General features: G+C 61.9%; 42 protein-coding genes. 27 read left to right on the top strand and 15 right to left on the bottom strand.

Annotation, left to right across the window (positions count from 1 at the left end; all coding sequences use genetic code 11):
- Positions 1-237 precede the first annotated feature (237 nt).
- The 3 genes from WG899_RS19375 to WG899_RS19365 all read right to left on the bottom strand — a co-directional run bounded on the left by WG899_RS19375 (position 238) and on the right by WG899_RS19365 (position 3486).
- Positions 238-1323: an agmatine deiminase family protein gene (locus WG899_RS19375; RefSeq protein ID WP_444718877.1), complete on the bottom strand. Its 1086-nt coding sequence runs from the start codon at positions 1321-1323 to the stop codon at positions 238-240.
- 27 nt (positions 1324-1350) lie between these two features.
- Positions 1351-2493, bottom strand: coding sequence for an agmatine deiminase family protein (locus tag WG899_RS19370; protein ID WP_339597303.1), 1143 nt, complete (start codon positions 2491-2493; stop codon positions 1351-1353).
- Positions 2494-2595: 102 nt separating this feature from the next.
- Positions 2596-3486, bottom strand: a complete 891-nt coding sequence (locus tag WG899_RS19365; RefSeq protein WP_339597302.1) for a LysR family transcriptional regulator — start codon at positions 3484-3486, stop codon at positions 2596-2598.
- Positions 3487-3579: 93 nt separating this feature from the next.
- Between WG899_RS19365 and WG899_RS19360 the strand changes: the two genes are divergently transcribed.
- The 12 genes from WG899_RS19360 (at position 3580) to WG899_RS19305 (ending at position 17101) form a co-directional block, all read left to right on the top strand.
- Complete coding sequence (locus WG899_RS19360; RefSeq protein ID WP_339597301.1) at positions 3580-4665, top strand: agmatine deiminase family protein; 1086 nt, start codon at positions 3580-3582, stop codon at positions 4663-4665.
- A gap of 17 nt (positions 4666-4682) precedes the next feature.
- The gene (gene aguB / locus WG899_RS19355; RefSeq protein WP_339597300.1) at positions 4683-5612 is read left to right on the top strand and encodes an N-carbamoylputrescine amidase; all 930 of its coding nucleotides are present in this window, start codon (positions 4683-4685) and stop codon (positions 5610-5612) included.
- A 72-nt stretch (positions 5613-5684) separates the two neighbouring features.
- Positions 5685-6800 carry a polyamine ABC transporter substrate-binding protein gene (locus tag WG899_RS19350; protein WP_339597299.1) on the top strand — a complete coding sequence of 372 codons (1116 nt, stop codon included), beginning with the start codon at positions 5685-5687 and terminating at the stop codon, positions 6798-6800.
- Between the two features lie 102 nt (positions 6801-6902).
- The gene (locus WG899_RS19345; protein ID WP_339597298.1) at positions 6903-8288 is read left to right on the top strand and encodes a DUF3138 family protein; all 1386 of its coding nucleotides are present in this window, start codon (positions 6903-6905) and stop codon (positions 8286-8288) included.
- A 7-nt stretch (positions 8289-8295) separates the two neighbouring features.
- Positions 8296-9075 carry a gamma-glutamyl-gamma-aminobutyrate hydrolase family protein gene (locus tag WG899_RS19340; RefSeq protein WP_339597297.1) on the top strand — a complete coding sequence of 260 codons (780 nt, stop codon included), beginning with the start codon at positions 8296-8298 and terminating at the stop codon, positions 9073-9075.
- A 59-nt stretch (positions 9076-9134) separates the two neighbouring features.
- The gene (locus WG899_RS19335) at positions 9135-10502 is read left to right on the top strand and encodes a glutamine synthetase family protein (RefSeq protein ID WP_339597296.1); all 1368 of its coding nucleotides are present in this window, start codon (positions 9135-9137) and stop codon (positions 10500-10502) included.
- 16 nt (positions 10503-10518) lie between these two features.
- On the top strand, positions 10519-11649 hold the full coding sequence (locus tag WG899_RS19330) for an ABC transporter ATP-binding protein (protein WP_444718876.1): 1131 nt from the start codon (positions 10519-10521) through the stop codon (positions 11647-11649).
- Entirely contained in the window at positions 11646-12584 is a 939-nt protein-coding gene (locus tag WG899_RS19325; protein ID WP_339597295.1) for an ABC transporter permease, read from the top strand. Before WG899_RS19330 ends, WG899_RS19325 begins: the two co-directional genes overlap by 4 nt.
- On the top strand, positions 12581-13450 hold the full coding sequence (locus WG899_RS19320) for an ABC transporter permease subunit (RefSeq protein ID WP_444718875.1): 870 nt from the start codon (positions 12581-12583) through the stop codon (positions 13448-13450). Before WG899_RS19325 ends, WG899_RS19320 begins: the two co-directional genes overlap by 4 nt.
- 21 nt (positions 13451-13471) lie before the next feature.
- Positions 13472-14968, top strand: coding sequence for an aldehyde dehydrogenase (locus tag WG899_RS19315; RefSeq protein WP_339597294.1), 1497 nt, complete (start codon positions 13472-13474; stop codon positions 14966-14968).
- Between the two features lies 1 nt (position 14969).
- Positions 14970-16286 (top strand): NAD(P)/FAD-dependent oxidoreductase, encoded by a 1317-nt coding sequence (locus tag WG899_RS19310; protein ID WP_339597293.1) that lies wholly within the window; start codon positions 14970-14972, stop codon positions 16284-16286.
- Positions 16287-16342: 56 nt separating this feature from the next.
- Positions 16343-17101, top strand: coding sequence for a substrate-binding periplasmic protein (locus WG899_RS19305; RefSeq protein ID WP_339597292.1), 759 nt, complete (start codon positions 16343-16345; stop codon positions 17099-17101).
- A gap of 13 nt (positions 17102-17114) precedes the next feature.
- On the opposite strand, the gene WG899_RS19300 is transcribed toward WG899_RS19305, so the two are convergent.
- The 4 genes from WG899_RS19300 to gabT all read right to left on the bottom strand — a co-directional run bounded on the left by WG899_RS19300 (position 17115) and on the right by gabT (position 22489).
- Positions 17115-18254, bottom strand: coding sequence for an agmatine deiminase family protein (locus tag WG899_RS19300; protein ID WP_339597291.1), 1140 nt, complete (start codon positions 18252-18254; stop codon positions 17115-17117).
- A gap of 136 nt (positions 18255-18390) precedes the next feature.
- Entirely contained in the window at positions 18391-19707 is a 1317-nt protein-coding gene (locus WG899_RS19295; RefSeq protein ID WP_339597290.1) for an NAD(P)/FAD-dependent oxidoreductase, read from the bottom strand.
- Positions 19708-19731: 24 nt separating this feature from the next.
- The gene (locus WG899_RS19290) at positions 19732-21180 is read right to left on the bottom strand and encodes an NAD-dependent succinate-semialdehyde dehydrogenase (protein WP_339597289.1); all 1449 of its coding nucleotides are present in this window, start codon (positions 21178-21180) and stop codon (positions 19732-19734) included.
- A 4-nt stretch (positions 21181-21184) separates the two neighbouring features.
- Complete coding sequence (gene gabT / locus WG899_RS19285; protein ID WP_339597288.1) at positions 21185-22489, bottom strand: 4-aminobutyrate--2-oxoglutarate transaminase; 1305 nt, start codon at positions 22487-22489, stop codon at positions 21185-21187.
- Between the two features lie 122 nt (positions 22490-22611).
- On the opposite strand from gabT, the gene pdxR reads away from it, so the two are divergent.
- The gene (pdxR, locus tag WG899_RS19280) at positions 22612-24081 is read left to right on the top strand and encodes a MocR-like pyridoxine biosynthesis transcription factor PdxR (protein ID WP_339597287.1); all 1470 of its coding nucleotides are present in this window, start codon (positions 22612-22614) and stop codon (positions 24079-24081) included.
- A 46-nt stretch (positions 24082-24127) separates the two neighbouring features.
- Here pdxR and WG899_RS19275 read toward each other — a convergent pair whose 3' ends face one another.
- Both WG899_RS19275 and WG899_RS19270 read right to left on the bottom strand, forming a co-directional pair.
- Positions 24128-24484: an SMP-30/gluconolactonase/LRE family protein gene (locus tag WG899_RS19275; RefSeq protein WP_339597286.1), complete on the bottom strand. Its 357-nt coding sequence runs from the start codon at positions 24482-24484 to the stop codon at positions 24128-24130.
- On the bottom strand, positions 24481-25302 hold the full coding sequence (locus WG899_RS19270; protein WP_339597285.1) for an NAD-dependent epimerase/dehydratase family protein: 822 nt from the start codon (positions 25300-25302) through the stop codon (positions 24481-24483). The genes WG899_RS19275 and WG899_RS19270 overlap by 4 nt, the downstream gene beginning before the upstream one ends.
- Before the next feature lie 105 nt (positions 25303-25407).
- Between WG899_RS19270 and WG899_RS19265 the strand changes: the two genes are divergently transcribed.
- Both WG899_RS19265 and pelA read left to right on the top strand, forming a co-directional pair.
- A complete protein-coding gene (locus tag WG899_RS19265; RefSeq protein ID WP_339597284.1) occupies positions 25408-26361 on the top strand; it encodes a sugar kinase in 954 nt (317 codons plus the stop codon).
- The gene (pelA, locus tag WG899_RS19260; protein WP_339597283.1) at positions 26358-27695 is read left to right on the top strand and encodes a pectate lyase; all 1338 of its coding nucleotides are present in this window, start codon (positions 26358-26360) and stop codon (positions 27693-27695) included. Before WG899_RS19265 ends, pelA begins: the two co-directional genes overlap by 4 nt.
- Here the strand turns inward: pelA and WG899_RS19255 are convergent.
- From WG899_RS19255 to WG899_RS19240, 4 genes are all read right to left on the bottom strand, one after another.
- Positions 27667-28209, bottom strand: coding sequence for a YgjV family protein (locus WG899_RS19255; RefSeq protein WP_339597282.1), 543 nt, complete (start codon positions 28207-28209; stop codon positions 27667-27669). The genes pelA and WG899_RS19255 overlap by 29 nt on opposite strands.
- On the bottom strand, positions 28206-28868 hold the full coding sequence (locus WG899_RS19250) for a rhamnogalacturonan acetylesterase (RefSeq protein ID WP_339597281.1): 663 nt from the start codon (positions 28866-28868) through the stop codon (positions 28206-28208). The genes WG899_RS19255 and WG899_RS19250 overlap by 4 nt, the downstream gene beginning before the upstream one ends.
- A gap of 47 nt (positions 28869-28915) precedes the next feature.
- The gene (locus WG899_RS19245; protein ID WP_339597280.1) at positions 28916-31873 is read right to left on the bottom strand and encodes a TonB-dependent receptor; all 2958 of its coding nucleotides are present in this window, start codon (positions 31871-31873) and stop codon (positions 28916-28918) included.
- Between the two features lie 153 nt (positions 31874-32026).
- Positions 32027-32359 carry a cupin domain-containing protein gene (locus tag WG899_RS19240; RefSeq protein ID WP_339597279.1) on the bottom strand — a complete coding sequence of 111 codons (333 nt, stop codon included), beginning with the start codon at positions 32357-32359 and terminating at the stop codon, positions 32027-32029.
- Between the two features lie 186 nt (positions 32360-32545).
- Here WG899_RS19240 and kduI point away from each other — a divergent pair, with 186 nt between their 5' ends.
- From kduI to WG899_RS19185, 11 genes are all read left to right on the top strand, one after another.
- Positions 32546-33382, top strand: coding sequence for a 5-dehydro-4-deoxy-D-glucuronate isomerase (kduI, locus tag WG899_RS19235; protein ID WP_339597278.1), 837 nt, complete (start codon positions 32546-32548; stop codon positions 33380-33382).
- Positions 33383-33395: 13 nt separating this feature from the next.
- Positions 33396-34157 carry a 2-dehydro-3-deoxy-D-gluconate 5-dehydrogenase KduD gene (gene kduD / locus WG899_RS19230; protein WP_339597277.1) on the top strand — a complete coding sequence of 254 codons (762 nt, stop codon included), beginning with the start codon at positions 33396-33398 and terminating at the stop codon, positions 34155-34157.
- Positions 34158-34230: 73 nt separating this feature from the next.
- Positions 34231-35115: a carbohydrate ABC transporter permease gene (locus tag WG899_RS19225; RefSeq protein WP_339597276.1), complete on the top strand. Its 885-nt coding sequence runs from the start codon at positions 34231-34233 to the stop codon at positions 35113-35115.
- The gene (locus WG899_RS19220; RefSeq protein ID WP_339597275.1) at positions 35112-35978 is read left to right on the top strand and encodes a carbohydrate ABC transporter permease; all 867 of its coding nucleotides are present in this window, start codon (positions 35112-35114) and stop codon (positions 35976-35978) included. The genes WG899_RS19225 and WG899_RS19220 overlap by 4 nt, the downstream gene beginning before the upstream one ends.
- A 4-nt stretch (positions 35979-35982) precedes the next feature.
- Positions 35983-37104 carry an ABC transporter ATP-binding protein gene (locus WG899_RS19215; RefSeq protein WP_339597274.1) on the top strand — a complete coding sequence of 374 codons (1122 nt, stop codon included), beginning with the start codon at positions 35983-35985 and terminating at the stop codon, positions 37102-37104.
- The gene (locus WG899_RS19210) at positions 37101-38387 is read left to right on the top strand and encodes an ABC transporter substrate-binding protein (RefSeq protein ID WP_339597273.1); all 1287 of its coding nucleotides are present in this window, start codon (positions 37101-37103) and stop codon (positions 38385-38387) included. Before WG899_RS19215 ends, WG899_RS19210 begins: the two co-directional genes overlap by 4 nt.
- An 8-nt stretch (positions 38388-38395) precedes the next feature.
- On the top strand, positions 38396-39547 hold the full coding sequence (locus WG899_RS19205; protein WP_339597272.1) for an oligogalacturonate lyase family protein: 1152 nt from the start codon (positions 38396-38398) through the stop codon (positions 39545-39547).
- A gap of 20 nt (positions 39548-39567) precedes the next feature.
- Complete coding sequence (locus tag WG899_RS19200; protein ID WP_339597271.1) at positions 39568-40662, top strand: pectinesterase family protein; 1095 nt, start codon at positions 39568-39570, stop codon at positions 40660-40662.
- A 76-nt stretch (positions 40663-40738) separates the two neighbouring features.
- The gene (gene kdgR / locus WG899_RS19195; protein ID WP_339597270.1) at positions 40739-41566 is read left to right on the top strand and encodes a DNA-binding transcriptional regulator KdgR; all 828 of its coding nucleotides are present in this window, start codon (positions 40739-40741) and stop codon (positions 41564-41566) included.
- A 336-nt stretch (positions 41567-41902) separates the two neighbouring features.
- Positions 41903-43462 (top strand): methyl-accepting chemotaxis protein, encoded by a 1560-nt coding sequence (locus WG899_RS19190; RefSeq protein WP_339597269.1) that lies wholly within the window; start codon positions 41903-41905, stop codon positions 43460-43462.
- Between the two features lie 207 nt (positions 43463-43669).
- Entirely contained in the window at positions 43670-46351 is a 2682-nt protein-coding gene (locus WG899_RS19185; protein WP_339597268.1) for a sensor histidine kinase, read from the top strand.
- Between the two features lie 448 nt (positions 46352-46799).
- Here WG899_RS19185 and WG899_RS19180 read toward each other — a convergent pair whose 3' ends face one another.
- Together WG899_RS19180 and WG899_RS19175 are read right to left on the bottom strand one after the other, a co-directional pair.
- Positions 46800-48653 carry an EAL domain-containing protein gene (locus tag WG899_RS19180; protein ID WP_339597267.1) on the bottom strand — a complete coding sequence of 618 codons (1854 nt, stop codon included), beginning with the start codon at positions 48651-48653 and terminating at the stop codon, positions 46800-46802.
- Between the two features lie 486 nt (positions 48654-49139).
- On the bottom strand, positions 49140-50060 hold the full coding sequence (locus WG899_RS19175) for a LysR family transcriptional regulator (RefSeq protein WP_339597266.1): 921 nt from the start codon (positions 50058-50060) through the stop codon (positions 49140-49142).
- A gap of 123 nt (positions 50061-50183) precedes the next feature.
- Between WG899_RS19175 and WG899_RS19170 the strand changes: the two genes are divergently transcribed.
- Entirely contained in the window at positions 50184-51182 is a 999-nt protein-coding gene (locus WG899_RS19170; protein ID WP_339597265.1) for an MBL fold metallo-hydrolase, read from the top strand.
- The last annotated feature ends 10 nt before the right edge of the window (positions 51183-51192 follow it).

Genomic DNA, 51192 nt, shown 5'->3' with positions numbered 1-51192 from the left:
CTTAAACGGCGAACGGCTATTTCGTGGCCTCGCCGGAAGGTCGCCTCTTGGCAGGTGGATAGATGCCAGCCAAGGTCGGCATCTGGTCGTAACTTCTCAGTCATCCTGTCAACGAGTTACGAGAGGTAGTAAAAGGCAATTCAGGTGGGGATTGCCGGATCGCTAAGGCGTCACTCCTTGCTTGCTGAAGAGCGCACGAGTGCTTCAAGCTGGGCCTTGGTTCCGCTTGGCCGAAATTCAGCTTGGCTGCTGTTGTGTGGTGCAGTGAATGCCGCCACCGCCAGCCGCGATCGCATCGATATTCAGTTGAACCACCTGCCGGCCAGGAAACTGCTCGCGCAGTACAGCCTTGCAGTTGGCATCGGCCTTCGAGTCGCCAAATTGCGGCGCAATCACCGCGCCATTGCAGACGTAGAAGTTGATGTAACCTGCTGCGAACTCCGGCGACTCGAGTTCCGGGCGCACGTGTGCTGGACCATTGAGTACGACCACGCGCAAACGACGACCACGCGCGTCGCTGGCTTGGCGCAAGATTTCCAGGTGTCTCCGAGTGACTGCATAGTCGTAGGACTTCGGATCGTCGTCGAAGCCGGCCACGACCACCCCCGGTGTGGTGAAACGAGCGTAGAAGTCGGTGTGGCCGTCGGTGATGTCTTTGCCAGCGATGCCGGGCAGCCAGATGATCTTCTGCAAGCCCAGCAAGCGTTTGAGTTCGGCCTCGCAAACGACCTTGCTCAGGCCTGGGTTGCGGTTGGCGTTGAGCACGCAGCTTTCGGTGATGATGGCGGTGCCTTGGCCGTCGACTTCGATGCCGCCGCCCTCCAAGACCAAATTGGTTTCGAGTCTTGCGACGCGCGCTTGTTCACAGACGAATTCCGCCACTAGGGCATCGCGGCCATGTTCTTGTTTGCCGCCCCAGCCGTTGAAATTGAAGTCCACGCCTGCCCGCCCGCCGGTCTTGTTCTTCACGAACACAGGACCCGCATCGCGCATCCACAAATCATCCACCTCCTGCACGTGGAGCTTGACCTTGCTTCCGCAAAGGCGGGCAGCGATGTCATGGTCCTCTTCTCTCACCAGCATATGGACAGGCTCGAAGGACGCGATGGTGCGAGCAATGTTGGCGAGGTTCTCTCGAACCGGGCGTAGCAAGCGTCGACCCCAAACGTCTTCGCTGGGGCCAAAGGACATCCAGGTGGCGGCATGCTGCTCACTTTCATCGGGCATGTGCCACTCTTCACGAGCCCAAGCGGGACGCAAGGTAGTCAAGGGAACAATGCTCAAGGCCTGCAAGAGACGTCGGCGCGCGATCAAGCGGTTCATGGAGTGACTCCTGGTAGCAAGCTCAGTTTAGGCCGGCTCTTGCTGAGTCGTGCAGTGAATACCGCCGCCGCCAGCGGCGATGGCGTCGATGTCAATTGCCACGATCTGATGTTGAGGCAAATAGGCCGCCAAGGCCATGCGTGCGGTGCGGTCTGACACGGCGTCTCCAAACTCGGGCATGAACAGCGCCTTTTCTGTGAGCAAGAAGTTCACATATCCGGCCGCGAAGTCCCGGCCAGCGTAAGTGGGGCGCACTTGCTTGGGCGATTCGAGAGGCACAACTTGCAGCGCACGTCCTTTCGCATCGGTTGCGTTTCGCAGTAGTTCTAAGTGCCGGCGTGTGACCGGGTAGTCGAACGATGAGCTGTCGTTTTCGAGGGCGGCGATCACCACGCCTGGCTTCAGGAAACGAGCGTAGAAGTCGGTGTGGCCATCGGTGATGTCTTTGCCGGCAATGCCAGGCAGCCAGATGATTTTCTCTAAACCGAGCAGACGCTTGAGTTCGATCTCGGCCTGTGCCTTGCTGACGCCGGGGTTGCGATTGACATTGAGCACGCAACTTTCGGTAATGATGGCCGTGCCTTGACCATCTACCTCGATGCCTCCGCCCTCCAGAACCAGAGTGCTGCTAAGCAGCGGCACGCCAGCTAAGTTCGCCATTCGGGCTGCCACAGTGGCATCGCGCGCATGGCTTTGCTTGCCCCCCCAGCCATTGAAATTGAAGTTCACAGCGGCTCGTTCGCCGCGGCTGTTCTTCACAAAGACACAGCCGGTGTCTCGTATCCACAAGTCATCGATTTCGTGCTCGATCAGCTGCACGGCGGGGCCACAAAGAGCCCGAGCCGTCGTCATGTCTTGGGCGCTGACAAGCATCTTCACGGGTTCAAAAGCACTGATGGCATTGGCGATGCGTGCCAGGGCTTGCTGAACCGGCTTGCTCAGCTTTGCACCCCAGACGGATTCGCGGGCTGCGAAGGCCATCCAAATGGCGCGATGAGCCTCGCCCTCATCGGGCATGCGCCACACCGCCGGTGAGGACTCGGGCGCTGGTGCGGGAGTAAGAGTCGGGGGTGGGCTGTCGGAGTCGTTGTGGCCGCCACCGCATGCACTCAAAAAATTGCTCATCAGCCCCAGGCTACTCAGGCCCAGCAGGGCGCGTCTTGTGTTCATGAAATTCAGGGTTACTACCAGGATGTCGCATTCTTACGTCTGGAACCCATTTGCATAACTGATGTTTATTGCTTGTATTGATCGAATTGACTCATAACTCATTCAGCCCGCTTGGGAAAAACGGAGCAAGCTGTCGTACACGCCGCGAACCAAAGGGTGCCGCGCCTCGCCCTCAGTGCGTGAAATCCAAACCGTTCGCAAGGGCAGGCTGGGGTAGATGTCCAAGCGTTGCAGGCGGCCACTGCGTAGGCCGTCATCAGCAAGCAGACTGGAAACCAGGGCCAGGCCGCGTCCGCGCAAAGCCGCGTCAAGCACCAGGCGTGCATCGTCGTAGATGGCGACTCGGCGCAAGGCGTTGAAATGTTCGCGAATGTGGGGCCCGATGCGTTCGCTGGTGAGGTCGCCTTCAAGGCAGAGCAAGCCTGCGATCTGGGGGTGCTGTTCAGCTGGCGCTGCTGCGAAACGGCGTGCCAAGTCAGGGGTGCAAACAGGCACGAGATCGTCGCTGAGCAGGGGCACCTCGAACACACCTTGCTGCTTCAGCGGCTCATGGGTGATGGCGATGTCCACGTCCATTTCATCGATGTAGCGGGCAGTTTCATCGATAGAAATGATGGGGCACAGCAGTGGATGTTCTTTCTGCAACTGCTCTACACGAGGCTGCAGCCAGCCCTGCGCAATCGGTGCTGGACAGACCAGGGTGACCAGGTTTTCGTCCAAGTAGGTCTCGATGCGAGCGAGGCCACCGCGCAATTGCTCCAAGGATTTGCTGACGCTGTCCAGCAACAAACGTCCCGCGACGGTCAGCTCGACCCCGCGGCCTTTGCGCCGGAACAGCGGCTGCCCGACCTGGTCCTCCAACTGGGAAATCTGATGGCTGATGGCCGATTGCGATACGCACAACTCATCGGCGGCGCGCGAGTAATTGCCGAGTCGGGCGGCTGCTTCAAACCCGAGCAAGAACTTGAAAGAGGGGAGTCTGGCGTTTGACATATGAGTCCAATTGATCAATCAACGGAATAAATGTCGCTTTTCCATTCAAGGAATTCAAATCACAGTAACCCTCATTCCAAAACGCCAACTTTCATGAGGCACAACTTGAAATCGACTGACTTTGATTGCCGCCGCGCCGGGCTCCGCATGCCTGCGGAGTGGGAACCCATGGCGGCCACCTGGCTGGGCTGGCCGGTGCTAAGCAACCGCGAAGAACTGTGGGGCGAGCACTATGACGCTGTCTGCCGTGCTTTTGCTCTGCTGGCGCGCACCATTGCCGGCTACCAGCGTTGCATCGTGGCGGCTCACGCCCCGTTGGCAGCTAAGGCGCGGGAGATGTGCGGCCCGCAAGTCACCGTGGTGCCCATGGCGGTGGAAGACAACTGGTTGCGTGACTGCGGACCCATCTTCCTGGTGGACGAAAACCAAGTGACGCAGCAAGCGGTGGGCTTCCGGTTCAATGCCTGGGGCGAGAAGTACAGCCCCTACGAGGGTTGTCAGCGCTCCGCCGGCGACATCTCCGCCCTGGCGCAAGTGCCCTTGGTGCAGTCGGACATGGTGCTGGAAGGCGGTTCCTTTTACGTGGATGGCCAGGGCACCTTGCTCACCACCGAAAGCTGCCTTTTGCATCCCAATCGCAACCCCGCCATGACGCGGGCAGATATCGAAGTCGAGCTGCGCCGCATGTTGGGCGTAGAGAAGATCATCTGGCTGCCAGGCAACCCGGCCGAGGTCGAAACCGATGGGCATGTGGACGGTATCGCTTCCTTTATCGCTCCAGCAAAGATCTTGTTCAATGCAGCGGACCCCGATCAGGGGGATTACTACCGAGCTATGCAAGAGAACCGTCGCGCTCTGGAACTCGCCACTGATGCGCGTGGGCGGCGCTTCGAGATCCTTGACCTGCCGGTCCCGCGCGGCGCCCACACCTATGGCAGCGCCCGCTTCTGCGACATCTATTCCAACTATGTGCTGGTGAATGGGGCGGTGATCTCGACGGCCTTCAACGTGCCGCAGGATGAGCTGGCGCGTCAGGTGTTCGCTCGCGCCTTCCCGGACCGTCGCGTGGAATTGCTGCCCATTGCTGCGATCTCTCTGGGTGGCGGCGCCACCCACTGCTCGACACAACAACAGCCCATGTTGGGCAATCGCCTGGCGGTTTGCCGCTTCCCAGGCTGAACCCAAGGAGACCCTCGATGAGTTCAAGAAAGATTACGGTTGCTGCCGTCCAGATGGCCTCAGGCGACTGGGACTTCCAGCGCAATATGGAGCGCGCTGAACGCTTGATTCGACAAGCCGCCACGCAAGGGGCCAATCTGGTGCTGTGCCCAGAATTGTTCATGATGCCCTATTTCTGTCTGGACCAGAATTGGCGCCACTTGGACCTGGCGGAGCCTTTTGAGGGCAATGCCCGCATCGCACATTTCGCCAAGCTCGCGGGTGAGTTGGGGATCGTCCTTCCGATCGGCTTTTTCGAGCGCGCCGGCAATGCTGCCTACAACTCGATCGCCGTGGCTGATGCAGACGGCAGCGTGCTGGGCGTCTACCGCAAGACCCATATCCCCGACGGGCCGGGTTACACCGAGAAGTTCTATTTCACACCGGGCGACACCGGCTTCAAGGTCTGGGACACCCGTTTCGGTCGCATCGGTATCGCCATCTGCTGGGACCAGTGGTACCCCGAGACCGCACGCAGCATGGCTTTGATGGGGGCCGAATTGCTGTGCTTTCCGACCATCATTGGCTCTGAACCCCACAGCGCTGAAATGGACACAGCCGGCCATTGGCAGCGCACCATGCAAGGCCATGCAGCTGCAAACATGGTGCCAGTGGTAGCCGCCAATCGCATTGGCAGCGAGACCGGCCTGGGCAACGGCAATGATCAGCAGCAGGGCCTGACCGGCACCTTCTACGGCAGCAGCTTCATTGCCGACCACACCGGCGCCAAACTGGTCGAGGCCAACCGGACGGACGAAACCATTCTGATGCAGAGCTTCGATCTGGAGTTGATCCGCCAGGACCGACAGAGCTTCGGCTTCTTCCGCGATCGCCGACCCGACATGTACAAGACCTTGCTCAGCAGCGACGGCCAACACATCCGTCCCGACCTGCGCCCGACACGCTGATTCTCATCACAGCGTCGAGGGTTCCAGTTCGACGCCAAATCCATGTCAATAAAAATCACGATAGGAGACAACATGAAACGAACCATTCCCAGCATGCTGCGGCGCGCGGCTCTGTTGAGCTTGAGTCTGGCGGCTTTATCGCTCGGTGCTCAGGCCCAAGAAAAGGTACTCAACTTCTACAACTGGTCGTCCTATATCGCCGACGACACCATCGCCAACTTTGAGAAGGAAACCGGCATCAAGGTGCGCTATGACACCTTCGACAGCAGCGAGATCTTGCACACCAAACTGGTGGCCGGACGCACCGGGTATGACATCGTCATGTCCTCCACCGGCTGGGCCAAGATGCAGGCGGACGGTGGCTTGCTGCAGCCGCTGGACAAGGGCTTGCTACCCAATCTGAAGAATCTGGACCCGACGCTGCAGGCCCAGGTGGCCAAGTTGGACCCGGGCAACCAGTACATGGTCACCTGGCTCTGGGGCTACACCACGGTGGGCTACAACGTGGACAAGGTCAAGGCAGCGTTGAAGGATCTGCCGATGCCCGAGAACAGCTGGGACCTGCTGTTCAAGCCTGAGTATGTGTCGCGATTGAAGAGTTGCGGCGTGTCCTATCTAGACTCGGCCTCTGAGGTGCTGCCGGCGGTGTTCCACTACCTAGGCAAGCCGCTCAACACCACGCGGCCGGGTGACTATGCGGCGGCCACCGAGTTGCTGCATGCAGTGCGCCCGCACATCACTTTGTTCAGCTCATCGGGCTATCTGAATGACCTGGTCTCGGGTTCGGTCTGCGTGGCCATGGGATGGTCGGGCGATCTGAACGGCGCTCGTCAACGGGCCATCGATTCCAAGAGTGGCCAGCGCATTGAAGCCCCCCTGCCGAAGTCGGGTGGCATCTTGTTCTTCGACACCATGGTGATTCCGGCGGACGCGCCGCACGCTGCCAATGCGCACAAATTCATCAATTACATCCTGCGCCCCGAAGTGCATGCGTCCTTGAGCAACAAGCTCTTCTACGCAAACCCGAATCGCGAGTCGCGCAAGTTCGTGAGGCCAGAGATTGCCAACAACCCCTCGGTGTTCCCGAGTGACGCCGAAATTGCACGCATGGGGGTGCAGGGCGGGGTCAACAACGAACTGCGCCGGATGATGTCGCGCGCCTACACCAGCTTCAAGTCGGGCCTCTAAGCCCTCCACGCTCCATTGCTGCTTTCCCGCCCGTCAGGCCTAACGCCAGACGGGTTGGGCGAAGCCTTGCCCAAAGCAAACCATCGAAGAGGCATTGCCATGATGAACATGAAGAATTTCGCGCTGACCCCGGTGTTGGCGTTGATGCTTACGGCCAACTCGGCCCAGGCCCAAAGCGCGGCCGAATTGGCCGCTAAGTTGAAAGCCATGCAAGAGGCCATGACGGCCATGCAAGCTCAATTGCAGGAGTTGCAATCCAAGTCCACAGAAACAAGTGGCATGACACCCGATCAAGCGCGTCAGCTCAATCGCACCACGGTGCGTAGCGAAGCCTTGGAGGAAGCTCAGGAAACCATGGGCTACAAGGGCCTGAAGATCAGCGGCCTGATTGACCCCAGCTACATCTACAGCCAGGGGCAGAACCGCAGCGGCTTTCAGTTCTTGAATTCATCTCAGAACGGTGAGTTCGCCTACGACAACGGCGCCTTCGGCATGGCCATGCTGGACTTCCAAAAGGAGTTCGAAGGCGGCAGCAAGATGCGCCTGACGCTGGCGCCCAACCGCGGCGGCGGCGGTGTGGCGATCGACGGTCAGTCCATCGTTCATGAGGCCAGCTTCTCGGTGCCCTTGACCGACTTGCAAACTCGGCTGATCGGCGGGCAAGTGCCCGACTGGTCGGGGCACGAAATCATGCAGTCCAACCAGAACCGTTTCGTCACCCACAACCTGCTGTTCGACTTCACGCTGCCCGCTGTTTACACCGGGGCGGGCCTCGAGTTGCAGCGCAGCCCCTGGCTGGTGAAGGCCATGTTGGCCAACGTGAACAGCTCACGCAAGAACAACGGCCAGAAGACGCCAGCCTTGGTCTACCGCGTGGACTTCTATGACTACAAGCGTGAGTTCAACGGCTGGGGCTTTGCCGGCATGCATGGCAAGCTGGCCAACTGGCGCGCCACGGATCCGGCCGGCAACCCGGTGACGGGCCAGCCTTACGCAAGTGAAGACACCATGGTGCACACCTTTGAGGTGGACGGTTTCTTCAGCCGAGGTGACTGGACGCTTTCGGGCCAAGCCAGCATTGGTATGCAACGCAAGGCGGCCATCAGCGCAGACACCGTGAGCGGTGAGTTGCGGGACAGCCAGTGGTGGGGCTTGTCCGGCATGGCGGCCTACAAGCTGTCGCAACGTCTGGAACTGATGGCGCGCCTTGATTACTTGAACAACCGCAAGAACGGCGGCGGCACCTTGGGCTATAGCTTTGCTGACGCTCGCAATGGCCTGGGGCCCGATCCCTTGGGTGACGCCGCGCGAGGCGCCATTCGCAGTGCCTTGTCCTTGGGCGCTCGCTATCAGCTGAATGCGTTCACACAACTGAAGCTGGAATATCGCCTGGACCATGCTGACCTCCCGGTCTTCCTGCACCAAGGCAGCCAACAGTTCAAGCGCCAAAACCAGTTGCTGGGTGGCTCGGTGGTGATGAGCTTCTGAGTGTCGTATGGATCTGCAAATACGTGAGCGGGGCCGCCCCCTGGTCCTGCTGCCCAGCTGCAGTCGTGAGTTGGGCGCGCACCACTATCAAGTGGTTCGCGAGCCTTATCTCGAGGCACTGCGCCATGCCGGCTGCACGCCCTTGATCGTGCCGGCCGGCAGTGCGAAAGAGTGGCTGGCCTTGTTGGACATCGCCGCAGGCGTGCTGCTGACGGGCTCACCCTCAAATGTGCATCCGGATCATTTTGGTCAACGGGTGAGAGACAGCAGCCTGCCGCTGGATGCGCGGCGCGATGCGGCCACATTGCCCTTGATTCCGACCATATTGGCGCGCGGCATTCCTTTGCTGGCCATCTGTCGCGGATTGCAAGAGGTCAATGTGGCCCTGGGCGGCAGCCTGCATCAGGCGGTGCATGAGCAAGACGGTTTGGGCGATCACCGCGGTTCGGATGCGGAGGGAGCAGCGGCCATGTTTGCTCCCGCTCATCCGGTGAGCTTGGTCAAGGGTGGTCTTCTGCACGCCTTGCTTGGAAGAGAGGACCTGCGGGTCAACTCGGTTCACGGCCAAGGGGTCAAGACCTTGGCGCCGGGCTTACGCGCAGAGGCCCTGGCACCGGATGGTTTGATCGAGGCCTTCCGCAAGCCCGATGCGCCTGGCTTCAATTTGTGCGTGCAGTGGCACCCTGAATGGCAGGCCGACCGGGTGCCCGCCTCTCGGGCGGTGTTCAAGGCTTTCGCTCACGCCTGCGAGGAATACCAGAGCCAAGCGCAAGAAGCTTGGTGCTGACATTGCGGCCCCGAGCCTCGGGGCGAGAAAAGAACTTTCGACGAGACAACAGGTGACTTATGGTGGAAAAAGATAACCAGAGCTTTAGCGAGCTCGAGCAGTGGTTCAAGGACAAGCGCGTCACCGAGGTGGAGTGTCTGGTGCCGGATCTGACCGGTGTGGCTCGCGGCAAGATACTGCCACGCGAGAAATTCACCGAAGACCGAGGCATGCGGCTGCCCGAAGTGGTGGTGGCCATGGGAGTCACCGGGGAGTGTCCAGAACACGGGCCGTATCACGATGTGATCAGCCCGACCGATCACGATATGCATCTGCGCCCCGACCCCAGCACAGCGCGCATCGTGCCTTGGGCCACGGACCCCACCGCGCAAATCATTCACGACTGCTTTGACCGAGATGGCCGCTTGGTGCCGTTCGCGCCGCGCTCGGTGCTGCGTCGAGTGTGTGAACTCTATGAGGCTGAAGGGTGGGACCCGGTGGTGGCACCCGAGTTGGAGTTCTATCTGGTGGCTCGCAACACCGACCCGGACATCCCGCTCAAGCCGCCCGTGGGTCGCAGTGGTCGCACTGAGACCTCCAGGCAGGCCTACTCCATTGACGCCGTCAACGAGTTTGACCCGCTGTTCGAGGATGTGTACGCCTACTGCGAGCAGATGGAACTCAACGTCGACACCTTGATCCATGAGATCGGGGCGGGCCAGATGGAAATCAATTTCTTCCATGCCCACCCGCTGGGTTTGGCTGACGAAGTCTTTCTGTTCAAGCGCACGGTGCGCGAGGCTGCGCTGCGCCACGATATGTATGCCACCTTCATGGCCAAGCCCATCGCTGGCGAGCCTGGCAGCGCCATGCATGTGCATCAAAGCGTGATCAACAAGAAGACGGGGCGCAACCTCTTCAGCAATCCCGATGGAAGCCCGAGTCAAGAGTTCTTCTGGTACATCGGCGGCCTGCAGAAGTACATCCCGTCGGCCATGGCCTTGTTCGCGCCTTATGTGAACAGCTACCGTCGTTTGGTACGTTCGACCGCCGCGCCCATCAACATCCAGTGGGGCACGGACAACCGCACCGTGGGTATCCGTTCACCAGTGGCTTCACCGGCCGCGCGCCGAGTTGAAAACCGCGTCATCGGCGCCGATGCCAATCCGTATGTTGCCCTCGCGGCAACCTTGGCCTGTGGCTACCTTGGCATCAAGAACCGCATTGAGCCCAGCCGAGAGTGCACCGGCGACGCCTACCTCGGCGACTACCAACTGCCCCGTAGTTTGGGCGAAGCACTCGACCTGCTGCGCGAAGACAAGGACTTGGCCGAGGTTCTGGGCAAGGACTTTGTGACGGTCTATACCGAAGTCAAAGAGGTCGAGGTCGAAGAGTTCATGAAGGTCATCTCGCCCTGGGAACGCGAGCACTTGTTGCTGCACGTCTAAGTCAGGAGTTCGGTGCATGAAACCCTCTCAGTATCAAGCGCCGTTGATGACGGCGCAGGGGCGTAGCGAACCCTTTTTGCGCATCGACGCCGTGGTCAAGGATTTTGGCGAGGCCAGGGCGGTGGATCAGGTCAGCTTGGATATCGCGCGAGGCGAAATCTTCGCCTTGCTGGGCGCTTCCGGCTGCGGCAAGACCACCTTGCTGCGCATGCTGGCCGGCTTCGAGACACCGAGTGCCGGGCGCATTGTGTTGAACGGGCAAGACCTCAGCGGCTTGCCGCCCTATGCTCGCCCGATCAACATGATGTTCCAGTCCTATGCACTGTTCCCGCATCTGACGGTTTGGGACAACATCGCCTTTGGCTTGCGTCGCGATGGCCTGCCCAAAGCCCAGGTGAGCGAGCGTGTAGAGACCATGCTGAAGCTGGTGCAGTTGCAGGGCTTTGCCCAGCGCCGGCCGCATCAGCTCTCGGGCGGCCAGCAGCAGCGCGTGGCTTTGGCGCGCAGCCTGGCCAAGCGGCCACAACTGCTCTTGCTGGACGAGCCTTTGGGCGCGCTGGACAAGAAGCTGCGCGAGCAGACGCAGCTAGAGCTGCTGGCCATCATTGGCGAGGTGGGTGTGACCTGCGTGATGGTCACCCATGACCAAGAAGAAGCCATGACCATGGCCACTCGCATCGCTGTGATGGGGCAGGGGCGGGTGCTGCAAGTCGGTGCGCCGCAGGACATCTATGAAACCCCAGGCAGTCGCTATGTCGCCGACTTCATCGGTCATGTGAACCTGATGGACGGTCATGTGGCCGAGGACGCCCCAGACCATGTCATCGTTCAATGCCAGGACTGCACTCATCGGGTGGGGCATGGCATCACTGGGACGCTGGGCATGCCGGTCAGTGTCGCTTTGCGGCCCGAGAAAATCGAGCTCTCGCACCGTCCGCTCGACGCGCGACTGAATGTGCTGCAAGGCGTCTTGGAGCAGCAGGCCTATTTCGGCAGCTACACCGTTTGCCTGCTCAAACTGGCCAGTGGCGCGCGCCTCAAGGTCAGCCTGAGCAACACGCGTCGCCATGCCGACGATCCATTCCGCAATGGCCAGACGGTCTGGGCCCATTGGGCCGACGACGCGCAAGTGGTGCTGACCCAATGAAGCCCTGTACATCCAAGCGATCTTCCACGCGGCGGTGGCCCTGGCGAGGGCGCCACTTTGTGATCGGACTGCCTTATGCATGGCTGCTGCTGTTCTTCCTGGCACCGTTTGCGGTGGTCTTGAGTTTCAGCCTCTCTCAGATGGGGCCAATACGACCCGATAGCCTGATACGTTATGTTGACGGAGCTTGGCAGCTGACATTGCGCGGCAGCAACTTCAGCAATCTCTTGAGTGATGGCCTGTATCTGAATGCCTATGCCTCCAGTTTGCGGCTGGCCTTCATCACCACAATGGGCTGCTTGTTGCTGGGCTATCCCTTTGCCTACTTCATGGCCCGTGCCAAGCCCATGCATCAACCCATCTTGCTCATGTTGGTGATGGCACCTTTCTGGACGTCCTTCTTGCTGCGTGTCTATGCCTGGAAGCTGCTGCTCGGCGAGGGGGGCTGGCTTGGGGCGATGTTGCAAGGAGCTGGGCTTGATGGGCTGCTGCTCTGGATGGGCCTGATTGAAGCGCCAGGCAAGTACATGCATACCCCTTTCTCCTTGATGCTGGGAATGCTCTACAGCTATCTGCCCTTCATGATCTTGCCGCTCTACGCCGCCTTGTCCAAGATGGACTTGCGCCTGATCGAGGCAGCCTATGACTTGGGCGCGACGCCCTGGCAGACGTTCTGGCGCATCACCGTACCGCTTTCTCGTGGCGGCATCGCAGCGGGCTGCATGCTCGTGTTCATCCCGGCGGTTGGCGAGTTTGTGATCCCCGAGCTTTTGGGTGGGCCTCGTACCTTGATGATTGGAAAGGTCTTGTGGGAGGAGTTCTTCAGCAACAACGACTGGCCCATGGCTTGCGCAGTAGCGGTGCTGCTCTTGGCCATCATCATGCTGCCCTTGGCCTGGTTCAACCGCGTGCAAGATCGAGAGGCCCGCGCATGAGCAAGATTTTTAGGGCCCATCGTTGGATGGAATTCTGCAGTCGGCAGCTGGCCCATGCTTGGCTGTTCGTGGGCTACCTCTTCTTGTACCTGCCGATAGGCGCACTGGTGCTGTTCTCCTTCAATGACTCGCCGGTGCCCAGTTTGTGGCGCGGGATCACTTTGCGCTGGTACAGCAAGCTGATGGCGGATGGCGAGATGCTGGCCGCCTTGGGCTTGTCCTTGAAGCTGGCAGCCTTGTCCGCAACTGGCAGCGTCTTGTTGGCTTTGCTGGCGGCATATGCCTTGGTCAAATATCCTCGCTTTCGCGGTCGCGGCTTGTTCGCCAGCATGGTCAACGCGCCGCTGGTCATGCCTGAGGTGATTGTGGGTCTGGCCTTGTTGTTGCTCCTGGTGGGCATGCAAGGTGCGCTGGGCTTTCCCTCGCGTGGCTTGGGCACCTTGTTGATCGGCCATGCCTTGTTGGGTATGGCCTATGCCACGGTGGTCTTGCAAGCGCGCTTGCGCGAGCTGCCGGCGGCTCTGGAAGAGGCGGCATTGGACTTGGGCGCCCGACCTGCACAGGTGTTTCGCCTGGTCACGCTGCCGATGATCCTCCAGTCTTTGGGCTCGGCCTGGTTGCTGACCTTCAGCTTGTCTTTGGACGATGTGGTCATGTCGGCCTTTTTGTCGGGACCTGGCTCAACGACTTTGCCCTTGGTGATTTTCTCGCGTGCGCGCATGGGTGTTGACCCCAGCGTCAACGCGATGGCGACGCTCATCATTGCGCTAGTGGCTGGCGTGATCACCGCCGCGGCTCTGTACGCCGTGCACGCGGAGCGGCGCCGCCAGCGTGAAATCAGTGCGGCCTGGCGCCCTCAATCTTGAAGTCACATTCAATCCGAACCTATGACAAAGCTATACGCTGAAATGGACTGGCATGCGCGCGCCAGAGCGCTGCAGCCTGATGGGCGCGCCTATGTGGATGGCGCTCGCCAGCCCTTGAAGATGCGCTTCGCCAAGCATTCGCCGCTAGATGGGCGGCTGCTCGGCGAGGTATCACGCGGCGGCGCGGCCGAAATCGACCAGGCTGTGCGCAGCGCGCGCCTTGCTTTTGAAGATGGACGATGGTCGCGCCAGGCGCCGGCGCAGCGCAAGCGTGTGCTGCAGCGTTTTGCCGAGCTGCTGCTGGAGGCTCGCGAAGAGTTGGCGCTGCTCGAGTGCCTCGACATGGGTAAACCGCTGCGCAACGCGCTACAGGTGGACCTGCCGGCCAGCGCACGTTGCCTGGCCTGGTATGGCGAGGCCATCGACAAGGTCTACGGTGAAGTGGCGCCTACCGCCGCCCATGCCTTGGCCTTGATCACTCGCGAGCCCATGGGGGTGATCGGCTGCGTGGTGCCATGGAACTATCCCCTCATCATGGCCTGCTGGAAGCTCGGCCCCGCGCTTGCTACAGGCAACTCGGTGGTGCTCAAGCCCAGCGAGAAGTCCTCTTACACCGCGCTTCGTCTGGCGGAGCTGGCCGTTGAGGCAGGGCTGCCACCCGGCGTGTTGAATGTGGTGCCTGGCTTTGGGCATGAAGCCGGCGAGGCACTGGCCCTGCACTCCGATGTCGACGCCATCGGATTCACCGGCTCGACCCGGGTGGGCCGCTGCATGCTGGAGTACGCCGCACGCTCCAACCTCAAGCGGGTCTATAACGAGTTGGGGGGCAAATCTGCTTTTCTGGTGTTTGACGACCATGCCGACCCTGCCGCCGCAGCGCGCGCTGCAGCCGCCAGTCTGTTCTTCAACCAGGGCGAGTCTTGCAATGCGCCCTCGCGTGTGTTGGTGCAGGCCAGTATTGCCGACGCCTTCACAGAGCAACTGGTGGAAGCCGCGCGCGGCTACCGCGCCGAGCATGGTCTGGATTGGAGCGCACCGATGGGCGCCCTGGTTGACGACGCGCAGCTGCGCAGCGTCGAGGGCTATGTCGCCTCAGGCGAGCACGAAGGCGCGCGCTTGTTGCTAGGGGGGAGGCGCTGCCACCAGGACAGTGGTGGGAGCTATTTTCAAGCGACTGTCTTCGATCGGGTGCACAACCAAATGCGCGTGGCTCGCGAGGAGATCTTCGGCCCCGTCATTGCTGTGCTGCGTTTTGAGACCGAGGCCGAGGCGGTTGCGCTGGCCAATGACAGCCCCTATGGTTTGCAGGCTGCAGTCTGGAGCCATGACATCAATCGCGCGCACCGTGTGGCACGCGCCCTGCGAGCCGGCACCGTGCATGTCAATCAGTACGACGAAGACGACATCACCGTGCCCTTTGGCGGTGTGAAACAGTCCGGCAATGGCCGCGATAAATCGCTGCATGCTTTGGACAAGTACACCGAGTTGAAAACCACCTGGATACAAATCGATGACTGAGATGAGCAGAACTGCTGTTATGGGCCCAAGTGACGCACATGACGCCACCCGCCACGCGCCTTCCTACTACGCTGCCAGTGGCTTGCCGCAGCCGCCACGCCCGGCCTTGCGCGGCACGGTGCGCGCCGATGTCTGCATCATTGGCGCGGGTTACACCGGCCTTTCCACCGCATTGCATCTGGCCGAGGCCGGTCTCAAGGTGGTGGTGCTGGAAGCGGCCAAGGTGGGGTGGGGCGCTTCCGGCCGCAACGGCGGCCAGATCGTCAACAGTTATTCACGTGACCTCGACGTTATCGAAACGCGCCATGGCGCCGACACTGCTCGTGCGCTGGGGCAGATGGCTTTTGAAGGCGGCCGAGTCATTCGTGAGTTCGTGACGCGTTACAAGATCGATTGCGACCTGAAAGACGGCGGCTTGTTCGCGGCGCTGACGCCCAAGCAGGCCCGCCACCTTGAGGCGCAGAAGGCGCTATGGGAACGCCATGGTCATCGCGGCCTGAGCATCTTGGAAGGACCGGAGCTTCAGTCGGCGGTCAGGGCCAAGCGTTATTGCGCGGCCCTGCTGGACCGCAGTGGCGGCCACATCCATCCTCTCAAGTTGGCGCAGGGTGAGGCGGCAGCATTGGAGGCCTTGGGCGGGGTGATCCACGAGCATTCGGCCGTCGTAAAGATTGAGCGCGGCGCCACGGCGCGGGTTCGTACCGCCGACGGCGAGGTGCAGGCAGCCACCGTCGTGGTGGCTTGCAATGCCTACATCGGAGGTCTAGAGCCGCGCCTGGCGGCGCGTTCTATGCCTTGCGGCACGCAGGTGGTCGCGACCGAGCCCTTGGGTGAGCGCTGGCGTGAGCTAATCCCGTCCGACTATTGCGTCGAAGACTGCAACTATCTGCTCGATTACTTCCGATTCTCAGCCGACAAGCGTTTGCTGTATGGCGGCGGCGTGATCTATGGTGCGCGCGATCCGGCCCATGTGGAGGCCATCATCCGGCCCAAGCTGCTCAAGACCTTTCCGCAGTTGGAAGGCGTGAGGTTGGACTACGCCTGGACCGGCAACTTCCTCTTGACCCTGTCGCGTCTGCCCGAGGTCGGGCGACTGGATCGCAACATCTATTTCTCGCAGGGCTGCTCGGGCCATGGTGTGACTTACACGCACTTGATTGGCCGCGTCTTGGGTGAAGCCATTCGCGGCCAAACCGAGCGCTTTGATGTGTTTGCCGGTCTGCCGCATTACCCCTTCCCGGGCGGTCGGCTGTTCCGGGTGCCCTTTACCGCACTGGGTGCCTGGTACTACAGCTTGCGTGACCAGTTGGGCGTTTAACAAGTCGTTTGCCCTGCATTAGAGTCAAGGCTTCTGCGATTGACTCAGGAACTGTTATGCGTCTGCTTGGGGTCTTAGGGGCCGCGCTGGCGATCGCTTGCGCTTCGGCCCCGGCGGCGGAGGTCGTGACTCTGGCCTATCCCGAGTTTCCGGGCTATCTGGATTCGCAGGGGCAAGGCTTGTACGGCGACCTGATGCGCGCCGTCTTCCCGGCGCCGCAGTACGAGTTGCGCGTGGAAATCGTACCCTTTGCCCGAGCGCTGACCATGCTTGCCAATGCCAGCCATGTGGTCGTGCCGGGCACCAACGACCCGGGTGCGAACGCCATCATGTCTCGTGCCGTGAGCGATATGGATGTGGTCAGCGCAGCCGTGCTGCGTTCGCGATTCCCCGAGTGGCAAGGAGTTGCATCTCTTCGTCAGCAGCGCGTCAGCGCTCAACTGGGGTATGGCTATCAACGTTATACCGAGGTGCCCATGCGCTATGAAGAGAAACATGACCTGGGTGCCATGCTGCGCATGCTGGTTCGCGGGCGTGTTGATGCCGTGTTGGACTACGGGCCGCGTATCAGCGAAGCAATCAAGAAGTTGCCGGCAGAGGATGCGGACGCCATTGAGATCAAGCCCGCTGTTTTGCGGCAGCCCTTGTACTTCGCTTTTCGAGCTAACCGAGAAGGTGAAGTTTTGCGAGATCGCTTCGACGCAGAGCTTCAACGAATGGCACGCAATGGCGAATTGCGTGCATTGTTTCAACGCTACCCCGCAGTGCTTGATGCGGCATACCCGCCAGCGCTGCGTCATGGCGCAGGTCGCTGAGCGGGCCTTGCGTTTAGACCAGGGGTTGCTGCTGCGTGACGCAGTGGATGCCCCCGCCGCCGGTGTAGAGACTGTCCATATTGATCATTTCCACGGTGCGACCGGGGTAGAGCGCCGAGAGCTTTGCAAAGGTGTCCGAGTCGGTAATGGTGTCGCCAAAGTTCACCGTGATGACTGCGTGGTTGACGACCAGATAGTTGATATACGTGAGCAGGGCATCTGGCCCACTAAGTCGTCCGCGCGTGGGTTGGTTGAGCAGGGTGATGCTGAATGGGCGGCCGCGCGCATCGGTCGCTGCACTCAGGATGCTGCGCACTCGACGAGCGTCTTGTGCCCAGATGCCTGTGTCGTTGGCGGGCGGGTTATGGATGACCAGTCGGCCCGGCCCGACGAATTGTGCCGTGGCGTCGATGTGGTCGTCCGTGATGTCCTGGCCTTTGATGCCTGGGCACCAGATCATCTTGCTGGCCCCGTAAAGACTCAACAGCTCGGCTTCGATGTCGGCGCGAGTGACGCCGGGGTTGCGATTGCCATTGACCCAGCAGCTCTCATTGGCGATCAAGGTGCCATCGCCGTCGTAAATCACGCCGCCGCCTTCGCCGACGACATCGGCATGCGTGATCGTCAGCCCGAGTTGAGCGGCGATGCGTTCGGCTACATAGCCGTCGCGCCGCCAGGTTTGCCTATTGCCCCAGCCGTTGAAGTTCAGGCCGATGCAATCGAGGCCACCCGCCCCGTTCACGCGAAACACCGGCCCGGTGTCGCGCAGCCAGCAGTCATCCACAGGAATGTTGCTGAGAATGGTGACGGGGTAGTTGGTGGCGCCGATCCGGGTGCGCGCCGCGTTGGCATTGCTGGTGCCGCTGGCCAGTAGGGTGACTGGCTCGTACTTGGCGATGGTTCGTGCCAGGCGTGCGATGTCGTCTTGCACTTTCCTGAGCAAGCTACTGCCCCAGATGCCCGTGCTGGCGGGCCATCCCATCCAAACGCGGGTCTGCGGGCGGGCTTCGTCGGGTACCGCGAAGGCGGGCGCAGCTGCAGCAAGCACGGGCAGGCCCGCCAGCAGTCCGGCCCCGAGGCCTGCAGCGCTCGCTTGCAGGAGCTGGCGGCGTGTATTGCCCTGGCTGGAGTCGAGAGTTTTGTCTTGAGTCATGGGGAATCCGTGTGAATCGTCAGGGTGGACAACACCATGTCGCCCACCCTGACATTCAAATTCATCGGAGCCTTTGCGACTACTGACATGTTCTGTACTCTTTCATCAGTCCGGCTCATGGCTGTAACAAGCCGATTCAATGGAGCTTGATGCGAGGCCGATTCCAGCGCGTGAGGGCCTGAGCCAGCCATTCGATAGCCGCCCGCCAAGGGCCGTGTAGCGACAACTGGTGGCTTTGGTACAGACCCCGGTACATCAGCCAGGCCAAGCCGCCACTCAGCCAGAGCTTGCCGCCGCCCAAGCTGCCCATCAACTGCCCCACGGTGCTACTGCGGCCCAGAGACACCAAGGAGCCGAAGTCCCGGTACCGCCAGGGCAGCAAGACCTGACCCCGAAGCCGTCGCTGCAGGTTCAGCGCCAGATGCTGTGCTTGTTGATGTGCGGCCTGGGCGCGTGGAGGCACCCATTCTTGTGGCCCGCCCAACCAAGGGCAGGCGGCGCAATCACCCAGCGCAAAGACATGGGGGTCTTCCAATGTGTGCAGCTCGGGGCTGAGTCGCAGCTGTTGCTGGCGATTCAAGCTCAGTCCATCCAGGCCTTGCACAAAGAAGTCTGGGCCCTTGACGCCTGCCGCCCAGACCACCAACTCGGCAGGGATATGGCGGCCGTCAGCCAGCTGCACACCATGGGCCAGCACCTCGGCCACCCGTGCGTTGGTATGAACTTCGACCTGCAAGGCCTGAAGCCTAGCCAGGGCTGCAGCGGAGAAGCGCTCAGGCAAGCCGGGCAGCACCCGCGCTGCGGCCTCTACCAAATGAATGCCCAGTGTTTGCTCATGGTCCAGGCATTGCAGTCCGTAGCGAGCCAGGTCGCGGCTGGTGTGCCTCAGCTCTGCAGCCAGCTCCACGCCGGTGGCCCCGGCGCCGATGATGACCACTTGCAGGTGATGCGCGCCGCGAGCATCCGGATTGGCCTGGGCACGGATGCAGGCGTTCACCAAGCGGCGATGGAATCGCTCGGCATCGTCCAAGGACTCCAGCGCGATCGCATGTTCGCGCGCACCAGGCGTACCAAAGTCGTGGGTGACGCTGCCCACGGCCAACACCAGGCTGTCGTAAGGGATCTCGCGTTGCGGCGTCACGGGCCGGCCTTGTTCATCGCGATGGGGCGCCAGTCGCACCACGCGACGCTGGCGGTCCAGGCCGATCATCTCGCCGATGCGGTCGTGAAAGCCATGCCGGTGAGCATGTGCCATATAGCTGATCGCGTGGCGGTCCAGGTCCATGCTGCCTGCAGCGATTTCGTGCAGATGCGGTTTCCAGAAATGGCGCCGCTGACGGTCAATGAGGGTGATGTGAGCCAGGCCGCGACGGCCTAGACTGCGCCCCAGTTGCGTGGCCAGCGGTAGGCCGCCGGCGCCGCCGCCGACGATGACGATGCGATGCGCTTCCATGGGCTTGTCTGGCGAATCGGGCGCTCAGAGGCCGGCCATGGCCAGGTACTTGGTGACAACGTAGTCCTCGATGCCTTGACGTGCGCCTTCCCGGCCAAGTCCGCTTTGCTTGACGCCGCCGAAGGGTGCCACCTCGTTGGAAATCAGGCCGGTGTTGATGCCCACCATGCCGTATTCCAGGGCCTCCGCGACACGCCAGATGCGACCGATGTCGCGGCTGTAGAAATAGCTGGCCAGGCCGAACTCGGTGTCATTGGCTTGCCGGATCACGTCTTCATCGCTGCTGAATCGGAACAGCGGCGCCAGCGGCCCGAAGGTCTCTTCGCGCGCCACCGCCATCGCGCTTGTCACGTCGGCCAGCACAGTGGGTTGAAAGAAGTTCCCGCCCAAGGCATGACCTTGGCCGCCGACCAGCACGCGTGCGCCTTGACTCACAGCATCGGCGATATGAGACCGCACTTTGGCCACCGCAGCTGCGTTGATCAATGGGCCTTGCTGCACACCAGCCTCCAGGCCATTGCCGACCACCAGTCGGCTGACCGCTGCGGCCAGCTTGTCGGCAAAGGCCTCATAGACGCGCTCGTGCACATAGATGCGATTGGCGCAGACACAGGTCTGGCCCGCATTGCGGAACTTGGACAGCATGGCGCCTTCCACGGCGGCATCCAGGTCAGCGTCCTCGAAGACGATGAAGGGAGCGTTGCCACCCAATTCCAAGGAGAGCTTCTTGATCGTAGGCGCAGACTGCGCATAGAGCAGCCGACCGACGGCGGTGGAGCCCGTGAAGCTGAGCTTGCGAACTGTGGCATTGCGGGTCAGCTCGCCGCCGATGGCCTTGGGGTCGCCGGTCAGCACCTGCAGCAATCCCGCCGGCAGGCCGGCTTGCTCGGCCAGCACGGCCAGGGCCAAGGCGCTGAAGGGCGTGGCCTCGGCGGGCTTCACGATGATGGGGTTGCCCGCCGCCAGCGCGGGCGCCACCTTGCGCGTGATCATGGCAAGCGGAAAATTCCAGGGCGTGATGGCGGCGCAAACCCCTATAGGTTCACGCAGCACCAGCAGGCGTCGGTCGGCCATGGGGCTAGGAATGGTCTCTCCGTAGAGTCGCTTGCCTTCCTCAGCAAACCATTCGATGAAGGACGCCGCATAGGCAACCTCGCCACGGGCTTCGGCCAGTGGCTTGCCCTGTTCTTGCGTCATCAATGAGGCCAGTTCCTCGGTGTGCGCAAGCACCAGCTCATGCCAGCGCAGCAGCACCTTGGCGCGCTCTTTGGCGCTGCGTTTCTTCCAAAGCGGCCAGGCGCGTTCCGCGGCAGCGATGGCTCGCGCGGTTTCGGCCGCGCCCATCAAGGGCACTTGCCCCAGCTGTTCCCCGGTGGCAGGGTTGCAAACGGCAAAGGTGCGGCCATCGTCGGCCGCAACCCAGCGACCATCGAGCAAGGCGCGGTCGCGTTGCAGTGTCAGTCGAGTGTTCATGGGCTCAGGCTTTCAGCAGGGCATTGGCGAGGATGGCCAGTGCTTCGTCAAAGATGGCGTCGGGTGTGGTCAGCGGATGCAGGAAACGGATCACGTTGCCGTAGCTGCCGCAGCTCAGCAGAATCAGTCCTTGCTCAAGCGCCGCGGCTTGAACGCGTTTGGTGAACTCGGCATCGGGCGCACCGCTGACGGGGTCGCAGAACTCCGCGGCCAGCATGCTGCCAAGACCGCGAACTTCGGCCAGTTGAGGCACCTGCTCACGCAGTCGATTGAGGCATTGGCGCAGGCCTTGCCCGAGTCGTTCCGCGCGCTCGCAAAGCCCTTCTTCCTCGATCACGTCCATCACCGCGTGCGCTGCGGCCACGGCCAAGGGGTTGCCGGCATAGGTGCCGCCCAGACCGCCGGGCAAGGGCGCGTCCATCAAATCAGCCCGGCCGCACACGCCCGAGAGGGGCAGGCCGCCTGCGAGGCTCTTGGCAAAGGTGATGAGGTCGATGGGGACCTGGTGGTGTTGCGAAGCAAACAGCCGACCGGTGCGCGCAAAGCCGGTCTGGATCTCGTCGGCGATCAGCAGAATGCCGTGTTCATCGGCAATGCGGCGCAGGCCTGCGATAAAGGCCGAAGGTGCCGGGATGAACCCGCCCTCGCCCTGCACCGGCTCGAAGATGAAGGCTGCGACGCGCTTGGGATCTATGTCCGACTTGAAGAGTCGTTGTACACCGGCCAGTGCGTCCTCGACGCTGACGTCATGCAGCTCATTGGGGAAGGGCGCATGGTAGGTCTCTGCAGGGAAGGGGCCGAAGCCGGCCTTGTAGGGCACGACCTTGCCGGTCAGGGCCATGCCCATCATCGTGCGGCCGTGAAAGGCGCCGTCAAACGCAATCACGCCGCTGCGACCGGTGGCGGCTCGGGCGATCTTGATGGCGTTCTCTACTGCTTCCGCGCCGGTGGTGAAGAAGGCCGTCTTCTTGGCCCAGTCGCCAGGCATCGCGGCGTTGATGCGTTCGGCCAGCGTCACATAGCTGGCGTAGGGCACGATTTGATAGGCGGTGTGATGGAAGGCGTCGAGCTGCGCCGCAATAGCGGCTTGCACGCGCGGGTGGCGATGACCGGTATTGAGCACGGCGATGCCGCTGGCAAAGTCAATGAATCGGCGCCCCTCCACATCCCACAACTCGGCATTGAGCGCGCGCTCGGCATAGAAGTTCTGCAGCACGGCGACGCCGCGCGGCGTGGCGGCCAAGCGCCGCGCTTGCCAGTCATGGTTCTGTGGCGATAGGTCTTTGGAGGCTTGTTCGGGCTTGGACATTGGAGGTTCCTGTGTAAATGGCGGGCCATCGGGCCAGGCCTCCAATGTGCTTTAAGGTGGATTTGTCTGTAAGTGCCAGTTTGTGATTTCTAATGGAGCCACTTTGCAAACCATTTAAGCTGATGAATCCGACCAACCTGGCTGACTGGCTGCTGCAACGCTTGCATGGCGAGGCAGCGATGAACCGGCAATTGCACGATTTGCTACTGCAAGCGGTGTTGCAAGGGCAACTTGCCGCAGGGAGCAAATTGCCTTCCTCGCGCTGGCTTGCTCAAGAACTGGGCGTAGCCCGCAACACGGTGATCGACGCTTACGAAAATTTGCTTGCTCAAGGGTGTCTGATTACCCGCGCGGGCAGTGGCACCTATGTGGCCGAATTCGAGCGAGACGCGCTACAAGGCATGGGCCGCACCGTCGCGGCGAGGGTTCAGGCGGCACCGACGCTGTCCAAGCGCGGTCAGGCTTTGTTTGCGCATGCGGGTGTGGCCGCTCGCCAATGGGGGGCCTTCATGCCCGGGGTACCAGATGTCACCGAGTTTCCAGTGCGGACCTGGCTACGTTTACACAACCGACGCTGGCATGAGGCGCGGCCAGAGCGCCTCAGCTACGCCCCAGGCGGCGGCTTGCCCGAACTGCGAGAGGCCTTGGCCGAACATCTGCGGGTGGCCCGTTCGGTGCAATGCACGGCCGAGCAGATCATCATCACCAGCGGTAGTCATCAGGCGGTAGATCTGGCGGCTCGCTTGTTGACCGACCCGGGGGACACGGTGTGGCTCGAAGAGCCTTGCTATTGGGGCCTGCGCAGCACCTTGCAATCGTTGAGCCTGCGTGTACAGGCTCAGCCCGTCGATGCAGAGGGCTTGCGTTGGCCAGCCAAGCTCAAGGGCGCAGCACCGCGCTTGCTGCTGGCCACGCCCTCGCACCAGTATCCGCTGGGCATGGTGATGAGCCTCTCCCGGCGCCAGCAGTTGCTGGAGCATTGCCGGAAGCATGGCAGCTGGATCGTGGAGGACGACTACGACAGCGAGTTCCGTTTTGGGACTCGCCCGATTGCCTGCTTGCAGGGGCTGGACGGGGGCGATCGGGTCCTCTATGTAGGCAGCTTCAGCAAGACCTTGTTTCCGGGCCTGCGCCTGGGCTATTTGGTCGTGCCCAAGGTCCTGGCTGCGCCCTTCGCCAAAGCCTCCGCCGAGCTCTACCGCGAGGGCCAGTTACAGCAGCAAGCGACCTTGGCCGACTTCATTCGCGAAGGCCATTTGGGCAACCATGTGCGGCGTATGCGAGTGCTGTATGGCAAGCGTCGTGAGTGTCTTTTGGAGGCCGTGCAAGCAAGTTTTGGCGACCAGTTGCCGGTGCTGGGCGACAACGCGGGCCTGCACTTGGTACTGCAGTTGCCCAAAGGTACGGACGATCGTCGCATTGAAGCGAACGCGGCTGCCGCCGGCATCGCGGTGCGCGCGCTCAGCAACTATTACAGCAGCCGGACATCAGCAAGCGCCGGTCTTCTGTTGGGTTATGCCTGCGTGCCCGAGGCTCAGATTAGGCCAGCCTTTCGAGTCTTGGCCGAAGTCTTGCGCAAAGAGTTGCCCTAAGTCTGGAGGAAACAAGTCTTCGGAGCAACAGAGCAAACGAGACCTCTTAGCGGCAAGGCGCGACAGGCCTCCGAAGCTCAGGTGCGTTGCCCTGACGGTCGTTCATGCTGCCGATCCAGAAGTGGCCTTGCCGGTCGCAACGACCTTCGTTAAAGCGCATGGCCTCGCCATGGGGCGCCGCGGCGACCAAGCTGGCGCAGTGGAGGCCGTCTTCATGCAGCAGCAGGGCAATGCATCCGACGTCTTGATTCAATTGCCAATAACGCGCTTTTTGCGCGGAGCCGTCATGGCGCCAGACTTGCCCGGCGAGGGTGCCCACCCAGTAGAAAGCGGCCTCCTTGGGCCAGCACAAAGGGCTTTCGGCCAACTGGGCGCGGCCCGCCCAGAACACATCGAACTTCATGGCTCGCGTGCAAAAGGCCCCAAGCCCAGAAAGCTGCCGCCTTGCAGCCGGGCCATGGGGGTGTCGGGTGGCGGGCACAGGTCTTGCACGGCTGCGCGCCATGCTTCGGCGTTGTCCTGCGGCGTGTAGCCCAGCTGTGCCCAACCGGTATCGCTCCACCAGCGGGCAGAGTTGGCCGACACGCCGTACACGGTCATGCACTCGGTGTGAGGGGCGAGCAGGGCGGCGCGCACCAGCCGCCACAGATCACCATGGCTGAGCCAGGTGGAGAGCGCGCGCCGATCTTCGGGCTGAGCGGCCACCGAGCCCAGGCGCAGGCACACGCTTTCGATGCCATACCGGTCCCAGTACAGCTGCGCCATGGCCTCGCCGAACAGCTTGCTGACGCCGTAGTAGCCGTCGGGCCGCACACGGCTGTCTGGCCCCACCGGCTCGCCCTGGGGTGCGCAACCGGTGGTGTGGTTAGAACTGGCGAACACGATGCGACGGGTGCCTGCCAGGCGTGCCGCTTCGTACAGATGGAAGACGCCCCGGATATTGGCGTCGCAAATGCCTTCGAATGGACCCTCCATCGCCACGCCGCCGAGGTGCAGCACCGCGGACACTTCTTGCAGCAGCGCCTCGGTGGCCGCGCGATCGGCGAGGTCACAGCATTGCAAGTTCGGCATGGTGGCGTCGACGCGCAGATCGCTCAGGCGCAAGGTGGTGTACGGCTGACCGGGCCCACACAGCTGCGTTAGCGGCTCACGTAAGACGCGACCTAGCGTGCCTGCGGCGCCGGTCAGTAGAAGCTGGCCGCGTGCGTTTGTTGAAGACATCAGGGTCAGTACCGTTTCGAAACATTGAACTTGCAAAATAGAATAACGAAACACTGTTTCAAAAAACTAGGTGATTGCATGGGGGTAAGCAAGCAAGACGATTGCGTGAACCGCGCTCAACATGTCGCCCTGGTGGGCGAGTGCATGCTGGAACTGCAGGGCGAGCCTCTGGGCATGCTCATGCAACGCTATGGCGGCGACACCTTCAACACGGCGGTCTATCTGGCCCGCTGTGTTGCCTCCAGGGGCCTGAGCTGCCACTACGCCACTGCCGTGGGCGACGATGGCCTCAGCGCCAAGCTGCTGCAGCGTTGGGCAGAGGATGGCTTGGCTCTTGACCTGGTGTTGAAAATCCCAGGGCGTCTGCCGGGGCAGTACCTGATTGAGGTCGATGAGCGAGGTGAGCGCAGCTTCAGCTACTGGCGTGATCACAGCGCGGCCAAGGCCTACTTTGATGGCGATCTCACGCCGCTGGAGCAGGGCCTGACGCGCTGGGATGCGCTCTACCTCAGCGGCATCAGCCTGGCCATCCTGCCGCCGGCCGGGCGCGAGCGCCTGTTCATCTTGATGCAGGCCTTGCGCGAGCGCGGCGCGACGGTGGTCTTCGACAACAACTACCGGCCGCGCCTGTGGCCCGATGCGGCCCAAGCGCGGGCCGCCTTCAGCCGTGCGTTCGAGTTGTCCAGCATCGCACTGGTCACGGCCGATGATCACCAAGCCCTGTTCGGCCTGCCGAGCCTGGAGGCAGCTGTGAAATCCGCGCAAGCGCTGCCAAGCCCCGAGCTGATCATCAAGCGCGGCGCAGGCGCCACCTTGGTTCGCAGCAGTGGGGATGCCGTTTGGCAGCAAGCGCCTACCGAGCCCGTGGACCAGGTGGTGGACACCACGGCCGCGGGTGACTCTTTTGCCGCCGGCTACCTCAGTCGGCGCTTGCTGGGGGCCTCGGCGGTGGAGGCTGCGCGCTTTGGCAACCGCTTGGCCGCGCGCGTGATTCAGCACCGTGGTGCGGTGATTCCCGTCGCGGCGATGATCGATCTGATGAACGAGACGTCCGCATGAGATTTGCGCCTTGGATGCGTGCCAGCCTGTTGGGCCTGGGCCTGATATTGGCCGCTGAGGGGCGGGCCGCCGTCATCGGGGTCAATGTGCCGGCGGCATCGCTGACCGTGGCTCGCGTCGAGATGCTGCCGCTGGAGCAGCGTAGGCCCTGGCTGGCCTACCTGGCTCGCTCGCAGCAGCAGCGCGAGGCCGATCGCGCCTCACTGGTAGCCGAGCGCGCTGCATTGCCGCCCGGCAGCCCCGTGCCGGCGGCGCCCGAAGGCGGCCATGCCGACAAAAGCATGCCGCTGAACCATGCTCCCGCCTGGTACGCCAGCGCCGCAGCGCGCCGAGTGGCCGACAACATCCTGAGCTTCCAGACCCCGGCAGGCGGCTGGGGCAAGAACCAGCCGCGCGACCGTCCGCCGCGCCAACCGGGTCAGGACTATGTGGCGGACAACAATTCGCCGCGCGCCGTGGCCGGTGATTTCGATTTGGCTGAGAACCCGCGCTGGAGCTATGTGGGCACCATCGACAACGATGCCACCATCACCGAAATCCGCTTCTTAGCCAAGGTGGCCGCGCAACTGACCGAGTCAGACGCCGTCGTCTATCGCGCCAGCGCACTCAAAGGCTTGGCCTATCTGTTGGCGGCGCAGTTCCCGAATGGTGGCTGGCCGCAGGTCTGGCCGTTGCAAGGCGGTTATCACGATGCTGTGACGCTGAACGACAACGCCGTGGTGGAAGTGGCCGAGTTGCTGGGCGAAGTGGGGCAGGGTGCCACCGAGTGGGGCTTTGTGCCTGTCGAGCTGCGCAAGCAGGCGCTGGCCGCCGAGCAGCGCGCCATCGCCCTCTTGCTGGTCTCGCAAGTCAGCATCGATGGGCGCAAGCGAATTTGGGCGCAGCAATATGACGCGCTGAGCCTGGCACCGGTGGCTGCGCGCAATTTCGAACCCGCATCGCTGTGCACCGGCGAAAGCGTGGATGTGCTGCTCTACCTGATGCGTCAAACCGAGCCATCCGCTGAGATGAAGCGGGCGGTGGAGGCGGGCATCGCTTCCTTGCGAGAGCTGGCGCTGGCCGATGTGCAGTGGACTCGGCTGGACGAGGCCCGGGGGCGCCATCTGATCGCCAAACCCGGTGCGGGCCCGCTGTGGGCGCGCTACTATGAAGCGGGCAGCCTCAAGCCGGTGTTCGGCGACCGCGACAAAACGCTGCACGACAACGTCAACGAGATCAGCCTCGAGCGGCGCAATGGCTATGCATGGTTCGGCATCTGGCCTTTGAAGGCGCTGGCCGCTTACGAATCGTGGTCACGCCGCTGGCTCAAGCCTGAGGGGGCTGCCCGGCACTAAGCGTGAGCCTTGGCGCTCGCCACATCGTCCAGATCGTCCAGCTGTTGATGCAGGCAATGCTTGCTTCCAACAAGCTGCCGCCGATGGAGCCCACCAGCAAATTGTTGGTCAGCCACAGCAAGGTGCCCAGCAGCATCAGCAAGCGCATGCGCAGGCCCTGGAGGAAGAACAGTGCCGTCGTGCCAATGCAGGAGGCCACGATCGGTAGCAACGATTGCCAACCTGTCTGCAAGTGAAGCCCCAGGCCCAAGCTGAGTGCGATGAAGAAGGCCGCCACCCAAGGTGAGCGGCTGCGCAGCGAGGCCACCGAGCGGCCCAGCGACACCAAGCTGCTGGCCGCCGCAGTGGGCTGGGCGAGCAGCCAGAAGTGGCCGACATAGGCCAGACACTCCAGCGCCATCAACTGTTTGAAGCGCCGGTCATCGCGCTGCGCGAAACAGGCCATGCCGAAGACAAAAGCCACGTATCCCAAGCCCTGCGCGGGACTCAGGGCATCGCTGCTCAGCAGAATCACGGCGAGTTGCTGAGCGCAGGGCCCAATTCGGGGTGCAGCTTCAGCAAGGCGTGCAACACCTGCTCGGCGAACAGGGCGGCCCCTGCGTTGCCCAAATGCGTCCGGTCGAATTGCGGTGCTGCCAGGGCCAAGGTGTCAGCGCCTGCAGGGCCTAGGGCCTGTACGGTGGCGGCGCTGAGAGCGTTCAGGTCGACCACCGGAACCTCAAGTTCTGCGGCCACACGCAAGGTAACTTCAGCCCAGGGGCGTAAATCGTTTTGCAGTGTTCCCTGAGAAAAATTGCGCCGGGTCAGCGGCGTGATCAGGACCGGGTGCGCACCCACGGCTCGCAGTTCCTCCACATAGGCGGCCAGGTTGGGGCCAAACTCGGTGGCCAGGTCGGTCGAGCGACCCGGCTTGCCGGGCATGTCGTTGTGGCCGAACTGGATCAAAACCAGATTGCGATGCCCACCTTCGCGCAAGAGCGTCAGCACGCTGGACCATAAGCCCTCGGCACGGAAACTCTTGCTGCTGCGACCACCGCGCGCCAGATTGAGGCAGGCGAGCTTGTCCAAGCTTTGGCAGAGCGCATTGCCGTAGCCGCTGCGCGGCGCCATGGTGGAGTCGCCCACCAAGATGAGGCGCAGCCCCAGCGTCTGCGCGTGGGCAGTGAATGCCACGCTGCAGAGCAGGGCTGCGGACAGAGCCAGCCTGCCGATCACGCGACTCAGAACTTGTAGCGCAAACCGATCAGGAATTCGCGCCCAGTCACGTTGTTGACCACCACGCTGTCGCGAGCCCGGCTGATGAACTGGTCATTCGCCTGATTGGTCAGGTTCGTGCCTTCAAGCGTCAGGTCCAGATTCGGCGTGGCCTTGTAGGAAACCGAGAAGTCCACGTTGAAGGTTTTGTTCTTGCCTTCCACATCGTTGTTGTTCTGTCCCGGCACGCGGGTCAGATAGGACTCTCGTGCCGATCCTGACAGCCGGGCACTGAACTTACCGTCGTCGTAGTACAGCGTGGCGTTGTAGGACTTGGGGGACAGATTGATCAGGTCATCGGTGATGGTGGTGTTGCTGGTGGGCGAGACCACATACTGGATCTGTGACTTCACATAGGTGTAGTTCAACAGCGCGCCGAAATTCTTGCCCCAGCCGGGCAGGAAGCTGAAGGGCTGCTGCAGATTCAACTCGAAGCCGCTGAGTTTGCCGCCATCGGTGTTGATGGGGGCCGTCACAGCAAAGACCTCTTCACCCGTCATGCCTGAGGGCAGCAGGCTCATTGGCAAGCCGGTCTGGTTGTAGGGAATATTGGACTTGATGGTCTGGATATAAGTCTTGATGTTCTTCTGGAACAAGCCAAGGCCTACGAAACCATTCTTCTCGTGGTACCACTCCAGGCTGGTATCGAAGGTGTCGGCGCGGAAAGGCTTGAGCAAGGGATTTCCGCCGGTATAGGTCAAGGTGCCAGTGGTGCTGAGGGTGCCACCTGGGCTTAAATTGCTCAGCTGCGGACGCGACATCACCTTGGCCACAGCGCCACGCAGCACCACATCTCGGCTCAAGTTGGCGGCCACATTGAAGGCCGGCAGCCAGTCGTCGTAGCTGTTCTCGGCGCTCACTTGGGTGGCCCCGCCGGTGGCAAGATAGCCGTCGGAGACCATCTTGGTTTTCACATAGCGAACGCCCAAGTTGCCGCGCAGCAGAATGCCGGCAAGATCCGTGCTGAAGTCGGCCATGAAGAACCCGCCGGTGTCGGTCTCTTTGACCGAACGGTTGTTGCCGCGCGCATTGCCGTTGGTGATGGAGGTGAGGGTGTAATCCCCTGGGCCGCCGGCCGCGCCGGTTTTCAGGCAGTTGCAGTAAATGTCATAGGCAGTCGCAATTGCATTCAGGTCTGGGAGAACCCAAGAGGTGAGTGTGCCGGACGGCAAGCTCTGACCCTTGCCGAAACCATTCAAGGTGGTGACCAAGCTGGACTGGCTAACGCCGGCCGGTAAAACGTTCATGGTCTCGCCGCTTCGGCGCGACTCAAAGGTCTCGAATTTGAAAGTCTTGTAGTCAATGCCGCCCTTCAAGGTCAGCTTGTTGGGGATGACTTCCCACGCCAAGTCCAGGTGAGCCAGATCATTGGTATTGGTGGTGCCGTTCGGTCGGATGCGCACTTCGCTGGGCGTGAAGTTGCTGATGCTGGCCGAACCGACCGGCACACCCAGGATGGCCAAACCGCCGCTGGTGGCGTTTGGATTCAGGGTGCCGTAGTTGATGCTGGGCAGGCGATCGTTGGCGCGAAAGTCGATTTCATAACCATTGACATTGGCGGCATCCAGGGTGGTCGTGGTTTGAATCGGGTTGTCGAATTTGGAGGTGGCGCGGCCCAGCATCGCCGTCAGCTTGATGAAGTCACCGAACTCCTGTTCGAGGGTGATCGTGGGCTGAGTGAAGGTCGTGGACAGGCGGTCAAAACGCGATTCGGTGCGGATGTCCACACCGTTGTATTTGCCGTAGAGCAAGGCGCCATTGGGTGCGTATTCGGCGGCCAGCACGCTGGTTTGTGGCTTGCCGCCTTGCGACAAGGAGCGGCTGAAGGAAATGGCTTCCAGGAAGTCTTCCTGGCGTGTCGCCTTGAGTTTGGAATACAACATGTCGCCCGTGATCAAGGTGCCGTCGGCGGGCTTGAGCTGGACGGAGGCGGTCAAGCCCAGGCGTTCTTGATCATGGGTTAGGCGGCCATAGCGCGGCAGCCGGGGATGGAAGTTTACGGCCTTGCTCGCGTCCTGGTAGGCGAGTTGGTTGGCCGGCGTGTTGGCCAAACGCGGGATGCCGTTGGCGACCGGGCCGCAGTTGTTCGCGGTGGAGCCTGCCGGCAAGGTCGTCCCGGTGGCAATGGTTGCACCTTGTGGGGGGCACCAGCCGCCGGAGGATGGCCCGTTGTCCCAGCGCACGGTGCTGAAGCCTTCTTCGAGCACTTGGCGTTTGGAATAGGCCCCAGAAAACAAGATGCCAATTTTTCTGTCGGCAAAGGTATCTGCAATCAGGAAGGCTGCTTTCGGCGTGGTTTTGCCCGACAAGTCGTTGTACATGCCCTTCAAAGACACGGCGGTTGTCAGGCCGCTTTTGAGGTCAAAGGGCCGGGTGGTTTGCAGATCGACCGTCGCGCCCAGCGAGCCTTCGTCGACATCGGCCGAGGAGCTCTTGCGCACCGTCAGCGAATTGAACAGATCAGCCGCGAAGACGTTGAAGTCAAAGCCGCGCGAGCGATTGTTGCCGCCCGAGGAGTCGGTGCCGCCAGTGGTGGCGAGCGCCTCGACGCCGTTGATGCGCACGCGGGTGAAATCCTGACCCAGGCCGCGCACCGTGATGGAGCGGCCTTCGCCGGCATCGCGGTCGATCACCACGCCGGGCACGCGCTGCAGCGATTCGGCCAGATTGGTGTCGGGGAACTTGCCCATGTCCTCGGCCTTGATGACATCGACGATGCCTTTGTCATCGCGCTTGGCGCGCAAGGCGCTTTCCAGCGAAGCGCGCAAGCCTGTCACGACCACAGCGTCGAGTTGCTTCTTGTCGTCGGACGCCGGACTTTGTTGCGCTTCGGCCGACATGCTGGCCAGCAGCCCGAGAGCGCTGGTGGCGAGCAGGCAACGGCTCAGTCTGGAAAGGCGGGGATGGTGGTGGCGGTTCTGCATAAGACTGTCTCCGATTGTTTTGCAAGTCGTTCCCTTGCCAGGCTTCTGGGTCCGTGGCTCTGTTGGGTTGACCATTGAGAGGGCGCGCGCAGGGCGCCTGTTTTGATTCGGAGAGCTGCTGCAGTGCCGCCCGCCGCTGTGTAGCTTGGAGGGCTAGAGGTAGTCCTCGCGGCGGGGGGTGAATTGATCCAGCAAGGTGCTGCCGGCTTCGAGGGCAACGACGCCATGCTGATGCAGGCGCGGAGCGATGAAGGCGTCACCGACGTGCAGCACACGCTTTTGGCCGGCGACCTCGGCGGCAAAAGAGCCGCTGATCACATAGGCGATCTGGTCGTGTTCATCATGGGCGTGCGGCGTGCCGACGGCGCCCTGGTCAAACTGCACCAGCACCGACATCAGACCCGGCGTGTGGCCCACGATCTTGCGGCGGATGCCGTCGCCCAGCTCTTCCCAAGGCGTGCTGGCGGCGTCGAAAAACGGATTCATGCGAGGTCTCCTGATGCTTCGATTTCGGCTCACTATAGCGTCCAAACAAAAAAATGAAACATCGGTTCACTAAATAGAAACCATAATTCCGGGAAAGTCACTAGCCCACTAAGCTTGCGTCCAATCACCCCGTCCTGCCGCTTTGACAGGACAGCCCGGAACCCTGCCAGAGCAAGGAAAAGCACGATGGAAATCCGCCAACCCATTCACAGTGAGCACGCCCGCACGCTGGATACCGAAGGCCTGCGCCGCCACTTTCTGGTGGAAGACTTGTTCAAACCCGACGCGGCCACGCTGACCTACAGCCAGATCGACCGCATCATCGTCGGCGGCATCATGCCGGTCGCCCAAGCGGTGAGCTTTTCTCCGGAATTGGGCCGCCATACCGGCACCGATTTCTTCCTGCAGCGCCGTGAACTGGGTCTCATCAATATCGGTGGCGCCGCACGCGTCACGGTGGATGGCCAAGTTTTTGAGATCGGCCCGCGCGAGGCGCTTTATGTGGGGCAGGGTGCCCAGCAGCTGAAGTTTGAGAGTGTGGACGCCGCCGCCCCTGCGAAGCTGTACTTCAACTGCGCGCCGGCGCACACCGCCTATCCGCACCGCAAGGTGACCTTGGCCGAGGCCTCGCCCGAGACCCTGGGCGCCGCAGAAACCAGCAACCGCCGCACCATCTACAAATTCTTGGTGCCCGATGTGTTGCCCACCTGCCAGTTGCTGATGGGCATGACCCAGCTCGAGCCCGGCAGCCTGTGGAACACCATGCCTTGCCACACGCATGACCGGCGCATGGAGGTGTACTTCTACTTCGACATGAGCGAGAACGCCGCCGTCTTCCACATGATGGGCGAGCCGACGCAGACGCGCCATCTGGTGGTGCGCAATGAGCAGGCGGTCATCAACCCGAGTTGGAGCATTCACTCGGGCGTGGGCACCCAGGCTTACACCTTCATCTGGGGCATGGTGGGTGAGAACCAGGTCTTCAAGGACATGGACCATATCCCGATGACTGCCTTGCGTTGAGCGGAGCCCCCACATGATCCTCGACAACTTTCAGCTGCATGGCCGTGTGGCCATCGTCACCGGTTGCAACACCGGTTTGGGCCAGGGCATGGCTTGTGCGCTCGCGCAGGCAGGCGCCGACATCGTGGGCGTGAACGTCTCAGAGCCGGACGAGACCCGTGCTCAGGTCGAAGCGCTGGGCCGCCGCTTCATGGACCTGCGCGCCAATCTGTCCGACATCACCTGCCTGGAAGGCTTGGTGGAGCAGGCCAAGAGCCTCAGCGGCCGGGTGGACATCTTGGTCAACAACGCCGGCATCATTCGCCGGGAAGATGCCATCAAGTTCAGTGAGAAGGATTGGGACGATGTCATCGACCTGAACCTGAAGACGGTGTTCTTCTTTTCGCAGGCGGTGGCCCGCCAATACCTGGCCCAGGGCGGCGGCGGCAAGATCATCAATGTGGCGTCGATGCTGTCCTACCAAGGCGGCGTGCGCGTGCCGTCCTACACCGCCAGCAAGAGCGGCGTTGTTGGCATCACCCGCTTGATGGCCAATGAATGGGCTGCTCACCGCATCAATGTGAACGCCATCGCCCCCGGCTATATGGCCACCAACAACACCGCAGCCTTGCGCGCCGATGAGGGCCGCAATGCTTCCATCTTGGAGCGCATCCCGGCCGGCCGCTGGGGTGTGCCCGATGATCTGGCCGGGCCGGTGGTGTTTCTGGCCTCGCAAGCGTCGGACTACGTCAATGGCTACACCGTGGCCGTTGATGGGGGCTGGTTGGCCCGCTGACTCTCATCCCTTCCATGGAGCGACCCGGGCCGTCAGATGTCTGGGCGCTCCGATACCGCCGGAGACACGGTGCATGTATGAAAACAAACGGCTGGGCTTCTTGTTCGTCCTGCCTTTCGTGCTGGGCGTGCTGCTGTTCAAGCTCTTTCCTTTTGTGGCGAGCTTCGCCCTCAGCTTCAGCCAATACGACTTGATCGACCCGCCGGAGTACGTGGGTCTGGCCAACTACCAGGAGCTGGCCACCGGCGACCCGCTGTTCCGCAAATCGCTGGGCGTGACGCTGCTGTTCGCGGCGCTGGCCGTGCCGCTGCGTGTGGGCTTCGCGCTGTTCATCGCCCATGTGCTGAACTTCAAGATGCGCGGCATCAACTTCTTCCGCTCGGCTTTTTACCTGCCGTCCATCTTGGGCGGCTCGATCGCGGTGGCGGTGCTGTGGCGCTTCATCTTTTCCAAGAACGGGCTGGTGAACCTGCTGCTTTCGCAGTTAGGCATCGAACCCATCGCCTGGCTGGCCGATGAGCATTACTCCATGTGGACCATCGTGCTGCTCTTCACCTGGCAGTTCGGCTCGGCCATGGTGATCTTTCTGGCGGCGCTGCAAAACGTCTCGGTGTCTCTGTACGAAGCCGCCGAATGCGATGGCGCCAGCAAGTTCCAGCAGTTCTGGCGCATCACCGTGCCGCTGATCACGCCGGTTATTTTCTTCAACCTCATCATGCAGATGGTGCACGCCTTCCAGGAGTTCAACGGGCCTTATCTGATCACCGAGGGCGGCCCCTTGAGCTCCACCTATGTGCTGGCGCTCTACATCTACGACCAGAGCTTCCGCTTCTTCAATCTGGGCTATGGCGCGGCGCTGTCTTGGGTCTTGTTCGCCCTGGTCGGCGGCCTGAGTGCCTTCTCCTTCTGGAGTTCCAAGTACTGGGTCTTCTACTCCGGTGAGAAGGACCGCAAATGAGTCACGGCACAGACACCCTGGTGCTGAACCGCGAGCGCGGCCACCCTTGGCTGCGCTATCTGGCGCTGGGCTTGGTGGCCTTGGTGATGCTTTACCCGCTGCTCTGGTTGGTGGGCGCCTCTTTCAAGAGCAATGGCGAGATCTTCACCGAGATCGGCTTCTGGCCCAGTCGCTTCGACTTTGGCGCCTATGCCAAGGGTTGGAAGACCAGCACCGAGTACACCTTCGCCACTTACTTTCTCAACAGCTTTTTGATCACCATTCCGCGCATCATCGTCACGGTGATCTCTTGCGTACTGGTGGCCTATGCCTTCGCGCGCTTTGAGTTCTGGGGCAAGAAGCTGCTGTTCTCCGTCATGGTGGGCACCATGATGCTGCCGCTGATCGTGCTGCGCTTGCCTCAGTACCTGATGTTCCGAGAGCTGGGTTGGCTGGACAGCTATTTGCCCCTGATCGTGCCCTCGGCCTTCGCCACTGACACCTTCTTCGTCTTCATGTTGGTGCAGTTTCTGCGCGGCATCCCGCGCGATATGGAAGAGGCCGCGCAGATCGACGGTTGCAACGCGCTGCAATTGCTCTGGCACATCATCGTGCCCCTGCTCAAGCCGGCCATCATCTCGGTGATCGTGTTTCAGTTCATCTGGACCATGAATGACTTCATGGGGCCGCTGATCTATCTGGCCTCGGTGGAGAAGTACCCGGTTTCCTTGGCGCTCAAGATGAGCATCGGCGCCACCGAGGAAGTCGAGTGGGCCAATGTGATTGCGATTTCGGTGGTGGCGCTGATCCCCTCAGTCACCGTGTTCTTCATGGCGCAAAAGCACTTCATTGAAGGCGCCTCCAGCAGTGGAATCAAAGGATAGAGCCGTGGCCCATCTGAGCCTGAAGAAAATCGAAAAAGTCTATGCGAACGGTTTCAAGGCCGTGCATGGCGTGGACCTGGAAGTGCGCGACGGCGAGTTCATGGTCTTTGTGGGCCCGTCCGGCTGCGCCAAGAGCACCTTGCTGCGCATGATCGCGGGCCTGGAAACCATCAGCGGCGGCGAGCTGCACATCGGCAATAAAAAGGTCAACGAGCTGGCGCCCAAGCAGCGCGGCATTGCCATGGTGTTCCAGAACTATGCGCTCTACCCGCATATGACGGTGTACGAGAACCTGGCCTTTGGACTCAAGCTCGCCGGCACGCCCAAGGCCGAGGTCGCGCAGCGTGTGCGCCATGCCGCCCAGTTGCTGGAAATGGAGCATCTGCTCGAGCGCTACCCCAAGCAGCTCAGCGGCGGCCAGGCCCAGCGGGTGGCGGTCGGGCGCGCCATCGTCAAGAAGCCCGAGGTGTTTCTGTTCGACGAGCCGCTCTCCAATCTGGACGCCAAGCTGCGCGCCTCCATGCGCGTGCGCTTGACCGAGCTGCACCGCAATCTGCGCGAATCGGGCCAGCCCGCCACCGTGGTCTATGTGACGCATGACCAGGTGGAAGCCATGACCATGGGCGAGCGCATCTGCGTGCTCAAGGAAGGGGTGATCCAGCAGGTGGACACGCCCACAGCGCTTTACGACCACCCGGCCAATGCCTTTGTCGCCAGCTTCATCGGCTCGCCCGAAATGAATATCCACGAGGCCCAGCTGCAGCCGCAGGGCGAGGGTCTGGCCGTCGTGCTCGGGGGTCAGGTCTTGCCTTTGCCGGCCGCCAAATCGCAGCAATTGGTGAGCCGCAGCGGCGCCATCAAGTTTGGCCTGCGGCCCGAGCATGTAACGTCGCTGCCGCGTGAAGGAGCCCTGGCCGTCCCCTGCAGCTTGCGCTTTGTCGAGCACATGGGCAGCGAGGTGTTTGTGCACTTCAGCATCGGCGAGGTCACCATGACCGCGCGGGTGCCAGCCGACCAGCTGGGCGATCTGGCCGGCAAGGCGCGTGGCGCCGCGCATGTGTTTCATCTGCAGCTGGATCGCTGCCATTTGTTTGACGCCGAGACCGGCGTCAACCTGCTGCGATGAGGCGCCGCACCTTCTCGGCGGCGCTGGCGCTCAGCCCTTTGCTGGCGCGGGCACAGCCTCAGCCCACCGTGCTGCGCTTCGCCTGGTGGGGCGGCGCCGCTCGGCACGAGGCCACGCTCAAGGCCATCGCCGCGTTTGAGCGCCAGCATCCCGGCCTCAAGATCAAGGCCGAGTACATGGGCTTTAACGGTTATCTGGAACGGCTCACCACCCAGATCGCTGGCGGCTCCGAGCCCGACATCATGCAGATCAACTGGGCCTGGCTGGCCATGTTCAGCAAGCGCGGCAATGGCTTTGCCGACCTGAACCGCCATGCGAATGTGCTGGCGCTGGACCAGTTCCGCGCCGACGATCTGGCCGCCGGCATGGTGGGGGGCAAGTTGAACGCTTTGCCCACGTCCTACAGCGCACGCGTGATGCTGTGGAACGAGGCTGCGTTCAAACGCGCTGGCGTGCCCTTGCCGCGAACCTGGGACGAGCTCTTCGCCGCCGGCCCGCTGTTCAAGCAACGGCTGGGGCCGCAAGCCTACCCGCTGGACGGCGAGCTCTACGACATGATGCTGCTGGCCCAGGCCTGGGTGCAGCAAAAGTACGGCACGCCCTATGTCGACCCGCTGAGCCCGCGTGTGGCCATGAGCGAGGCGGCAGCCTTGGACTGGGTGCGCATCTACCGCCGCCTGGTGGACGAGCATGTGGCCACGCCCTTGCCGCTGCGCGCCAGCCTCGGTGGGGCCGAGAAACCGACGGAGCAGCAGCAGGACTGGGTGGTGGGCAACTGGGCCGGCAACTTCACCTGGGATTCGGCCATCCCCTTGCGCGCCGCCACGCTCAACCGCGAGCAGAAACTGGTGCTGGGCGAGTTCCCAACTCTGCCCGATGCCAAAACCAGCGGCATGTTCGGCCGGCCCACGGTGATGCTGGCGGCGGGGCGCAATACCAAGCAGCCCGAGCTGGCCGCGCGCTTCATCAATTACCTGCTCACCGATCCCGACGCCGCCCTGATCCTGGGCAAGACGCGCGGTGTGCCGGCCGCGGCCCGGCAGTTCGAGGTACTGGCCAAGGCCAAGAAACTGCCTGCCATGGAGTTGGCCGCGCATGAGCAGATCAAGGCCCAGCGCGAGGCCGGGCGCGTGCCCGTGCCTGCGCCGCTGTTCGAGCATGCGCGCCTGCACAAGTTCATGCGCGAGGTCTTTGAGACCGTCGCCTATGGCAAAACCAGCAACGAGGCCGCTGCCCGCCGCCTGGTCGATGAGGGCAATGCCCTGTTGAAGCGAATCAAATAGAGAAGCCCATGAAACACCACAGCCGACAACTCCGCTTTGAAACCCGCCAGGACCCGGACACCGGCGCTCGCGTCACCCGCCTGACGCCGGCGGACGTCACCTGCCACCGCAACTACTTCTATCAAAAGTGTTTTACCCAGGATGGCGAACGCCTGATCTTCGGCGCCGAGTTCGGGCCCGGCAGTGACTGGAACTATCACCTGCTGGACTTGCGCACCCAGGTGGCCACCCAGCTCACCGACCAAGCCGGAGAGAACACCTTCGGCGGCTTTCTCAGCCCCGACGATAGTCATCTCTACTTTGTGCGCGCCGAGCGGCAACTGATTCGTTTGGCCTTGGCTGATCTGAGCGAGGAGGTGGTCTACACCGTGCCGCAGGGTTGGGTGGGCTATGGCACCTGGGTCTCCAACAGCGCTTGCACCCAGATGGTGGGCATTGAGATCCATGCGGACGATTGGTTTTCGCTGTCGGACTGGCAAAAGTTCCACCAGATGTTCCATGCCAAGCCGCGCTGCCGCTTGATCCGCATCGACCTGGCGACCGGTGCGCGCGAGATCATCTTGGAGAAGCAGGGCTGGCTGGGCCATCCGCAGTACCGCCCCTTCGACGACAACACCGTGGCCTACTGCCACGAGGGCCCGCACGACCTGGTGGACGCGCGCATGTGGTTCATCAACGAGGACGGCACGAATATGCGCTGCGGCAAGCAACACCTTGAGGGCGAAGCTTGCACGCATGAGTTCTGGGTGCCGGATGGCTCGGCCATGATTTACGTCTCTTACCTCAAGGGCCAGAGCGACCGCTGGATTTGTTCATTAGACCCAGTCACGCTGGAAAGCAAGCGCCTGACCCTGATGCCGCCTTGCTCGCACCTGATGAGCAATTTCGACGGCACGCTCTTGATCGGCGATGGCTGCGACTCACCCGCCGATGTGGCCGACACTAGCAGCCACCAGATCAAGACCGACCCCTATCTGCACCTCTTCGATCTCAAGGCCGGCACGGAGCGCAAGGTCGCGCGCCATGACAGCAGCTGGCGCGTCTACAAGGGCAACCGCCAAGTCACGCACCCGCACCCCAGCTTCACGCCCGACCAGCGTCAGGTGCTGTACAGCTCGGACTGCGACGGCGAGCCGGCGCTCTTTCTGGCGGATCTTTGATGCGGCGCTGGCTCGGGCTAATGCTGATGATGTGCGGCATTGCGCAGGCTCAGCTGCTGGCGCAGGACCGTCCGCAGCTTACGGATTCGCAAGCAGCCGCGATGACGCAAGCCGACTATCTTGGAGATTGGCATCCGCCCGCGCTGCAGGCGCAGCACTGGCGCGCGGACTTCATCGTGGCGGCCGACGGCAGCGGCAGCCATCGCAGCCTGCAGGCCGCCATTGACGCCCTACCGGCGCAAGGCCGGCGCCACTACATCCAGCTCAAGCCCGGCCGCTACCGCGAGCAGGTCTGCGCCCAAGACAAGGCGCCGTTCACGCTCTATGGCCAGGTCGGTGATGCGGCAGCCGTGCAGATCGTGCATGGGCATTTCAGTTCCGAGCCCAAGGCGGTGGGCACGCCTGCCAATCGCTGCACGCCGGACCTTGCCGCCAGCCAATACGGCACCGCCGGCAGCGCCACCTTGGCAATCTTCAGCGATGACGTTCAGCTGGCGCACCTGAGCGTAGTGAACGATGCGATGGACGCGGTGCGCGAGGGCCAGGGCTACCCGCCGGCGGTGGGAGAGAGTGGGGGCGCGCAAGCCGTGGCCTTGATGACCGAGGGGGACCGGCTGCAGCTGCAAGACGTGCGCCTGCTGGGCCACCAGGACACCTTTTTTGTGCGCGCCAAAGCGCGGGGTGGCGCCGCCCGCGTGTGGGTGCAGGCCAGCTGGATCGCGGGTGACGTGGACTTCATCTTCGGCAATGGCACGCTGATGATCAGCGACAGCACCATCCTCAGCCGCGCCGGCCGCCGCGTGCCGGGCAGTGGGGGCTATGTGCTGGCGCCCAGCACGGCGCCGCAGCAACCCTTTGGCATGCTGGTGCAGCGCAGCCGCCTGCTGGCCGAGCCTGGCGTGGCGCCGGCCAGCATTGCGCTCGGGCGGGCCTGGGATGCTGGCGTGGCACGAGGGGCTTGGCAAGCTGGCGTGTCGCCGAATGGCCAAGCTCTGATCCGCGACAGTCAACTCGGCCCGCACCTGCGCGGCTGGGGGGCGTCCACCTCGCGGCGACCCTTTGACGCCGCTTCGCAGCGCCTCGGGGAATACCGCAACCAGTTGCTCCTGGAGTAGTGGCGCGCTCAGTGGACAATGTCGCTTTGCATCTGAAACTTCCCACCGAAGCAATCAACAAGTAGCCAATCAGCGCATGGACGACGATTCGATTGATTCATCCAAGCAGCAGCCCGAATCGGTCGCTGCGGTGCTCAAGGTGTTTGCCATTCTGCAAGCCCTGTCCGAGCGCAGCGAAACCGGCATCTCCGAGCTCTCGGTACGACTGGCCATGCCCAAGGCCACGGTCTACCGTTTTCTGCAAACCATGATGACCCTGGGCTATGTGCGCCAGGAGTCGGGCAGCGAGCGCTATGGCCTGACCATGAGGGCCTTCGAGCTGGGCGCCAAAGCCTTGCAGTACCCGGATTTGGTGGACCTCTCCAAGCACCATATGCAGATGCTGGCCGACGCCACCGGCGAGACGGTGCACCTGGGCACGCTGATCGACAGCGAGATCATCTATGTGCACAAGATCGACTCGCGCCACACCTTGGGCATGTATTCGCGCATCGGCCGGCGCGCGCCCCTGCATTGCACCGCCATCGGCAAGGTCTTGATGGCTTGGGAGCACCCGCAACGGCGCGACCGAGTGCTCGACGGCGCCGAGTTCCAGCGCTTTCGCGACAAGACCATCGTCGACCGGGGCGAGTTTCTGGCAGAGTTGGATCGCGTGAAGGCCCAGGGTTTTGGCGAGGACCGCGAAGAGTTCGACGACCACATCCGCTGCCTCGGTATTCCCATCTTCGACCGCCTCGGCCAGCCGATTGCGGGCATGAGCGTGTCTTTCCCCAGCTTCCGCTACGACGAAGCCAAGGCGCCCGAGATCATCGCCATGCTCACCGCCGCCAGCCGCGACATTTCGGCACGGCTGGGCTGCACCAAATTCCCGCTTGACACCGGCGCTCAGGCGATAGCGTCTTAGGGCGCCGCAGCATGGCTTCATCGGTGGTCGGGTGCTGCCCCTCGACTGGCCGAGTCCGGGCCGCTTGAAGGCAGCGGTTCAGCCACTCCGTTTTCGAGGGGCTGCCGTCAGGACATCTCGCCTGCTTTGCAATTGCGTTGCCGGAGCGCTGCATGCCCAGCGCTGCTCGATCTGCTCGGGAAGACCTTCTGCATGAATTGACTTCCTCAACAGAGAAACCGGCGGTATGCTGAAACTCGCCTCCGATTTTTTGGGCAACGGCAGCCAATGCCTAGCGCGAATTTTCCAGGCACAAAAAACCGCACCGGCACGGCGCTGATGAGAACGGAGACAAGCATGGGATCTGGCAGCCATATCAAAATCGGCGCCCGCTTGGGTTTGGCGTTTGGCGCGGTGCTATTGATCACGGCCTTGATCGCGGGCATTGGCGTCTGGCGACTCGGCACGCTCAAGGCCGCGGCCAACGATTTGGCCACCATCGAGATGGACCGCAGCACTTTGGCGGCCCGCTGGACGGCCAATATCAATTTGAACTGGGTGCGTACCTCGGCCGCCTTGTTGGCCAGCGACGCTGCCTATGTCAAGTCCTTGCAGGCTGATATGGAGACCACCTCCAAGCTGATCGGCGAGACTCAAAAGCAGTTGGAGCCCTTGATTACCGATACCAAGGGCAAGGACTTGCTGGCCGACATCAGCAAGGCGCGAGAGGCCTACCGAGGGCCGCGCAGTGATTTGATGAAAAAGAAACTGGCGGGGGAGGATGTGGCCGAAGCGGTCAAGTCGAATTTGCAGCCCTTGGCCACTTCCTATTTGGCCGCCCTCGATAAGCTGGATCAGCATATGGACGGGATGCTGAGCAAGAGTCAGGCCGACACCAATGCCGTGGCGCAGGCCGGTCAATGGATTTTGGGTCTGGGAGCCGTTTTGTCCTTGGGCCTGGGACTGCTGTTTGCCCTGTTTGCAACCAAATCGATTACGGGCCCTATGAGCCAGGCGGTGGGTTCGGCTCAAGCGATCAGCGACGGCGACCTGACGGTGAGTATCGCCACACAGGGCAGCGACGAGTCCGCGCAGATGCTGCAAGCCCTGCTGGCCATGCGAGACAAATTGGCCCATGTCGTCGGCGAGGTCAGGGAGAACGCCGAGGGCGTCTCTACCGCCAGCGCCGAAATAGCCCAGGGCAACCATGATTTGAGCGCGCGCACGGAGATGCAGGCCAGTGCCATCCAGCAGACGGCGGCGTCGATGGAAGAGTTGGGCGCCACCGTCAAGCAAAACGCATCGAACGCCCACCAAGCCAATCAAATGGCCGTGGCGGCATCCAACGTGGCCATCAAAGCCGGCGATGTGGTCAACGAAGTGGTCGAGACGATGAAGGGCATCAACGACAGCTCCAAACGCATCGCCGACATCATCACCGTGATCGACGGGATCGCCTTCCAGACCAATATCCTCGCGCTCAATGCCGCCGTCGAGGCGGCCCGGGCCGGCGAGCAAGGGCGCGGCTTCGCAGTGGTTGCGTCCGAGGTGCGCAGCCTGGCGGGGCGTTCGGCCGATGCCGCCAAGGAAATCAAGGCCTTGATCAGCACCAGCGTCGAGCGGGTCGAACTGGGCAGCAGCCTGGTCGACCGGGCCGGTGTCACGATGACCGAGGTCGTGGCCTCGATTCAAAAAGTTACCCACATCATGGGCGAGATCAGCGCGGCCAGCAGCGAGCAAAGTTCAGGCGTTTCGCAAATCGGCTCGGCGGTACAGCAGATGGATCAGGTCACGCAACAGAACTCCGCCTTGGTCGAAGAGATGGCGGCGGCGGCCAGCAGTTTGCGCAACCAGGCCCAGGCCTTGGTGCAGGTCATGGCGATCTTCAAGTTAGCGGACAGGCGCGCGCAACGCTAGGCGCCGTTCATGGCTACACCACGGCCCGCTAGCCCAGCTTCATTGGCCCGGTTTTCTGGCTTTTTGGGGGCCACGCTGAAGGCTTTGCTGCTTGTCTTTTGGCTCGTTTGCGCAGCCACGGCTGGGGCGCAAGCTGCCCAACAGCTGCCGCAAATCAAGCCGACTCAGACCTCGGCTGAGCGCGAGTCAGCGCCAGCCACGAGAGTCATGCTGCTGGTGTCCTACCACGCCGGCATGGCCTGGAGCGACGCGCAAATCGCCGGCTTGCGCAGCGAACTGGCCCGCTATGACCGGCCCCTCAATTTGAGTCTGGACTTTCTTGATACCAAGAATGTGCAGCCGCTGCCCGCCTATCAACAACAAGTCGAAGATCTGCTGCTGACCAAGTACGGCCGCACGCCGCCACGCCTGCTGTTGGCCACCGATGATGATGCTCTGGACTTTGCCTTGCGCATGCGGGCCCGCCATTTCCCGGCCGTGCCTATCTTGTTCTCCGGCGTTTCTGGCAGCCGCCGGGCAAGCCTGCAGGATGAAGGCAATATCAGCGGTGTATTCGATGACGCCGACGATAGCCAAAACCTCGCCTTGATGTTGCAACTGCTGCCGCGCACCAAGCGGGTTGTGATCGTGCATGACCAAAGCCGCACCAGTCTGGCCCAAGTGGCCAGCCTTGCGCCTGTCTTGGCCCAGCACCCCGGCTTGCAAGTCGAGCAGCTGACGCGAATGTCGGTACAGGAGGTGCAGACCCGTCTGCAGGCCTTAAGTGACACCGATCTTGTGTTGGCCCTGCCCTTCAATCTCGATGCGTTGGGCCGCGTCATCAGCCACGAGGAGGCCAGCGAGCTCTGGGCGGCAGCAGCAAGGGCCCCGTTGACGGTCACACGCGACGTCAGTATGCGGCCGGATGTGCTGGGTGGCTTCTTGGTCACGGGTCGCCAGCAAGGCGAGGGTCTGGGTCGCCTTGCTGTGCAAGTCTTGCAGGGCAAACGTGCCGATGAACTGCCGATGTTGGCCGGCCCGGGCGTGCCAACATTCGAGCATCAACAACTGCGCCGCTGGGGCATTGATGAGGCTGCCTTGCCCAGCAAAGCCGTGGTGCTGCATCGCCCAGCCGATTGGTGGGCCGATCTGCGTCCCTATCTGGGCTGGTTGATCAGCCTGTTTGGCAGCTTGCTGGCCATCATTGCGCTCTTGATCAACGGAATTCGGCTGCGCCACCGGTCGGAGCAGGCGCTGCGGCAAAGCACTCAAAACTATCTGGCGCTGTTCAACGGTAGCAGCGACGCCATTTTGGTGCGCGACGGCAAGAGCCTGGCCATCATCGATGTCAATCCGCGTTTTTGCAGCCTCTACGGCTATAGCCCGGCAGAGGCGTTTTTGCTCAGCGCGTCGCAACTCAGCGACGAGGCCAACCTCTACACCGGAGCCATGGTGGTCGAGCGAATCGACAAGGCCAGAACCGAAGGACCGCAGTTTTTTGAATGGCGTTCGCGCCGCAAAGATGGCAGCTATTTTTGGGCCGATGTGTCGCTGACCTCGTTCAAACTACCCGAGGGCGAACGCATCATTTCCACGGTACGCGATATCTCCGACCGCAAGCAACTGGAGACCCAGGCTCAGGCCTTCCAGCATCAAGTCAAACAGATTTATCAGAACCTGCCGGTGGCGGTATTTGTCATTGATGCAGGACACCGGGTGAGCTTCTGGAATGAGCAGATGGCGCGACTGACTGGGGTCGAGGCAAAAGACATCATCGGCAGTCATGAGACTTGGCGCGGCATCTACCCTTCGGCACGGCCTTGCCTGGTTGATGCGGTGGTGGACGGCCTGGATGTCGAAGACCTGACGCCCTTGTATGGAGATCAGCTGCGCCGAAGTGCCGACGTTGACGGGGCCTTGGAAGGAGAGTCCCATATTCCGGCGCAAGGTGAACGTGCCGAACTATGGCTGCGCCTTTGCGCGGCGCCCTTGCGGGACGAACAGGGGCAGGTGATCGGGGCGATTGAAACCGTGATTGATGTGACGGCACTCAAACGCACGCAAGAAAGCCTGCTTGCGCTGAATCAACAGTTAGAGGCCCGCGTTGAGGCGCGCAGCCATGAGCTTGAATTGGCCATGGAACAACTGTTGCAGGCCGACAAAATGAGCGCGCTGGGTAGTTTGGTCGCCGGTGTGGCGCATGAACTGAACACACCGCTGGGCAATGTGCTGACCGTCGCCACGACAATTGCAGACGCCAGCAAGAGCTTTGGCCAAGAGTTGCTGGGCGGCCACCTGCGCCGTGCCGAGGTCCAGGTGCGCCTGGACCAGTTGCATGATGCCAGCCTGCTGATCGAGCGCAACGCCAAGCGCGCGGCCAAATTGGTGGCCGATTTCAAGCAAATCGCCGTGGATCAAAGCAGCACGCATCGGCGTGAATTTGCCTTGCATGAACTGGTCAATGACACCCTTTCGATGCTGAGCAGCAGCCTTCTGCTGGGCCAGGTGCAGGTTCAGATCGATATCGATCCAGGCATTCATCTGCACAGTTTCCCCGGGCCGCTGGAACAAATCCTCAGCCATCTGCTGACGAATTCCGTCAAGCATGGCTTTGAGGCTCAGGCCGAAGGCTGCATCACCATTCAAGCAAGAGCACAGGGAACGGCCGTCTCCATCACTTATGCCGACAACGGTTGTGGCATAGCGCCGGCCGCACTGCGACATCTTTTCGAGCCCTTTTATACGACCCGCTTTGGCCAGGGCGGCAGCGGCCTGGGCCTCTATATCGTCTACAACCTCGTCACCAGCGTCTTAGGCGGCAGCATTGACGTCAGCAGCGAGCCGGGACGTGGTTGCCGTTTTGACATGCACCTGCCCTGTTACGTGGAATCGCAGCCGCACGAAATTTAGACCGATTGGAAAATGCTCTGAGGATCGCGGCCAGCAAGTCCTTACCTTTGGCATCTGTAATCAAGGGCTCCAACTGCTTTTGAGTCTCTCCGATCAGCTTGGAGGTGGTCTCCATGTTGGCCTGCAAGGACATGACATAGACTGCGTCGCTGACCAATAGGCGGCCGAGGTACGAAGCGAGTCGCCAAAGTGCTGCGGTCCATCTCGATGGTGGCCAAATCATTGGCTGCGGCCTTGAGCTTCCGAGTCGCCAGACGCTAATACCCGCGATCAAGGCCGTGATCAATACCTCCGCGCAATGCCGACAAAGGGTTCGGCCGGCCCAGGAACTCAAAGCGGATGGGATGAAACAAGGGGTGTTAAGGACGGCACTGCATTGCGCTGAGGTCCAACGGAACAAAAACCGCCAATTCATCAACTTATGTTGGGCCTCGAGATAAATCTCTGCTCAGGCAGCCGGAGTAGCCTTCAAGGCGTCAGCGTTCGGCAGTGTCGGTGACCCCAATAGCTGGTCCAGCGGCTGCGGCCGAGCGAAGTAGAAACCTTGCAGGAATACGCCCTGGAGCTCGCTGATGCTCTCGACTTGGCCAGCCGTCTCCACCCCTTCGATGACGACCCGACAGTCGAAGTCGCGGCCGAGTTCGCACAGGGTCGACAAGACCAGTTGGCTGCGCCGATCCGTCTCAATCCGCTGGACGAAGGAACGGTCGATTTTTATCTCATCGAAGTGCACCTCGCGCAGGTAGCTCAGTGAGGAGAAGCCGCTGCCGAAATCGTCCAGCGAGACCTGGACCCCCATGTCCCGCAACGCCCCACAGGCCAGACGCAGACGCTGAAGATCACCAACGAAAACTTCCTCGGTGATCTCAACGATGAGATTGCTGGCTTTCACGCCACTTTCAAGCAGTAGGCGCTGCAGCAGATCGGGAAAGCTAGGGGAAAGAAACAAGGCAGGTGAGACGTTGGCAGCGACCTGAATGTCGACTCCATAGCGATCACACAAGGCCGGCAGGTCTTGCAGGATGAGCTGCAACATACGCTCACCGAACTGGGTCATCCAACCCTCGGCATGAAGCACGCCAATGAAAGTCCCGGGTCCGGGAACCTGCTCATCACCCAATGGACGCATACGCGCAAGTCCTTCGAAGCCGACGACCTGCTGATGCTCACGATCGACTTTGGCCTGATAAACGGCGTAGAAACCGTTTTGATCCAAGGCCAAGCGCACCCGATCCCTCAGCAGTTGTTCATCACTTAATTGCTGCGCCATCTCGTCCGCAAAGGCCACGCAAGCCCCCGGACCTTGAACAACCGCGCGCCTCAAGGCCACCTGAGCGCTGCGTCGCAAGGCGTCCAGCTCGGCGCCGTGCACCGGAAAACTCACCAAGGCCGCATGGAACTGGATGCCCAGCCGGTCTAATGACAGTTCGGTCCGTGCATGTGCCATGAAGGATTGGCTGGCCTCGACCAGACGGTGTGGTTCCACCTCGGGCGACCACACTGCCAGCTGATCACCGGATAGGCGGCAAAGCAGCAACGATTTGGCGGAGAGGTTCTTGCGCAAAAGCTCGACACCGTCGCGCCAAAGCTGGTCCACCCGCCGCGGTCCATTCAGAGCACTCAGCTCACGCAGCCCCGTGAGTTCAATCACCATCAGCTGGTGCACTTGGCACGAGGCACGGTGCCGCTCGAGCTCCCGGCTCAGAAATTCACCGTTCCACAAACCTGTGACTGCGTCCTGATAAGCGAAGCGGAAGAGCTTGCGATTGCCGGACTCAAGGAGTTCAATCTGACTCAAAAGCCGGTGCTTCAACTCGAAAATCGCTCCGCCCATTGCAGTTCCAAGCACCACCAATGTCAGGCAAACGATGACCCAAGCTTGCGGTCGAGCGGCAAAATTAGGCGCATCCGTGGTCACTTGGATCCAGCCGAGGCTGACTGCGACCGCCATCGCCGCAAGTAACAACACGCAGGCTATCGGTAAGGCCAAGGCACGCGGGCCGCTCCAATTGGTGAACGACAAGGCCATCACCGCAGCCACCAACAGGTAGCCGTCTGGCGCGTACGGGTTAAAGATAATCGCCGGCGCAGCTACCAATATGCCACTTAGGGCTAGGCACGCCAGGCGACGCCCCGAAGGAATTCGATGCCGAACAAGCCACAGCAAGACCAGCAGTAGCGCGGCCAAGGCGTCGACCGCCATCGAAACTGGATAGACCCGGGCGTGAAACAAGGCCGCAGCGGAAAGTGCGGCGGTCGCGCTTGCTATCAATACCATCCGATCGATCAATCGATCGCTCATGCTCAAGCTCATCGCGGGCTCGAGCCGACGTAATGAGGGGCCACTGGCGGTGTCAGCCTCTAAGGAATCCGTGGATGGTTTCATCGCAAGTTCCAGGGGATCGCCCTCACCAGAGGCCACATTTCGGCAACAGGCCTCACATTGTTTTGGCCATCGGTGGGTTTGCTGATCAGGCTGGGCATTGGGTTGGCAAAAATCGTCAAGGATTGCCCATGGGCTCCGCCGCCCAGCATCAGTAGTACCAGCAGCACGGCCCGAGACATCGGATCATTCGACCATAACCGCGCTAAGGGGCGCAAGCCTCTGGCCTCGACAACTGACCTCGAACAAGGTTGCGTTCCTGCACAGGGCGCTTGCAAGCGGCCTCCGCAATCAGACGCAGCCCACTCAGGGTCAGCCAATCATCAAACACAAGGCAACGAGTTTGGGTGTTAGGGCTTGATCAAAACGGCCACTAACACCGTGGTCCGGCGGCACAGGATTTGGCTACGACGATTGCGCCCGTGCGGTGGCGGCAATTGAGCTGCTTTGCCTAGCCCAGGCCAACTCCTCGCGCAGCGCTTTGATGACGGCCTGCACCTTGGGCAATTGGCGCTGGCGGCGGTGGCAGACCAGATACATCGTGCCCACAGCATCAGGGCCAAGATCCAGCCCCAGGTCGACCAAGCCGTCGAGCTGCGAATAGCGATGTCGAACGTCCGCCATCAGTAGCGCGCCCACGCCGGCCAGACAGGCCGCATGCAAGACGTTGTAGTCGTCCGAGCTGAAGCAGGGCTTGAAGCCGGGAATGGCGTCGACCAAGGCCTGATGCATGCGGAAACCCTCAAACGGAGCTGCCCAGCTGATCCAGCGCAAGTCGGCCAGGCCGCAAGGCAGCTTCAAGGTATCGGCGTAGTCGGCGGCGGCAAACACCCGCACGGGCCCAGAAATCTGGTCCAGGCATATCAGCTCGGGGTCGGCGGGCGCCATCACGCGCATGGCCAGGTCCGCCTCGCCGCGCGCCAGATTAAGCACGTTTTCAACCGCCAGGACTTCCAACTGCAGCTCCGGATATTCGCGCTGCAGGCGCGCGGCAAAGGGGGCCAGAAAGCTTTGAGCCAGCCCGGGCGGAGCGGTGATGCGCACCTTGCCTGCAGGTCTGTCGACCGGGGCGCTCAGGCTCAAGCTTGCCTCGGTCGCCCATTCGGCCATGCGCTGGGCCGAAGGCAGCAGGCGTTGGCCCAGCTCAGTCAGGCGCACACCCTGCGCGCCGCGCAGAAACAGCGGCTCACCCAAGGCGGCTTCCAGGTCAGCCATACGCCGGCTCAAAGTGGCCTGCCCCAGACCGACAGCCCGCGCTGCCGCACTCAGGCTGCCGGCCTCATACACGGCCAAGAACAATCGCAAATCTTCCCAGCTCGGCTGCATCTGAAATTCCTCTACTCCGCTCGATCGCCCTATCTGAATATGGATGGATCTATCGATTCAAGGCGGATTTACCGGCAGTATATGAATGGCTACGATGAGCTCACTGTCCTCCTCCGCCCCACCATGCCCAGTAACTCTTTCTCCAAATCCTGTTCTGCAGCGCAAGCGCTGCTGCGCCCTTTGACTTCGAGTTTGGCTCTTTGCTTGGCTCTTGCGCTGCAGGCTTGCAGCCTGAGTTCCCACAAGCCCGAGTCGGCAGCGCCGCTGGGGCAGAGAGCCGATCTGGCCCAGTTGGAAGCCTTGATGGATCAGCCCGGCCCCTTGACGCTGCAAAGCATCAACAGTGCCGACTGGCAAGTGCCGCTCAGCGGCTTGCTCAATCTGAAGTCGGCGGCCGCGCAAGCTGCGCAATTGCAAGACCGGTCGGAGGCAATTCAAATTTACGCCCATGTCTTGCAGCATCCCAGCCAGGGCAGCTTTCTTGTCGACACCGGCGTTTCGAGCCGGCTGCTGGCCGACCCGTCCAGCTATGGCGTCAACTGGATGATCCGCCAATTCATGCCGCTGGACAAAATCGAAATCAAGCAGTCGACCGAGCAAATCGTGCAGCAATTGCCCGGCTCTTTGAGGGGCGTGTTCCTGACCCATATGCATATCGACCATATCGCCGGCATGCCCGCCATTCCAGCCAGCGTCCCGGTCTACGTAGGCAAGGGCGAATCCAGCCACAGCTCGTTCCAGAACATGTTTGTGCGCGGCGCCAGCGATGGTTTGATGCCGACCAAAATAAGCTTGCGCGAATGGGAATTCACGGCGCCGACCGGCGTCGCGGCGGCCTCGCTGAGCAGCGTGGTCGATGTGTTCGGCGACGGCTCGCTGTTTGCCCTCCATGTGCCCGGTCACACACCTGGCAGTACCGCATATCTGGCCCGCACTGTGGATGGCCCGGTGCTACTGGTCGGCGACACCTCGCACACCGAATGGGGCTGGCAGCATGGCGTTGAACCTGGCAGTTATACCGGCGATCAAACGCTCAATCTTCAAAGCCTGCAGTCGCTGAAAGCCCTGGCAGCCCGCCACCCAAAGCTGAAAATTCGACTCGGGCACCAGGCCCATCTTTGAGACCGATGCG

Origin of the sequence: Paucibacter hankyongi, assembly GCF_037482915.1 — a bacterium.
Classification (GTDB): Bacteria; Pseudomonadota; Gammaproteobacteria; order Burkholderiales; family Burkholderiaceae_C; genus Paucibacter_A; species Paucibacter_A hankyongi.
Note: the sequence above shows the minus strand (reverse complement) of the source record. Positions and strands in the feature narration are given on the sequence as shown.

Excerpts from the sequence above, each read along its gene's own strand:
- WG899_RS19375 (WP_444718877.1), bottom strand. The coding sequence starts at position 1,323 with ATGAACCGCTTGATCGCGCGCCGACGTCTCTTGCAGGCCTTGAGCATT.
- WG899_RS19370 (WP_339597303.1), bottom strand. The coding sequence starts at position 2,493 with ATGAACACAAGACGCGCCCTGCTGGGCCTGAGTAGCCTGGGGCTGATG.
- WG899_RS19365 (WP_339597302.1), bottom strand. The coding sequence starts at position 3,486 with ATGTCAAACGCCAGACTCCCCTCTTTCAAGTTCTTGCTCGGGTTTGAA.
- WG899_RS19360 (WP_339597301.1), top strand. The coding sequence starts at position 3,580 with ATGAGGCACAACTTGAAATCGACTGACTTTGATTGCCGCCGCGCCGGG.
- aguB (WP_339597300.1), top strand. The coding sequence starts at position 4,683 with ATGAGTTCAAGAAAGATTACGGTTGCTGCCGTCCAGATGGCCTCAGGC.
- WG899_RS19350 (WP_339597299.1), top strand. The coding sequence starts at position 5,685 with ATGAAACGAACCATTCCCAGCATGCTGCGGCGCGCGGCTCTGTTGAGC.
- WG899_RS19345 (WP_339597298.1), top strand. The coding sequence starts at position 6,903 with ATGAACATGAAGAATTTCGCGCTGACCCCGGTGTTGGCGTTGATGCTT.
- WG899_RS19340 (WP_339597297.1), top strand. The coding sequence starts at position 8,296 with ATGGATCTGCAAATACGTGAGCGGGGCCGCCCCCTGGTCCTGCTGCCC.
- WG899_RS19335 (WP_339597296.1), top strand. The coding sequence starts at position 9,135 with ATGGTGGAAAAAGATAACCAGAGCTTTAGCGAGCTCGAGCAGTGGTTC.
- WG899_RS19330 (WP_444718876.1), top strand. The coding sequence starts at position 10,519 with ATGAAACCCTCTCAGTATCAAGCGCCGTTGATGACGGCGCAGGGGCGT.
- WG899_RS19325 (WP_339597295.1), top strand. The coding sequence starts at position 11,646 with ATGAAGCCCTGTACATCCAAGCGATCTTCCACGCGGCGGTGGCCCTGG.
- WG899_RS19320 (WP_444718875.1), top strand. The coding sequence starts at position 12,581 with ATGAGCAAGATTTTTAGGGCCCATCGTTGGATGGAATTCTGCAGTCGG.
- WG899_RS19315 (WP_339597294.1), top strand. The coding sequence starts at position 13,472 with ATGACAAAGCTATACGCTGAAATGGACTGGCATGCGCGCGCCAGAGCG.
- WG899_RS19310 (WP_339597293.1), top strand. The coding sequence starts at position 14,970 with ATGAGCAGAACTGCTGTTATGGGCCCAAGTGACGCACATGACGCCACC.
- WG899_RS19305 (WP_339597292.1), top strand. The coding sequence starts at position 16,343 with ATGCGTCTGCTTGGGGTCTTAGGGGCCGCGCTGGCGATCGCTTGCGCT.
- WG899_RS19300 (WP_339597291.1), bottom strand. The coding sequence starts at position 18,254 with ATGACTCAAGACAAAACTCTCGACTCCAGCCAGGGCAATACACGCCGC.
- WG899_RS19295 (WP_339597290.1), bottom strand. The coding sequence starts at position 19,707 with ATGGAAGCGCATCGCATCGTCATCGTCGGCGGCGGCGCCGGCGGCCTA.
- WG899_RS19290 (WP_339597289.1), bottom strand. The coding sequence starts at position 21,180 with ATGAACACTCGACTGACACTGCAACGCGACCGCGCCTTGCTCGATGGT.
- gabT (WP_339597288.1), bottom strand. The coding sequence starts at position 22,489 with ATGTCCAAGCCCGAACAAGCCTCCAAAGACCTATCGCCACAGAACCAT.
- pdxR (WP_339597287.1), top strand. The coding sequence starts at position 22,612 with ATGAATCCGACCAACCTGGCTGACTGGCTGCTGCAACGCTTGCATGGC.
- WG899_RS19275 (WP_339597286.1), bottom strand. The coding sequence starts at position 24,484 with ATGAAGTTCGATGTGTTCTGGGCGGGCCGCGCCCAGTTGGCCGAAAGC.
- WG899_RS19270 (WP_339597285.1), bottom strand. The coding sequence starts at position 25,302 with ATGTCTTCAACAAACGCACGCGGCCAGCTTCTACTGACCGGCGCCGCA.
- pelA (WP_339597283.1), top strand. The coding sequence starts at position 26,358 with ATGAGATTTGCGCCTTGGATGCGTGCCAGCCTGTTGGGCCTGGGCCTG.
- WG899_RS19245 (WP_339597280.1), bottom strand. The coding sequence starts at position 31,873 with ATGCAGAACCGCCACCACCATCCCCGCCTTTCCAGACTGAGCCGTTGC.
- WG899_RS19240 (WP_339597279.1), bottom strand. The coding sequence starts at position 32,359 with ATGAATCCGTTTTTCGACGCCGCCAGCACGCCTTGGGAAGAGCTGGGC.
- kduI (WP_339597278.1), top strand. The coding sequence starts at position 32,546 with ATGGAAATCCGCCAACCCATTCACAGTGAGCACGCCCGCACGCTGGAT.
- kduD (WP_339597277.1), top strand. The coding sequence starts at position 33,396 with ATGATCCTCGACAACTTTCAGCTGCATGGCCGTGTGGCCATCGTCACC.
- WG899_RS19225 (WP_339597276.1), top strand. The coding sequence starts at position 34,231 with ATGTATGAAAACAAACGGCTGGGCTTCTTGTTCGTCCTGCCTTTCGTG.
- WG899_RS19220 (WP_339597275.1), top strand. The coding sequence starts at position 35,112 with ATGAGTCACGGCACAGACACCCTGGTGCTGAACCGCGAGCGCGGCCAC.
- WG899_RS19210 (WP_339597273.1), top strand. The coding sequence starts at position 37,101 with ATGAGGCGCCGCACCTTCTCGGCGGCGCTGGCGCTCAGCCCTTTGCTG.
- WG899_RS19205 (WP_339597272.1), top strand. The coding sequence starts at position 38,396 with ATGAAACACCACAGCCGACAACTCCGCTTTGAAACCCGCCAGGACCCG.
- WG899_RS19200 (WP_339597271.1), top strand. The coding sequence starts at position 39,568 with ATGCTGATGATGTGCGGCATTGCGCAGGCTCAGCTGCTGGCGCAGGAC.
- kdgR (WP_339597270.1), top strand. The coding sequence starts at position 40,739 with ATGGACGACGATTCGATTGATTCATCCAAGCAGCAGCCCGAATCGGTC.
- WG899_RS19190 (WP_339597269.1), top strand. The coding sequence starts at position 41,903 with ATGGGATCTGGCAGCCATATCAAAATCGGCGCCCGCTTGGGTTTGGCG.
- WG899_RS19185 (WP_339597268.1), top strand. The coding sequence starts at position 43,670 with ATGCTGCTGGTGTCCTACCACGCCGGCATGGCCTGGAGCGACGCGCAA.
- WG899_RS19180 (WP_339597267.1), bottom strand. The coding sequence starts at position 48,653 with ATGAGCGATCGATTGATCGATCGGATGGTATTGATAGCAAGCGCGACC.
- WG899_RS19175 (WP_339597266.1), bottom strand. The coding sequence starts at position 50,060 with ATGCAGCCGAGCTGGGAAGATTTGCGATTGTTCTTGGCCGTGTATGAG.
- WG899_RS19170 (WP_339597265.1), top strand. The coding sequence starts at position 50,184 with ATGCCCAGTAACTCTTTCTCCAAATCCTGTTCTGCAGCGCAAGCGCTG.